Source organism: Inquilinus ginsengisoli, from assembly GCF_031453975.1.
Classification (GTDB): Bacteria; Pseudomonadota; Alphaproteobacteria; order DSM-16000; family Inquilinaceae; genus Inquilinus; species Inquilinus ginsengisoli_A.
The window spans coordinates 1-56942 of the sequence record NZ_JAVDPW010000008.1; the positions used below are offsets into that span (position 1 = coordinate 1).

The 56942-nt window shown below is 68.5% G+C and carries 51 protein-coding genes and 1 tRNA gene (1 of these 52 running past the window's edge); 33 read left to right on the top strand and 19 right to left on the bottom strand.

Annotation, left to right across the window (positions count from 1 at the left end):
* Positions 1-274: 274 nt before the first annotated feature.
* The 7 genes from E9232_RS21855 to E9232_RS21885 form a co-directional block, all read right to left on the bottom strand.
* Positions 275-811: an NADH-quinone oxidoreductase subunit B family protein gene (locus tag E9232_RS21855; protein WP_309797462.1), complete on the bottom strand. Its 537-nt coding sequence runs from the start codon at positions 809-811 to the stop codon at positions 275-277.
* A 7-nt stretch (positions 812-818) separates the two neighbouring features.
* Positions 819-2324 (bottom strand): hydrogenase large subunit, encoded by a 1506-nt coding sequence (locus E9232_RS21860; RefSeq protein WP_309797464.1) that lies wholly within the window; start codon positions 2322-2324, stop codon positions 819-821.
* A gap of 16 nt (positions 2325-2340) precedes the next feature.
* Positions 2341-3789 carry a hydrogenase 4 subunit F gene (locus tag E9232_RS21865; RefSeq protein WP_309797466.1) on the bottom strand — a complete coding sequence of 483 codons (1449 nt, stop codon included), beginning with the start codon at positions 3787-3789 and terminating at the stop codon, positions 2341-2343.
* Entirely contained in the window at positions 3786-4448 is a 663-nt protein-coding gene (locus E9232_RS21870) for a hydrogenase-4 component E (protein ID WP_309797468.1), read from the bottom strand. The genes E9232_RS21865 and E9232_RS21870 overlap by 4 nt, the downstream gene beginning before the upstream one ends.
* The gene (locus E9232_RS21875) at positions 4449-5405 is read right to left on the bottom strand and encodes a respiratory chain complex I subunit 1 family protein (RefSeq protein ID WP_309797469.1); all 957 of its coding nucleotides are present in this window, start codon (positions 5403-5405) and stop codon (positions 4449-4451) included.
* Positions 5396-7405, bottom strand: coding sequence for a hydrogenase 4 subunit B (gene hyfB / locus E9232_RS21880; protein ID WP_309797471.1), 2010 nt, complete (start codon positions 7403-7405; stop codon positions 5396-5398). The genes E9232_RS21875 and hyfB overlap by 10 nt, the downstream gene beginning before the upstream one ends.
* A gap of 64 nt (positions 7406-7469) precedes the next feature.
* Complete coding sequence (locus tag E9232_RS21885) at positions 7470-7715, bottom strand: helix-turn-helix domain-containing protein (protein WP_309797473.1); 246 nt, start codon at positions 7713-7715, stop codon at positions 7470-7472.
* 177 nt (positions 7716-7892) lie between these two features.
* Between E9232_RS21885 and E9232_RS21890 the strand changes: the two genes are divergently transcribed.
* Positions 7893-8180 (top strand): hypothetical protein, encoded by a 288-nt coding sequence (locus tag E9232_RS21890; protein ID WP_309797475.1) that lies wholly within the window; start codon positions 7893-7895, stop codon positions 8178-8180.
* Between the two features lie 127 nt (positions 8181-8307).
* On the opposite strand, the gene E9232_RS21895 is transcribed toward E9232_RS21890, so the two are convergent.
* Positions 8308-9555: a molybdopterin molybdotransferase MoeA gene (locus tag E9232_RS21895; RefSeq protein ID WP_309797476.1), complete on the bottom strand. Its 1248-nt coding sequence runs from the start codon at positions 9553-9555 to the stop codon at positions 8308-8310.
* Positions 9556-10011: 456 nt separating this feature from the next.
* On the opposite strand from E9232_RS21895, the gene E9232_RS21900 reads away from it, so the two are divergent.
* Together E9232_RS21900 and fdhF are read left to right on the top strand one after the other, a co-directional pair.
* Positions 10012-11631, top strand: a complete 1620-nt coding sequence (locus tag E9232_RS21900; protein WP_309797478.1) for an NAD(P)H-dependent oxidoreductase subunit E — start codon at positions 10012-10014, stop codon at positions 11629-11631.
* Positions 11628-14396 (top strand): formate dehydrogenase subunit alpha, encoded by a 2769-nt coding sequence (gene fdhF / locus E9232_RS21905; RefSeq protein WP_309797480.1) that lies wholly within the window; start codon positions 11628-11630, stop codon positions 14394-14396. The genes E9232_RS21900 and fdhF overlap by 4 nt, the downstream gene beginning before the upstream one ends.
* Positions 14397-14460: 64 nt before the next feature.
* Here fdhF and E9232_RS21910 read toward each other — a convergent pair whose 3' ends face one another.
* Both E9232_RS21910 and E9232_RS21915 read right to left on the bottom strand, forming a co-directional pair.
* Positions 14461-15327, bottom strand: coding sequence for a sulfite exporter TauE/SafE family protein (locus tag E9232_RS21910; RefSeq protein ID WP_309797482.1), 867 nt, complete (start codon positions 15325-15327; stop codon positions 14461-14463).
* Between the two features lie 90 nt (positions 15328-15417).
* Complete coding sequence (locus E9232_RS21915; protein WP_309797486.1) at positions 15418-15774, bottom strand: winged helix-turn-helix domain-containing protein; 357 nt, start codon at positions 15772-15774, stop codon at positions 15418-15420.
* A gap of 262 nt (positions 15775-16036) precedes the next feature.
* Between E9232_RS21915 and E9232_RS21920 the strand changes: the two genes are divergently transcribed.
* From E9232_RS21920 to E9232_RS21945, 6 genes are all read left to right on the top strand, one after another.
* Positions 16037-16243, top strand: coding sequence for a hypothetical protein (locus E9232_RS21920; RefSeq protein ID WP_309797488.1), 207 nt, complete (start codon positions 16037-16039; stop codon positions 16241-16243).
* Between the two features lie 11 nt (positions 16244-16254).
* On the top strand, positions 16255-19209 hold the full coding sequence (locus E9232_RS21925) for a formate dehydrogenase subunit alpha (RefSeq protein WP_309797489.1): 2955 nt from the start codon (positions 16255-16257) through the stop codon (positions 19207-19209).
* 16 nt (positions 19210-19225) lie between these two features.
* Positions 19226-19828 carry a formate dehydrogenase FDH3 subunit beta gene (gene fdh3B / locus E9232_RS21930; protein ID WP_309797492.1) on the top strand — a complete coding sequence of 201 codons (603 nt, stop codon included), beginning with the start codon at positions 19226-19228 and terminating at the stop codon, positions 19826-19828.
* Between the two features lie 50 nt (positions 19829-19878).
* On the top strand, positions 19879-20898 hold the full coding sequence (locus E9232_RS21935) for a formate dehydrogenase subunit gamma (protein ID WP_309797494.1): 1020 nt from the start codon (positions 19879-19881) through the stop codon (positions 20896-20898).
* 197 nt (positions 20899-21095) lie between these two features.
* Positions 21096-22343 (top strand): molybdopterin molybdotransferase MoeA, encoded by a 1248-nt coding sequence (locus E9232_RS21940; protein ID WP_309797496.1) that lies wholly within the window; start codon positions 21096-21098, stop codon positions 22341-22343.
* 3 nt (positions 22344-22346) lie between these two features.
* Entirely contained in the window at positions 22347-24311 is a 1965-nt protein-coding gene (locus E9232_RS21945; RefSeq protein ID WP_309797498.1) for a molybdopterin biosynthesis protein, read from the top strand.
* A gap of 38 nt (positions 24312-24349) precedes the next feature.
* Here the strand turns inward: E9232_RS21945 and E9232_RS21950 are convergent, their stop codons facing one another.
* Positions 24350-26332: a 4Fe-4S dicluster domain-containing protein gene (locus E9232_RS21950; RefSeq protein ID WP_309797499.1), complete on the bottom strand. Its 1983-nt coding sequence runs from the start codon at positions 26330-26332 to the stop codon at positions 24350-24352.
* Between the two features lie 163 nt (positions 26333-26495).
* Here E9232_RS21950 and E9232_RS21955 point away from each other — a divergent pair, with 163 nt between their 5' ends.
* The 6 genes from E9232_RS21955 (at position 26496) to E9232_RS21980 (ending at position 30719) form a co-directional block, all read left to right on the top strand.
* Positions 26496-27218 carry a biotin/lipoate--protein ligase family protein gene (locus E9232_RS21955; RefSeq protein ID WP_309797503.1) on the top strand — a complete coding sequence of 241 codons (723 nt, stop codon included), beginning with the start codon at positions 26496-26498 and terminating at the stop codon, positions 27216-27218.
* Positions 27215-27751, top strand: coding sequence for a DUF6505 family protein (locus E9232_RS21960; RefSeq protein ID WP_309797504.1), 537 nt, complete (start codon positions 27215-27217; stop codon positions 27749-27751). Before E9232_RS21955 ends, E9232_RS21960 begins: the two co-directional genes overlap by 4 nt.
* A complete protein-coding gene (locus E9232_RS21965; RefSeq protein ID WP_309797505.1) occupies positions 27748-28761 on the top strand; it encodes a DUF6352 family protein in 1014 nt (337 codons plus the stop codon). Before E9232_RS21960 ends, E9232_RS21965 begins: the two co-directional genes overlap by 4 nt.
* Entirely contained in the window at positions 28758-29285 is a 528-nt protein-coding gene (locus tag E9232_RS21970) for a DUF3305 domain-containing protein (protein WP_309797506.1), read from the top strand. Before E9232_RS21965 ends, E9232_RS21970 begins: the two co-directional genes overlap by 4 nt.
* On the top strand, positions 29282-29998 hold the full coding sequence (locus E9232_RS21975; RefSeq protein WP_309797507.1) for a DUF3306 domain-containing protein: 717 nt from the start codon (positions 29282-29284) through the stop codon (positions 29996-29998). The genes E9232_RS21970 and E9232_RS21975 overlap by 4 nt, the downstream gene beginning before the upstream one ends.
* A 121-nt stretch (positions 29999-30119) precedes the next feature.
* Entirely contained in the window at positions 30120-30719 is a 600-nt protein-coding gene (locus tag E9232_RS21980; protein WP_309797509.1) for a TorD/DmsD family molecular chaperone, read from the top strand.
* Between the two features lie 396 nt (positions 30720-31115).
* On the opposite strand, the gene E9232_RS21985 is transcribed toward E9232_RS21980, so the two are convergent.
* Positions 31116-32015, bottom strand: a complete 900-nt coding sequence (locus E9232_RS21985) for a formate dehydrogenase accessory sulfurtransferase FdhD (protein WP_309797511.1) — start codon at positions 32013-32015, stop codon at positions 31116-31118.
* A 529-nt stretch (positions 32016-32544) separates the two neighbouring features.
* A tRNA-Gly gene (locus tag E9232_RS21990) sits at positions 32545-32619 on the bottom strand.
* A 193-nt stretch (positions 32620-32812) separates the two neighbouring features.
* Here E9232_RS21990 and E9232_RS21995 point away from each other — a divergent pair.
* From E9232_RS21995 to E9232_RS22020, 6 genes are read left to right on the top strand one after another with little or no spacing between them, the layout of a single operon-like run.
* Positions 32813-33409 carry a prolyl-tRNA synthetase associated domain-containing protein gene (locus E9232_RS21995; RefSeq protein WP_309797513.1) on the top strand — a complete coding sequence of 199 codons (597 nt, stop codon included), beginning with the start codon at positions 32813-32815 and terminating at the stop codon, positions 33407-33409.
* A gap of 59 nt (positions 33410-33468) precedes the next feature.
* Positions 33469-34383, top strand: a complete 915-nt coding sequence (gene trxA, locus E9232_RS22000) for a thioredoxin (RefSeq protein WP_309797514.1) — start codon at positions 33469-33471, stop codon at positions 34381-34383.
* A complete protein-coding gene (locus E9232_RS22005) occupies positions 34380-35033 on the top strand; it encodes an LON peptidase substrate-binding domain-containing protein (RefSeq protein WP_309797515.1) in 654 nt (217 codons plus the stop codon). Before trxA ends, E9232_RS22005 begins: the two co-directional genes overlap by 4 nt.
* 20 nt (positions 35034-35053) lie before the next feature.
* Positions 35054-35287 carry a Trm112 family protein gene (locus E9232_RS22010; RefSeq protein WP_309797516.1) on the top strand — a complete coding sequence of 78 codons (234 nt, stop codon included), beginning with the start codon at positions 35054-35056 and terminating at the stop codon, positions 35285-35287.
* A gap of 4 nt (positions 35288-35291) precedes the next feature.
* Positions 35292-35684 (top strand): gamma-butyrobetaine hydroxylase family protein, encoded by a 393-nt coding sequence (locus tag E9232_RS22015; protein WP_309797518.1) that lies wholly within the window; start codon positions 35292-35294, stop codon positions 35682-35684.
* On the top strand, positions 35674-36951 hold the full coding sequence (locus tag E9232_RS22020) for an adenylate/guanylate cyclase domain-containing protein (protein WP_309797520.1): 1278 nt from the start codon (positions 35674-35676) through the stop codon (positions 36949-36951). The genes E9232_RS22015 and E9232_RS22020 overlap by 11 nt, the downstream gene beginning before the upstream one ends.
* Here the strand turns inward: E9232_RS22020 and E9232_RS22025 are convergent.
* Together E9232_RS22025 and E9232_RS22030 are read right to left on the bottom strand one after the other, a co-directional pair.
* A complete protein-coding gene (locus tag E9232_RS22025) occupies positions 36948-37751 on the bottom strand; it encodes a creatininase family protein (RefSeq protein ID WP_309797522.1) in 804 nt (267 codons plus the stop codon). The two genes, E9232_RS22020 and E9232_RS22025, sit on opposite strands and share 4 nt — an antisense overlap.
* Positions 37752-37762: 11 nt before the next feature.
* Entirely contained in the window at positions 37763-38155 is a 393-nt protein-coding gene (locus tag E9232_RS22030) for a RidA family protein (RefSeq protein WP_309797524.1), read from the bottom strand.
* A gap of 279 nt (positions 38156-38434) precedes the next feature.
* Between E9232_RS22030 and E9232_RS22035 the strand changes: the two genes are divergently transcribed.
* The 7 genes from E9232_RS22035 to E9232_RS22065 are packed head-to-tail and all read left to right on the top strand — an operon-like array spanning position 38435 to position 44827.
* The gene (locus tag E9232_RS22035; RefSeq protein WP_309797526.1) at positions 38435-39457 is read left to right on the top strand and encodes an ABC transporter substrate-binding protein; all 1023 of its coding nucleotides are present in this window, start codon (positions 38435-38437) and stop codon (positions 39455-39457) included.
* Positions 39458-39464: 7 nt separating this feature from the next.
* The gene (locus E9232_RS22040; RefSeq protein WP_309797528.1) at positions 39465-40289 is read left to right on the top strand and encodes an ABC transporter ATP-binding protein; all 825 of its coding nucleotides are present in this window, start codon (positions 39465-39467) and stop codon (positions 40287-40289) included.
* Positions 40286-41155, top strand: coding sequence for an ABC transporter permease (locus tag E9232_RS22045; protein WP_309797530.1), 870 nt, complete (start codon positions 40286-40288; stop codon positions 41153-41155). Before E9232_RS22040 ends, E9232_RS22045 begins: the two co-directional genes overlap by 4 nt.
* A 2-nt stretch (positions 41156-41157) precedes the next feature.
* Positions 41158-42492: a cytosine deaminase gene (locus E9232_RS22050; RefSeq protein WP_309797531.1), complete on the top strand. Its 1335-nt coding sequence runs from the start codon at positions 41158-41160 to the stop codon at positions 42490-42492.
* Positions 42489-43895: an FAD-binding oxidoreductase gene (locus tag E9232_RS22055; RefSeq protein WP_309797532.1), complete on the top strand. Its 1407-nt coding sequence runs from the start codon at positions 42489-42491 to the stop codon at positions 43893-43895. Before E9232_RS22050 ends, E9232_RS22055 begins: the two co-directional genes overlap by 4 nt.
* Before the next feature lie 3 nt (positions 43896-43898).
* The gene (locus E9232_RS22060) at positions 43899-44480 is read left to right on the top strand and encodes an NAD(P)H-dependent oxidoreductase (protein WP_309797534.1); all 582 of its coding nucleotides are present in this window, start codon (positions 43899-43901) and stop codon (positions 44478-44480) included.
* 44 nt (positions 44481-44524) lie between these two features.
* Positions 44525-44827 (top strand): nucleoside triphosphate pyrophosphohydrolase family protein, encoded by a 303-nt coding sequence (locus E9232_RS22065; protein ID WP_309797535.1) that lies wholly within the window; start codon positions 44525-44527, stop codon positions 44825-44827.
* Here E9232_RS22065 and E9232_RS22070 read toward each other — a convergent pair.
* Positions 44824-45897, bottom strand: a complete 1074-nt coding sequence (locus E9232_RS22070) for an FAD-binding oxidoreductase (protein WP_309797538.1) — start codon at positions 45895-45897, stop codon at positions 44824-44826. The genes E9232_RS22065 and E9232_RS22070 overlap by 4 nt on opposite strands.
* Positions 45898-45907: 10 nt before the next feature.
* Complete coding sequence (locus E9232_RS22075; protein ID WP_309797541.1) at positions 45908-47158, bottom strand: aromatic ring-hydroxylating oxygenase subunit alpha; 1251 nt, start codon at positions 47156-47158, stop codon at positions 45908-45910.
* Positions 47159-47413: 255 nt separating this feature from the next.
* Between E9232_RS22075 and E9232_RS22080 the strand changes: the two genes are divergently transcribed.
* Both E9232_RS22080 and E9232_RS22085 read left to right on the top strand, forming a co-directional pair.
* Positions 47414-48136 (top strand): haloacid dehalogenase type II, encoded by a 723-nt coding sequence (locus tag E9232_RS22080; protein ID WP_309797543.1) that lies wholly within the window; start codon positions 47414-47416, stop codon positions 48134-48136.
* Between the two features lie 28 nt (positions 48137-48164).
* Positions 48165-48656 carry an Lrp/AsnC family transcriptional regulator gene (locus E9232_RS22085; RefSeq protein ID WP_309797544.1) on the top strand — a complete coding sequence of 164 codons (492 nt, stop codon included), beginning with the start codon at positions 48165-48167 and terminating at the stop codon, positions 48654-48656.
* On the opposite strand, the gene E9232_RS22090 is transcribed toward E9232_RS22085, so the two are convergent.
* Positions 48657-49568, bottom strand: a complete 912-nt coding sequence (locus tag E9232_RS22090; RefSeq protein WP_309797546.1) for a LysR family transcriptional regulator — start codon at positions 49566-49568, stop codon at positions 48657-48659. It lies immediately after the preceding gene.
* 120 nt (positions 49569-49688) lie between these two features.
* On the opposite strand from E9232_RS22090, the gene E9232_RS22095 reads away from it, so the two are divergent.
* Both E9232_RS22095 and E9232_RS22100 read left to right on the top strand, forming a co-directional pair.
* On the top strand, positions 49689-50429 hold the full coding sequence (locus E9232_RS22095; protein ID WP_309797547.1) for an SDR family oxidoreductase: 741 nt from the start codon (positions 49689-49691) through the stop codon (positions 50427-50429).
* A gap of 37 nt (positions 50430-50466) precedes the next feature.
* Entirely contained in the window at positions 50467-51366 is a 900-nt protein-coding gene (locus E9232_RS22100; protein ID WP_309797549.1) for an SDR family oxidoreductase, read from the top strand.
* A gap of 58 nt (positions 51367-51424) precedes the next feature.
* On the opposite strand, the gene E9232_RS22105 is transcribed toward E9232_RS22100, so the two are convergent.
* Positions 51425-56188: an NAD-glutamate dehydrogenase gene (locus tag E9232_RS22105; protein ID WP_309797551.1), complete on the bottom strand. Its 4764-nt coding sequence runs from the start codon at positions 56186-56188 to the stop codon at positions 51425-51427.
* 389 nt (positions 56189-56577) lie between these two features.
* Between E9232_RS22105 and E9232_RS22110 the strand changes: the two genes are divergently transcribed.
* Positions 56578-56942 carry the 5' portion of a DUF5818 domain-containing protein gene (locus E9232_RS22110; protein ID WP_309797553.1) on the top strand. 25 nt of this gene lie beyond the right edge of the window, so the window shows 365 of its 390 coding nt (coding positions 1-365); the start codon lies at positions 56578-56580; the stop codon falls past the right edge of the window.

Genomic DNA, 56942 nt, shown 5'->3' on the forward strand with positions numbered 1-56942 from the left:
GGGTCCCCCCCGCGCCCCCCGGGGGGGGGGGGGGGGGGGGGTTGGTTGGGGGGGGGGGGTTTTTGGGGGGGGGGGGGGGGGGGCCGCGCGGGCGGGGGGGGGGGGGGGGGGGGGGCCGGGCGCCCCCCCCCCCCCCCCCCCCCCCCCCCGCGACGGCACTTGCAACTATACTCATCGCCGGGTCAATGACGGCAGGCTCGGAAATCACTCAAGGATGTGCCCTGGCGGCCTGGCGAGGGTTCCAGGTCTCGGCCACAGCCGCCGGCGGCAATGTTCAAGGCGATGACCCGGCGACCGTTCCACGCCGCTCCAGGAGAGCGAGGAGCCCCTTGAGCAGGGCGGTCGGATCCGGCGGGCAGCCGCGGATATGGAGGTCGACCGGCAGCACGGCGGCGACGCCCCCGACCGTCGCATAGGAGTCCGCGAACAGGCCGCTGCCGGCAGCGCAGTCGCCGACCGCGACCACCCATTTCGGCGCCGGCGTTGCCGTGTACGTCCGCTCCAGCGCCTCACGCATGTTGTGGGTCACCGGGCCGGTGACCAGCAGCACATCGGCATGGCGCGGCGAAGCCACGAAGCGGAGCCCGAAGCGCTCGAGGTCGTAGAAGGCGTTGTTGAGGGCGTTGATCTCCAACTCGCAGCCGTTGCAGGAGCCGGTGTCGACCTCCCGGATCGACAGGCTCCGCCCCAGCCGCCGGCGGGCGGCCCCGTCCAGGCGGGCGGCCAGCGCCGTCAGCTCCGGATCGTCGCCGGGCGGCGGCGGTTCGGTCAGCGGCGACCGGAAGAGGCCCTGGAAGAGATGCCGACGCATGGCGCCCTCAGAGGTCGTGCCCCGCATAGGAGCAGTTGAAGGATTTGTTGCAGAGCGGAAAATCCGCGACGATGTTGCCTTCGATGGCGGCTTCCAGGAGCGGCCACTGGAACCAGGAGGGATCGCGCAGATGGCCGCGGGCAACCCGGCCCTCCGCGTCGAGGCGGACCCAGGCGAGGATGTCGCCGCGGAAACCCTCGACCAGGGACAGCCCCTCGCCGGCCCGCCGCGGGATCTCGATGCGAATCGGCCCGTCCGGCAGCCGCTCCAGGATCTGGCCGATCAGCGACAGGCTCTGCTCGACCTCGCGGATCCGGATCCAGACCCGGGCGTTGACGTCCCCCTCGCCCAGGACCGGAACATCGAAGCTGAGCATCCGGTACGGACCGTCGCCGAACGCCCGCCGGGCGTCGAAGCGGCGCCCCGAGGCGCGCCCGATGAAGCCGCCGGCGCCGAACTGCCGTGCCAGCGCAGGGTTGAGGACACCGGTCGCGACCGTCCGGTCCTGCAACGATGCCGTGTTGTCGTACAGCTCGATCAGCGGCGGGAAGGCCATCTGGATCTCGGCGACCAGTGAGGCCAGGATCTCGACGGCATCACCGTCAGGGTCGACCGCGACGCCGCCCGGCACCACCCGGTCCATCATCAGCCGATGACCGAAGGCGCGGCCGCAGGCCCGCAGGACCCGCTCGCGCAGCACGCCGGTCTGGGCGTGCATGAGAGCGAAGGACGCATCGTTGCAGATCGCGCCGATGTCGCCGAGATGGTTGGCCAGGCGCTCGAGCTCGAGCATGAGGGCCCGAAGCCAGGTGGCGCGGAACGGCACCTTGACGCCGAGTGCGGTTTCGACGGCCCTGGCGAGGGCGCAAGCGTAGGCGACGGTGCTGTCGCCCGAAGCCCGCCCCGCGAGGCGGCCCGCATGACCGGGATCTGCGCCGGCCATGAGGCCCTCGAGGCCGCGATGGACGTAGCCGAGCCGCGCTTCGAGCCGGACCACGGTTTCGCCATTGGCCGTGAACCGGAAATGCCCGGGCTCGATGATGCCCGCATGCACCGGGCCGACCGCAATCTGGTGCAGGCTCTCACCTTCGACCGGCAGGAAGGCGTACGGCTCCATGCCGAGCGCCGGCTCGCATCGGCCGAGAGGGTGGTGCTGGCCCCATCGTCCATGGTCGAGCCAGGGCCGGACATCCGGGATGCCCATCGGCTCGAGGCCGAACAGGTCCCAGATCGCCCGTTCCAGTCGGATGGCGGGTGGATGACGCTGCCCCACCGAGGGGAAGCGCCCGTCCGGGCATTCGAGGCTGATGACGGCCATCTGGGCGGCAGGCTCGTCGAGCACCGCCATGTGGACGTAGGGAGGGTCGCCCCAGAGGCCGAGGAGGGTCCAGGCATTTTCGGCCAGGTGTCCGGTGACGGCCTGCCAGAGCTCCGCGTCCACGACGACCCGAATCCACGACGGATCGGTGTCCACCCTCCTGCCTGCGAGAACGAATTCGGCCAGCGCCGGCATGCTTCCCACTCCCCCTTCAGCCGAGAAGGCCGGCGACGTGCTGGAACCAGGCGGCCAAGGGTGGCGGCAGATAGATGCCGGCGACCAGCACCAGCCCGAGATGCCCGAACATCGGCAGGTAAGACGCCTGAACCGGGGCGGTGCTGCCGGTCGGCTCGCCGAAGGCGAGGCCCTGGACCCGCAGCAGCAGCGCCCCGAAGGCGATCAGCAGGCCGAGGACGAGCGGCACGGCCAGCAGCGGTTCGCGGGCGAAGGTCGAGCTCACGACCAGGAACTCGCTCATGAAGACGCCGAGCGGCGGCATTCCGGCGATGGCGACGACGCCGGTCACCAGCCCCCAGCCGAGCACGGGATGGGATTCGGTCAGCCCGCGGATCTCGGCGATCTTCTGGGTGCCCTTGACCTGGGCGATGTGGCCGACCGCGAAGAAGATCGCAGACTTGGTCAGGCTGTGCATGGTCATGTGCAGCAGGCCGGCGAAGTTGGCCAGCGGCCCGCCCATGCCGAAGGCGAAGGTGATGATGCCCATATGCTCGATCGAGCTGTAGGCGAACATCCGCTTGATGTCGCGCCGGCGGTACAGCATGAAGCCGGCGAAGATCAGCGAGGTCAGGCCCATGGTGGCCATCAGCGGCCCGGGGGCGATCGCGGCGTGGTTGGCCGCCATCAGCATCTTGAAGCGCAGGACGGCATAGAGCGCGACGTTGAGCAGGAGCCCCGACAGCACGGCGGAGATCGGGGTCGGGCCTTCGGCATGGGCGTCCGGCAGCCAGGCGTGCAGCGGCGCCAGGCCGACCTTGGTGCCGTAGCCGAGCAGCAGGAAGATGAAGGCGAGGTTCAACAGCGCCGGATCGAACGCCGCCACGCGGTTGATCAGGACGGTCCACAGCATGCCGTCGATGCCTTCGCCGACGACGGGCCGCGCGGCCATGTAGACCAGGATGGTGCCGAACAGCGCCAGGGCGATGCCGACGCTGCCGAGGATGAAGTATTTCCAGGCCGCTTCGATCGCCTCGGGGGTCCGGTAGATGCCGACCATCAGGACGGTGGTCAGGGTCGCGAGTTCGACCGCCACCCACATCAGTCCGATGTTGTTGGCGACCAGCGCCAGGTTCATGCCGAACATCATCGCCTGGTACATGGCGTGGTAGAATCGGAGATGGCCCGGGGTGAGACGGCCGGTCTCGATCTCGTGGGCGATGTAGCTGGCGCTGAACACACTGGTGGTGAAGCCGACGAAGGTGTTCAGCACGATGAACACGATGTTGAGGTCGTCGATCAGAAAGTAGGAATCGGGCTGCGGCCGGCCGAACAGCAGGGACAGTGCGGTGAGCAGGGTCAGCAGGCACGCCAGGACATTGAGCCGGGCCGAGAGCCGGTAGCCGGGCAGCAGGGCGAGGACGGCCGCCGTTGCGGCCGGAATGGCCAGCACGAGCGGTACGGCGAAGGCCGAAAGCGCGGTCATCGCCGCTCTCCCCGGAAGTGGTCGAGAGCGTGGACGTCCACGGTGTCGAAGCGCTCGCGGATGCGGAACAGGAAGACGCCGATCACGATGAAGGCGATCAGGATCGAGAAGGCGACGCTGATCTCGACCACCAGCGGCATGCCCTTGGCGCCGGCGGCGGCGAGGACGAGCCCGTTCTCGAGCGACATGAACCCGACCACCTGGCTGACCGCATTGCGCCGGGTCACCATCATCAGCAGGCCGAGCAGGATGACAGCGAGCGCGAAGGCAAGATCCTCCCGGGCCAGCGGGTCCGCCTCCGCCGTCACCCGCAGCATCACCACCATGGCGAGCGCCACGAGGCCGATGCCGGCGAGCATGGTCGGCCCGATGCCGACCACGGTCTCGATCTCGCGGTGGATGCCGAGCCGGGCGATGATCCGGTGCAGCGCTACCGGAATGACGACCGCCTTGAAAGCGAGCGCGATCACCGCCGTGACGTAGAGATGGGGTGCGTGCTGGGTAAAGGCTTGCCAGGCGACCGAGAGCGACAGCACGACCGCATGCAGCGCGAACACGTTGAGCAGCGCGTAGAGGCGGACCTGGTAGAGCAGCATGAAGCTGACCAGCACCAGGCCGCCGGCGAGCAGATGCGCGACGTCGAAGGTCAGCTCGCCCATCTAGAGGCTCCTCGAAACGAACAGCAGCAGCGTGCCGAGCAGGCCGAGCATCAGGGCCGCGCCCAGGAAATTCGGGACCCGGAAGACCCGCATCTTGGCGATCGCGGTCTCGAAGACGGTGAGCGCGAAGCCACCGACGGCCAGCTTCCCGGCATAGACGGCGATGCCGATCGCATAGGCGCCGCCGCCGGCCCCGGCCGGTGCCGACCCCCAAGGCGCGAACACGCAGGCGATGAGCGAGAGGTAGAGCAGCAGCTTGAGCGATGCGGCGAGTTCGATCACCGCCAGATGCCGGCCGGAATACTCCAGCACCATCGCCTCGTGCACCATGGTCAGCTCGAGATGGGTCGCCGGATTGTCGACCGGGATGCGGGCGTTCTCGGCGATCGCGACCATGATCAGGGCGATCAGCGCCAGGCCGAGCGAGACGCGCAGCCCGACCTGCGGCGACAGCATGATGCCGGCGATGGTCGAGAGCTGGGTCGAACCGGCGACCAGCGCCAGGATGAACACGATCATGATCATCGCCGGCTCGGCCAAGGTGGCGATCAGCACCTCGCGGCTGGAGCCGATGCCGCCGAAGCTGGTGCCGATGTCGAGTCCGGCCAGAGCCAGGAAGAAGCGGGCGCTGCCCAGGAGCGCGATGATGGCGATCAGATCGGCCGACCAGCTGAACATCAGGCCCCGGGCGAAGGTCGGCACCAGGGCCGCGGCCACCCAGGTGGCGGCGAAGACCAGGTAGGGGGCCGCCCGGAACAGCCAGGACGCATGCTCGGCGAGCACGACCTCCTTGCGCAGCAGCCGCAGCAGGTCGCGGTACGGCTGCAGCAGCGGCGGACCGCGGCGGCGCAGCAGCCGCGCCTTCACCTTGCGCACGAAGCCGGTCAGGAGCGGCGCCGCCGCCAGCACCAGGAGCATCTGCAGGGCCTGGACGGCAAGGTCGACGATCAGGACCATAGCGACAGCGCCAGCAGCAGGGTGACGAGCGCCATGAAGACCAGGCTGAGATAGCGTCGGATCGTCAGGAACTGCAGATGGTTGAGCCGATCGGCGAGGAAGCCGACGATGCCGGCCACCGGGGCGTAGAGGATGTCCCAGACGGGGTCGCGCAGATCCACCTTGAAGCGTGCGGGCCGCGGGTCGCCCGGCGGCGGCATCTCGACATGATCCCGGGCGCGGAAGACGACCGTCCCGAAGACCCGGCGGATCGGTTGGGCGAAGCTGCCGGCGGTGTATTGGGTCGCCGGGCTCGGGTCGGGATAGCCGCAGTCCCAGGCCGGCGCCCGGCGCAGGGCGCGCGATGCCAGCCGGTGGATGGCGAAGGCCGCCAGCGAGGCCGACAGGGCGATGAAGAGGAAGACCAGGAGGCCGTTGTAGGAGCTCCGGCTCTCGCCGACCGGGACGATCGACAGCCAGGCGACCGCGATCTGCCGTGGCATCTCCGCAGCCACCACGCTCCGCACCGCCGGAGCCAGCCCGTCGATCACGAGGCCGGGCAGGATGCCGATGGCGAGGCAGAGGCCGGCCAACCCGACCATTGCCGTGAGCGACCAGCGGTCGACCTCCCGGGCCTGCGAAGCCGCCTCGCTTCGAGGGCGGCCGAGGAAGGCGATGCCGAAGACCCGGACGAAACAAGCCGCGGCGAGCGCCGCGGCCAGCGCGAGAAGGGCGCCGACGGCCGGGACCGCCAGCTTCAGCCCCCATTGCGGCAGTTGCGGGCTCAGCAGGATGGCCTGCAGCGTCAGCCACTCGGAGACGAAGCCGTTGAACGGCGGCAAGGCCGAGATGGCAGCGCAACCGGCGAGGACCGCCGCCGCAGTCGCCGGCATGCGGTGGATCAGGCCGCCGAGGCGCTCCAGGTCGCGCGTGCCGGTCGCCGTCAGCACCGCACCGGCGCCGAAGAACAGCAGGCTCTTGAACAGGGTGTGGTTGAGGGCGTGGAACAGTGCGGCAGTCAACGCGAGGGCAGCGGCGGCGGACATGCCGTTGGCCCGGAACGCGAGAGCCAGCCCGAGGCCGACGAAGACGAAGCCGATGTTCTCGATCGTGCTGTAGGCCAGGATCCGCTTCAGGTCGGTCTGCATCAGCGCCTGGAGCACGCCCAGCACGGCGGTGATGCCGCCGATACCGAGCACAGCCAGGCCCCACCACCAGCTCGGCGGACCAAGCAGGTCGAAGACGATGCGGATGAAGCCGTAAACAGCGACCTTGGTCATGACCCCGCTCATCAGCGCCGAGACGTGGCTCGGCGCGGCCGGATGGGCCAGCGGTAGCCAGACATGCAGCGGCACCAGGCCGGCCTTCGACCCGGCGCCCAGCAGAACCAGGATGAGAACCAGCCCCGCCAGCCACGGCGACGGGCTCCCCGCCCGGATCGACGCGAAGGCGTAGCCGCCGTCAGGGCCAGCCAGAAGACCAAAGGCCAGGAGCAGCGCCAGGGTGCCGAAGCTCGCCATCACCAGGTAGACGTAGCCGGCCCGCGCATTCTCCGCGTCGCGGTGATGCGCCATCACCAGCGCCCAGGACGCCAGCGACATCGATTCCCAGCTCAGCAGGAAGGTGAAGGCGTCGTCGGCGAGGACCACGAGGGTCATGCCGGCCAGGAAGGCCGGGAAGAACGGCAGCACGCGGTGGGGAGCCTCCTCGTGGCGGCCGTAACCGAGGCCGTAGAGGCTCGCTGCGGCGCCCCCGAGGTTGACGATGACGAGGAACAGCGCCGACAGCGCGTCAACCCGGAACCGCGCCCCGATCCATGGCAGGCCGAGCGGCAACGTGATCGTGTCGGGTGAGGCGGCGGATAGCAGATGGGTGAGCGCCGCGGCAAAGGACACCAGCGACACCGCGAGGCTCGCGGCGTAGACGACCTGCGTCGCGAAAGGCCTCCGCGCGATGGATGCGCCCGATACGGCGAGGCCGACCAGGGTCGCCACGCACCAGAGAGCTACGCCACACGCCATTGCGATCTCGCTTCCCACGGACGCCCGACAAGCCCTGGCGCGTCACCGAATCCGATGTCCGCACTCATGCTTTCAGCCGGACGCCGCGCCCACCTCCCTGGCTTACCGATCCCTCGCCGATGAGCTCGATCCCGGCGACGTCGAGCGCGCCGACGAGCTTCATCAACGAGTCGACATTGCCGCGGATGACGCCGTCGCTGCCCTCCATGCGCTGGATCGTCGGCAACGACAGGCCCGACAGCTCGGCGAGCTTCCGCTGATCCACACCGAGCAGGGCCCGAGCGGCTTTCAGTTGCGCAGAGGTCAGCATGGCTGAATCATCATTAAGCATGTTTTAAGCATCATTAATACCATTTACAGCTTGCATAATCCGAAATCAACTGGCAATTCCTATTGATGGGCCGTGCCACAGAGGCATATTCTTGCCGGCGGCCCGGCTTGGCGTGCGACGAGCCGATGCGATGTGGTGACTGAGGACGACAGCGGGATGACCCAAGTGCCGGCGCGCGGATTCTACGGGGTCTATCGACAGCGCATTGAGACGCTGGCGAACATGCCGCCAAGACCGAATGACATCTGGATGGCGGAACTCCAGGAGGTCCTGACCCAGTTCAAGGCGGACACGGCCAGCCTCACGCCTGGCCGCGCCCACCTCCTGTGCTGGGAACTCTGCGAGCAGTTCGAAGATGAGGCTTACCAGACCGGACGGCATCACCGCCGGGATGTGCTGATGGCGGCGATCAAGGGGCTCGAGCGGATCGCCCTGGAGCCGTGACCGGGCCGAAATGGCCGGTCGCCGAATTCGGAGCCCGGATCACGACCCTGGGAGCCGCGGCGTCAACCGTGTTGCTGCTTTTCGGCGAGCAGGATGACGAGGCTTTCGCGGACGCCGAGCCGAAGGGTCACAGCATCTCGCCATAGGGAATGAAATCGACCGCCATTCCCGGCTCCAGCTGAGTCATGGACTCCGGCAACTCGGCCAACCCGTCTGTTTCGGTCAGCGACGTCAGCATGCCGGCTCCCTCCTTCGGAAAGCGCCGCAGCCGCCCGCCATCGCCCGCTTCGACCGAAACCCGGACATATTCGCGCCGGCCGGCTTTCTTCCGGTAGGAGAACCCGCTCACCATGGCAAAGCGACGCGGCACGCGTGGGAGCATGCCGGTCATCGCCTCGATCAGCGGCCTCGCCACGGCGGCAAAGGTGACGAGCGCCGCCACGGGATTGCCGGGAAGTCCGATCAGCGGTGTCCCGCCGATCTGACCAAGAGCGACCGGCCTCCCCGGCTTGATCGCCAGGCGCCAGAAAAACAGGGAGCCATGCGACGCGATGACATTGCGGACATGGTCTTCCTCGCCGGTCGAAACGCCGCCGGACGTCACAATCAGGTCGTGCCGGGCTGCCGCGTCGACCAGGGCTTCGGCCAGCGCTCCGGGCCGATCGGGCAGAATGCCGCGATCGGAGACCACGACGCCCGCGCGGACCAGCATGCTCGCCAGCATGAAGCGATTCGCGTCATAGATCTGACCGGCCGCCAGAGACTGGCCGGGTTCCCTCAGCTCGTCGCCAGTCGAGAACAGGGCGACCGACAGACGCCGGCGGACGGGTACGACGGATTGACCCAGTGCCGCGAGCATACCCAACTCGGCGGGTCCGAGGCGACGGCCGGCGGCAAGTGCCACGCTTCCGGCGGCGATGTCCTCACCGGCCAAGCGCCGGTTGGCACCGAGCCTGATCCCGGGCCGGATGAGCACCATGTCCCCATCCTCCCGGCAATCCTCCTGCATGATCACGGTGTCTGCGCCCACGGGCAGAGCCGCGCCGGTGAAGATGCGGGCCGCCCGACCGGCCGCCAGCGGATCGGCCGGCGTCTGGCCCGCCGCGATGCGGCCGTCACGCACGAGTCTGGTCTCGGCATCCGGAGACAGATCGTCGAAGCGAACGGCATACCCGTCGACCGCGGAGTTGGTGAAGCCCGGGACATCGCGCGGCGCCGCCACGGCTTCAGCCAGCGTCCGGCCGTCGGCTTGCATCAGAGCGACCGTCTCGACATCGGCGACAACCTTGACGCGCTCGACGATCAGCCGCCGCGCCTCTTCGAGCGGCAACAGGGCTCCGCCAAACGCGAAGCAGTCATCGGAAAGCTGCGCCATGATCGGCTTCCTCCGCCGCTCTCCGGTCCATCGGCCTCGGTCACCGGCGACGTCGACCTGACTCTGTTCGAGCCGGAGGGCGGTCTCTCGACGTTCCCGCAACATGGCATTGAAGATTATGGACGGCAACCGGCGCAATTGGCCGCAGTTCGAATGGTGGAGAGCCTCGCTCCCGGCCGCATGACACCCGGCCGGACTGCGACAAAAACCTCCGGACCGTTATGTGGCACTGGCCATAGCGGCGAAGTTCCGCCTATCGTAATTTTGTATACCAGAGGCGAGGCTGACCATGAGTCGGATGGAACACGCTCCTCCCCTGGGCATAGACTGAACCGAACGGGCGCCAGACCCGGCCTTGGCCAGGAGGGAACAGAGCGTATGGACACGATCGACCCGGCATCGTTCGGATCGCCTTCGGGTCGCCGCAAGGCGCGAAGCACCCCAAAGGGCCGGCAGGTGGATGCCGCAGCCGCGCGGGAAATGCGCGAGCTGCTGGGCGACCGGTCACGTCGCCGGGACCTGCTGATCGAGCATCTCCACCTGATCCAGGACCGCTGGGGCCATCTTTCGGAACGCCATCTGGCGGCGCTGGCCGACGAGATGCCCCTGTCGATGGCGGAGGTCTATGAGGTCGCGACCTTCTACGCCCATTTCGACGTGGTGCGGGACGGCGAGGTCCCACCGCCGGCGCTGACGGTGCGGGTCTGCGACAGCCTGACCTGCGCCCTGCACGGCAGCGAGGCGCTGCTGGCCGAGCTGCGGACCACCCTCGGATCGGATGTCCGGGTTGTCCGCGCGCCCTGCGTCGGCCGCTGCGATGTGGCCCCGACCGCCGAGGTCGGACACAACTTCGTTGACGCCGCGACGGTCGAAACCGTGGCGGCCGCCGTCGCTGCGCAGGCAACCCATCCGGTCCTGCCGCCCTATCGCGGCTATGACGCCTATGTCGCCGATGGCGGCTACGCCCTGTTCAACCGGGTCCGCGCCGGCACGATCACCCGTGACGCGCTGGTCGCGGCGATGGATGCCGCCGGCCTGCGCGGCCTCGGCGGCGCCGGCTTCCCGACCGGCCGGAAGTGGAAGACGGTCCTGTCCTATCCCGGGCCGCGGCTGATGGCGGTCAACGGCGACGAGGGCGAGCCGGGCACGATCAAGGACCGCTGGTATCTGGAGCGCGACCCGCACCGCTTCCTCGAAGGCACGCTGATCGGCGCTTGGCTGGTCGAGGCGGCCGAGGTCTTCATCTACCTGCGCGACGAGTACCCGGCGCTGCGCGAGGTGCTGCACGCCGAGATCGGCCGGATCGAGGCGGAGGGGCTGACGCGGGGCACGGTGCTGCATCTGCGCCGCGGCGCCGGCGCCTACATCTGCGGCGAGGAATCGGCGATGCTGGAAAGCATCGAGGGCAAGCGCGGCCTGCCGCGGCACAAGCCACCCTATCCCGCGGAGGTCGGGCTGTTCGGCCGGCCGACCCTGATCCACAACATCGAGACCCTGTACTGGATCCGCGACATCGTCGAGAAGGGCGCGGAGTGGTGGACCGGCCAGGGCCGCAACGGCCGCAAGGGCCTGCGCAGCTTCTCCGTCTCCGGCCGGGTGGTCGAGCCGGGGGTGAAGCTGGCCCCGGCCGGCATCACCGTCGCCGAGCTGATCGCAGAATATTGCGGCGGCATGGCGCCCGGCCACAGCTTCAAGGCGTACCTGCCGGGCGGCGCCTCGGGTGGCATCCTGCCGGCCTCGATGGCGGACATCCCCCTCGATTTCGGCACGCTGGAGCAATATGGCTGCTTCATCGGCTCGGCCGCGATCGTGGTGCTGTCGGACCAGGACGACATGCGGGCCGCCACGCTCAACCTGCTGAAATTCTTCGAGGATGAAAGCTGCGGCCAGTGCACGCCCTGCCGCGTCGGCACGGAGAAGCTGGTGGCGCTGATGGAGCGGCCGCACTGGGACGAGGCCGTGATGGGCGACATCGCCCAGGTGATGCGCGACGCCTCGATCTGCGGCCTCGGCCAGGCCGCCTGCAACCCGCTGAGCAGCGTGCTGAAGCACTTCCGGGAAGAGGTCCTGCGATGACCGACACCATCGCCTTCACCCTCGACGGCGAGGCCGTCGAGGCCCTGCCCGGCGAGACCATCTGGCAGGTGGCCGACCGGCTCGGGGTCGAGATCCCGCATCTGTGCTGGCAGCCCAAGCCCGGCTACCGCGCCGACGGCAATTGCCGTGCCTGCATGGTCGAGATCGAGGGCGAGCGCGTGCTTGCTGCCTCCTGCATCCGCAAGCCTTCGGCCGGCATGAAGGTGCATGTCGGGTCGGAGCGGGCGCATAAGGCCCGCCAGGGCGTGCTGGAGCTGCTGATCGCCGACCAGCCGGCCAAGGCCGAGGCGCACGATCCGCAGTCGCAGTTCTGGCATTGGGCCGACGCCATGGGTGTCGAAGCCGGGCGCTTGCCACGGCGAGAGGCCGAGGCGGCCGATCCCAGCCATCCGGCGATGCGGGTCAACCTCGACGCCTGCATCCAGTGCAACCTGTGTGTCCGCGCCTGTCGCGAGGTCCAGGTCAACGACGTCATCGGCATGGCCTATCGCGGCCACGGCTCGAAGATCGTGTTCGATTTCGACGACCCGATGGGCGATTCGACCTGCGTCGCCTGCGGTGAATGCGTCCAGGCCTGCCCGACCGGCGCGCTGATGCCGGCGACGGTGCTGGACGAGAACGAGGTCCGCACCGGCTATGCCGACCGCACCGTGGACAGCCTGTGCCCCTATTGCGGCGTCGGCTGCCAGCTGACCTACAATATCAAGGACGACAAGATCCTGTTCGTCGAGGGCCGCGACGGCCCGGCCAACCACGAGCGGCTGTGCGTCAAGGGCCGCTTCGGCTTCGACTACGTCACCCATCCCCACCGCCTGACCGTGCCGCTGATCCGCCGCGACGACGCCCCGAAGCATGCCGAGATCGACTTCGATCCGGCCAACCCCTGGACCCATTTCCGCAAGGCGACCTGGGAAGAGGCGCTGGACCGCGCCGCCGGTGGCCTGCGCGACATCCGGGACGCCCATGGCGGCCCGGCCCTGGCCGGCTTCGGCTCGGCCAAGGGATCGAACGAGGAGGCCTACCTCTTCCAGAAGCTGGTCCGCACCGGGTTCCACACCAACAACGTCGACCACTGCACCAGGCTGTGCCACGCCTCCTCGGTCGCGGCGCTGATGGAGGGGCTGAACTCCGGCGCGGTGACGGCGCCGTTCTCGGCCGCGCTGGATGCCGAGGTCATCATCATCATCGGCGCCAATCCGACGGTGAACCATCCGGTGGCCGCCACCTTCATCAAGAATGCGGTCAAGCAGGGCGCCAAGCTCGCCATTATCGATCCGCGCGGCCAGACCCTGTCGCGCCATGCCACCTGGAAGCTGCAGTTCAAGCCGGGCTCGGACGTGGCGCTGCTCAATGCCATGCTGCACACCATCATCACCGAGGGTCTGTACGACTGGCAGTACGTCCAGGGCTACACCGAGGGCTTCGACGCCCTGCGCGAACGCATCAAGGACTTCCCGCCGGAGAAGATGGAGGCGGTCTGCGGCGTGCCGGCCGAGACCATCCGCGCCGTCGCCCGCGCCTACGCCACCTCGCGCGCCTCGCTGATCTTCTGGGGCATGGGCATCAGCCAGCACGTCCATGGCACCGACAACGCCCGCTGCCTGATCGCGCTGGCCCTGATCACCGGCCAGATCGGCCGGCCCGGCACCGGGCTGCACCCGCTGCGCGGCCAGAACAACGTCCAGGGCGCGTCCGACGCCGGGCTGATCCCGATGGTCTTCCCCGACTACCAGTCGGTCGAAGACCTGGAGATCCGCCGCTTCTTCGAGGAATTCTGGGACACCGAGCTCGAGGCCAAGCGCGGCCTGACCGTGGTCGAGATCATGAACGCGATCCATGCCGGCCAGATCCGCGGCATGTATATCGAAGGCGAGAATCCGGCGATGTCGGACCCGGACCTGAACCATGCCCGCGAAGCCCTGGCCAAGCTGGAGCATTTGGTGGTGCAGGACCTGTTCCTGACCGAGACCGCCTTCTTCGCCGATGTCGTGCTGCCGGCCTCGGCCTTCCCCGAGAAGACCGGCACCTTCACCAACACCGACCGCCGGGTGCAGATGGGCCGCGCGGCCCTGCCGCTGCCCGGCGAGGCGCGGCAGGATTGGTGGATCATCCAGGAGATCGCCAAACGCCTGGGCCTGAACTGGACCTACGCCGGGCCGCATGAGATCTTCCCGGAGATGGCGGCGACCATGCCGTCGCTGAAGAACATCAGCTGGGAGCGGGTCGAGCGCGAAGGCGCCGTGACCTATCCGGTCGACGCACCGGACCAGCCGGGCAACGAGATCATCTTCGCCACCGGCTTCCCGACCGCCAGCGGCCGCGGCAAGATCGTGCCGGCCAACGTCACGCCGCCCGACGAGGTGCCGGACGACGACTACCCGATGGTGCTGTCGACCGGCCGGGTGCTGGAGCATTGGCACACCGGCGCCATGACCCGGCGCGCCGCCGTGCTCGACGCGATCGAGCCGGAGGCGATCGCCTTCCTCAACCCGAACGAAATCGGACGCCGCAACCTGACCCCGGGCGAGACCATCAGGGTCGAGACCCGGCGCGGTGCGGTCGAGATCCGGATCCGGGCCGACCGCGACGTGCCGCCGGGGATGATCTTCATCCCGTTCTGCTATGTCGAGGCGGCGGCGAATCTGCTGACCAACCCGGCGCTCGACCCGTTCGGCAAGATCCCGGAGTTCAAGTTCTGCGCCGCCCGGATCGCCCGGGTCGAAGCCAGGGTGGCGGCGGAATAGATGCCGACAGGTCCGGCTCGGCCAGATGGCCGGGCCGGGCTGCCTCCAGCGTTGGCTGTCCTGCCTATGGATGCCGCTTCCAAAATGCCCTCAAGGCGGCGGCAACCAGGATGCCCCCCAAGAGCAGCTTCAGGATCTCAGCCGGCGCCGATCCTGCAAGCGCACCGCCGGCGGCCGCTCCGACCAGGCTCTCCGCCCCCATGGGCAGGCCAATGCGGAACAGCGTGCGCCGGCGCGGCAGCAGCCCGAGGCGGCCGTAGCGCCAGAGCCCGGCACAGATGGTCGGGATCGAGATGAACAGCGTCGCCGAACCGGCGGTGTGGATATCCGCTCCGAAGACGAACACCAGCGTCGGGATCAGCAGCTCGCCGCCGGCGACCCCGAGGAAGGTACTGATGGTGCCGATGCACAGGCCGAGAGCAAGCCCCGCCGGAATCTGCCAATAGGGCTCCCTCGGCACCAGTGCGGGGATGCCTTCCGGCAGCAGATGTTCGCCGACGAGCAGGAGGCCGATCGCCATCAACAGGATCGCGATCGACCGTTCAAGACGATGGTCGGAGACCATCGAGATCAGGCGTGCGCTCATATAGGCTGCCGTCATCCCGGCGACCCCGAGGGCGGCGACGGCGGGGGCGAAATCACCGACCCCGACGAGCAATCCGTGATGCCAGCGCATTGCGAAGGCCGTGGTCAGCGTGACCAGGCTGAGGATCTGATTCATCGGCACGGCAGCTCTCGCGGCGAAGCCGAGCAGGCCGACGAGGATCGGAAGGCGGAACTCGCCCCCACCCAGCCCGATCAGCCCGCCGGCCCCCCCGATCACCAGGGCGCAGGCGAGAGCGAGTGCGGTGGTACGCCAGCCGGAAAAGCCGGGTTCCAACGGCTTTGCCGGTGGCTGGACGCTCCTATCCACCTCGGCGCGCGCCACCATCGTCGGAAGCCGAATCGCTATGTCAAATTGACCATAACGCTATCTGATCCTCCATGCCCGCGCCAGCGGGGATGGAGGATCGGGCGGCGGTCAGACTTTGGGGCCGGCCTCTGGTCGCGCGCGCTGTTCGATCGCAGCGAGGTCGTCGACGGCGAGGTTCGCGGCGGCATCCTGCAGCCGGCGATAGCGCGACAAGAGATCCTGGCCGAGCGGTGTGAGATTGGCGCCACCGCCGCCGGCGCCACCGGTGGTGCGTTCGACGATCGGCGCATCGAAGGCGCGGTTCAGGCTGTCGACCAGCAGCCAGGCGCGCTTATAGTCCATCCGCATGGACCGGGCGGACGCAGATATCGAGCCGGTCTCATGGATGCTCTCCAGCAGAGCTGCCTTGCCCGAACCGATGCGGGCGCCGGAATCGAGGACCAGAGTGAGCTTGAGCGTCGCCATGTACAACAATGCCATCGACGTGAAGACGCACTCTAGCGCGTTGGTCGCCGGGTTTGCTCGGCAGGTGGCGGCACAACCTGCCGGCTGACCGCCTCCCGTTCCACTTCCGGCCTTCCCAAGCCTTCGGCCATCCGTTTGAAAGGTGCCCGATGCCGGGGTTATCAATGGCCAAGCCATTTGCGCCCGGTGTATGTTGATGGGCATGCGAGCGGTCGGGTCCATCAGCCGTGAGCGCCGCTGGGATTTGGGTGGAAGGTCGTTCATGAACGAGCTCCGTGAGAGACGAATTCAGCGCCGTGATCTGCTGCGCGCCATGACGGTTGGTGTTGCCGCGGTCGCTCTTCCGCTTGCGCCCGCCGACGCCGATACCGGGACCACGGCCGCGAAAAACAAGCGCAGGGCCCGCTACCAGGCGAATTCCGTAGAGGTGCAGAACTTCTACCGGGTCAATCGTTATCCGTCCCACTGAGGGAGACGTTCGTGCTGATCAGGAAGTCGGAACGTCGGGCCGGCCATGGAACGCTCGCCGCCGCGCTTGCTGGCCCCGAGAGCGGCGGCCTCGATCGCCGGACCTTCCTGCGGCGCTCCGGCCTCGCAGCCGGAGGCTTGGCGGCGCTCGGCAGCCTGCCGCTCGGCAACATCCGCAAGGCTGACGCCGGCCCGCCGCCCCCCCCTGGCGCGACGGTCACGACGCACAAGAATGTCTGCACCCATTGTTCGGTGGGCTGCTCGGTCATCGCCAAGGTGGCGAACGGGGTGTGGATCGGCCAGGAGCCGGCCTACGAGAGCCCGATCAATCGCGGCTCGCATTGCTGCAAGGGGGCCGCGGTTCGCGACGACGTGCTGAACGAACGCCGCCTGCGCTATCCGGTGAAGCTTGTGGACGGCCAGTGGACCCGCGTGTCCTGGGACCAGGCCATCGACGAAATCGGCGACAGGCTTCTGGAGATCCGCCAGAAGTCCGGGCCCGACTCGGTCTACTGGCTCGGCTCGGCCAAGTTCACCAACGAAGCCGCCTATCTCAACCGCAAGCTGGCCGCCTTCTGGGGAACCAACAACTCCGACCACCAGGCGCGCATCTGCCATTCCACCACGGTCACGGGCGTGGCCAACACGTGGGGCTATGGCGCGATGACCAACAGCTACAACGACATCCGCAACGCCAAGACCATTCTGATCATGGGCGGCAACCCTGCCGAGGCGCATCCGGTTTCGCTGCAGCATATTCTGGAGGGCAAGGAACTCAACCGCGCCAACATGATCGTCATCGATCCCCGGATGACGCGGACCGCTGCGCATGCCACCGAGTATGTCCGCGTGCGGCCCGGCGCGCACATTCCAACCATCTACGGCATGCTTTGGCACATTTTTCAGAACGGTTGGGAGGACACGGAATTCCTCCGCCAGCGTGTCTATGGCCTGGATGACATCCGGAAGGAGGTTGCGAAGTGGACGCCCGACGAGGTCGAGCGCGTCACCGGCCTGCCGGAGGCCCAGGTCAAGCACATCGCCGAAGTCTTCTCGAAGGAAAAGCCGGCGACGCTCATCTGGGCCATGGGACAGACCCAGTTCACGACCGGAACGGCGAACGTCCGTGCGAGTTGCATCCTGCTGCTCGCCACCGGCAATGTCGGGCACGCCGGCGGCGGCGCCAATATCTTCCGCGGCCACACCAATGTCCAAGGGGCGACTGATCTCGGCCTCGATGTGACGACGTTGCCGCTCTACTACGGTTTGTCCGAGGACGCGTGGCGGCATTGGTGCCGGGTGTGGCAGGTGGACTACAGCTGGATGAGCTCCCGCTTCGCCAGCAAGCCGTTGATGGAAGGGCCCGGAATCCCGAGCACGCGATGGTTCGACGCCACCCTGTTGCCGAAGGACCAGGTCGGCCAGCCTGACACGCTGCAGGCGATGTTCGTGATGGGACACGGCGTCAACACCATCACCAGAATGCCGGAAGCGGTTCGCGGGATCGAAAAGCTCGATCTTCTGGTCGTCTGCGATCCCTATCCGACAGCCTGGTCGGTGCTCTCCGAACGCAAGAACGGCACCTATCTGCTGCCGGCCTGCACGAGCTTCGAGATGGACGGATCGCGCACGGCGTCCAACCGTTCGCTCCAATGGGGCGAGCAGATCGTGCCGCCGGTCTTCGAATCGAAGAACGACTACGACGTCATGTACATGCTCGCCCGCAAGTTCGGCTTTGCCGACCAGATGTTCAAGAACATCAAGGTCGAGAACGGAGCGGTGTCGGCCGAGGATATCCTGCGCGAGATCAACCGCGGCGGATGGTCGACGGGCTATTGCGGGCAGTCGCCCGAGCGGCTCAAGGCCCATATGAAGAATCAGGCCAAGTTCGATCTGGTCACTCTTCGGGCACCCAAGGACGACCCGGAGGTCGGCGGCGACTACTATGGCCTGCCGTGGCCATGCTGGGGCACGCCGGAGTTCAAGCATCCCGGCACACCCATCCTCTACAACACCAACCTGCCAGTGAAGGAAGGCGGCGGCACGTTCCGCGCACGCTTCGGCGTCGAGCGCGTGGTCAAGCGCAAGGTGACCGAGAACGGGCAGGAGGTGGAGAAGGAGGAGCATGACAACCTCCTCTCGGACGGGTCCTACTCGGTCGACTCCGAGATCAAGGACGGATATCCGGAGTTCACTCTCGGCGTGCTCAAGAAGCTGGGCTGGGACAAGGATCTCACCCCGTCGGAAATGGCGATCATCCAGCAGGTGAACACCGCCAATCCCGATGCCGTATCGTGGTCCCTCGACCTCTCGGGCGGCATCCAGCGCGTGGCGGTCGGGCATGGCTGCTCGCCCTACGGCAACGGCAAGGCCCGGATGATCGCCTGGAACCTGCCCGATCCCATTCCGGTCCACCGCGAGGTGATCTATACGTCGCGGCCCGATCTCGTGGCGAAGTATCCGACCCTGCCGGACGCCAAGCAGTTCCGCGTCCCCAACATCGGCTTCACCGTTCAGAAGGCGGCCGTCGACACCGGCGTCTTCAAGCAGTTCCCGCTGATCCTGAGTTCGGGCCGGCTGGTGGAGTACGAGGGCGGAGGCGAGGAGACGCGCTCCAACAAGTGGCTGGCCGAGCTGAAGCAGGACATGTATGTCGAGATCAATCCGGCGGATGCGGACGAACGTGGCGTCAAGGACGGCAACTGGGTCTGGGTCACCGGGGCCGAGAGCAGCTCGAAAACGCGGATGAAGGCCCTGGTGACGGAGCGGGTCGGCAAAGGCGTCGCGTGGATGCCGTTCCATTTCGCCGGCTGGTTCGAGGGCGCCGACCTGCGCAGCAAATATCCCAAGGGTGCCGATCCGTTCGTCCTGGGCGAGAGCGTCAACACGCTCACGACCTACGGCTTCGATCCGGCGACGGGCATGCAGGAACCCAAGGCCACGCTTTGTCAAATCAGAGCGGCGTGAGGAGACGGACGCCACCATGGCACGAATGAAATTCCTCTGCGACGCCGACCGCTGCATCGACTGCAACGCCTGCGTCACCGCCTGCAAGAACGAGAACGAGGTGCCGTGGGGCATCAATCGACGGCGCGTCGTCACCATCAATGACGGCAAGCCGGGCGAACGGTCGGTGTCCATGGCGTGCATGCACTGCACCGACGCGCCCTGCGCGGCCGTCTGCCCGGTCGAGTGCATCTTCCCGACCGACGACGGCATCGTGCTTCACTCGAAGGATCTGTGCATCGGCTGCGGCTACTGCTTCTACGCCTGCCCCTTCGGGGCGCCGCAATATCCGCGGATCGGCAATTTCGGCTCGCGCGGCAAGATGGACAAGTGCACCTACTGCGCCGGCGGCGGCGGGACAGAGGCCTCCGGCAGCGCCGAGGAATACGAGAAATACGGCTCCGACCGGTTCGGTGAGGGCAAGCTGCCGATGTGCGCCGAGATGTGTTCCACCAAATCGCTGCTCGCCGGCGATGGCGAGATCATTGCCCAGATCTACAAGGAGCGGGTCTTGGCGCGGGGCTACGGCTCCGGTGCCTGGGGCTGGATGACTGCCTATCACGAGAGCATCGCGGTCTGAGCTGTTCCGGCCGGGATCGGCTCTGGCCAGCCAGAGGTGGGAGAAGGACCATGACGAAGCTTCCGACCCGCGCCGGCCTCGTCTTTGGCGCGCTGGCGATCTCCGTCTTGCTTGCCGCGGCGAGTCCGGCGCTCGCCCAACAGAGCGGGCCCGACGGCGCCCCCAACCCGACCGCGAGCGTCGTGAACGAACAGACGCTGTTGGAGCAAGCCCCACGCATCCAGGGGCGCATCGACATTCCCGACGAGAAGGCCAGCGTGCTCATCCAGCCCGCAGGGCGGGAGTGGGATTATTTCCACGAAGTGCTCCTGCACTGGTTCGGTGCGCTCGTGATCGTGGGGACGATCGCGATCCTCGGGGCGGCCTACCTGATCATGGGCCGCATCCGGATTTCGGCAGGACGGTCCGGACGGAAGGTTCACCGCTTCGGTGCCTTCGAACGATTCTCGCATTGGCTGACGGCGGTGTCCTTTGTCCTTCTCGGCCTGACAGGATTGAACATCACGTTCGGCAAGATCGTGCTTCTGCCGGTGATCGGTCCGGAGGCGTTCAGCGGCCTCTCGCAGGCCGCGAAGTACGTGCACAATTTCGTCAGCTTCGCGTTCGTGGTCGGCCTCGTCCTCATCGTGGCGCTTTGGATCAAGGACAACATCCCGCGCAAGGTGGATGTCGACTGGATGAAGCAGGGGGGAGGCTTCATCAAGTCGAAGCACGCACCGGCCGGGCGCTTCAATGCCGGCGAGAAGCTGGTGTTCTGGTTCGCGCTCGGCGGCGGGGTGGCGGTCATCGTGTCGGGCTATCTGCTGATGTTTCCCTTCTATGCGACGAACATCGCCGGGATGCAGATCGCGCAGGTGGTGCACGCCGTGGTGGCGGTTCTGTTCGTCGCCGTGATCCTCGGCCACATCTACATCGGCACGCTCGGAATGGAAGGCGCGTTCGAGGCCATGGGGACGGGCGAGGTCGACCTCAACTGGGCGAAGGAGCACCACGACCTCTGGCTGGCGGAGCAACTCGCCAAGGAGCGCTCGGCCGGCCCGGCACAACCATCGGCCACGCCGGCGGAATGAGCCTGGTTCCTGCGGCCGGGTTGTGGTGCCTCGAACGGTCACGAACAGTCACCATGCCGGTCTGTCACTGGATCGGCGTATGGTCTTGACCCTGAAGGCGAAGGTGCCGGTTGTCCCGCCCAGGGCCGGCGACGTCGGGTTCACTGTGTCGGTTTCCGCGTTCCTGGATTCAGCGGGTCGATCGACGCCGGCATCTCATGTCGGATGACGAGACCGAGGATGGTCCGGCGCGGCCGGGCGATGTGCGACTGGCGGGCTTCGCCGACCGTGTTTCCTTCGCACGGGCCGTGGCGTGGATCGACAGGCATGCGCAAATCCTTCCGGCCGAGCAGATCGACGCGGCCCTTGCAGCCGGGCGCATCCTCGCCACGCCGATCGAAGCGCCGCGGGGCCGTCCCCAGCACGACCGGGCCGCGGAAAACGGCTATGCCCTCAGGGCCGGCGAGACCATCGGCGCCAGCGATTACAATCCATTGCCCTTCGCGCTGCGGAATGCGGAGGACCCGCTACCGGCCGGAGCCGCGGCGCTGGTCGCGTCCGGCGCGCCGCTGCCGGCCGGCGCCGATGCCGTCATCCCGTTCGAGATCGCGCAGCCGAGCGGCGCGATGCTGGAGGTATTCGGCGCGGTTGCGGCCGGAACAGGCGTTGAAAGCAAGGCGCGGGACGCCGCAGCCGGAACGCTGGTGATCGAACCAGGGCGCAGGCTGCGGGTGCAGGACGCGGCCGTCATCCTGTCGTTCGGCCTTGGGCAGGTTCGTGTCGTGCGACGGCCGCGGATCAAGCTGATCATCGCCGGTCCGAAATCCGCGCCCGCCGGTCCGGCTCGCGATGCCGATGGCGTGATGCTCAGCGCTTTGGTCCGCCGCGACGGCGGCATCGTCTCGGACATCGCAGCCGACGCGGCGGGACGGGCCGCCATGGTCGAGGCGCTGACCGGCACCCCGGCGGACGCCATTCTCGTCGCCGGGCGGACCGGAACGGGCCCGGACGACGAAGCACCGCTCGCGCTCGCCGAGGCCGGCCGTCTGTCGATCCACGGCCTCGCCCTGCGACCGGGTGGTTCGACCGGGATGGGGCTTGTCGGCGGCGTGCCGGTCATGCTGTTGCCGGGCGATCCGCTGGCGTGCCTCTGTGCCTACGAGATGCTCGGGGGCCGGCTGATCCGGCGGCTCGGCGGTCTCGATCCGGATCCGCCGCATCCGTTGCGCCAGGCCGAGCTCGGTCGCAAGATCGTCTCGGCGGTGGGTGTGGTCGACATCTGCCAGGTGCGATTCGCCGGTGGTCTGGTGGAACCTGTCGGTTCGGCCGAACGCGGCGGCCTTGCCTCCGCGGTCCGCGCCGATGGGTTCGTGGTGATTCCGGCGGCGCTCGAAGGATATGCATCGGGCACGCGCGTCGACGTGCATGTCTATCAGGCGACCGGTGCGGACTTTGCCTGTGCTTGAGGAGTGCGACGATTGGCCGACGCCCTGAAGGAGGCCTTGCGCAAGGCCGCGCGGCAGGAGCAATTCCTCGAGGTTGTCGACCGCGACGAGGCCGAGGCGCGGTTCCGCCGGCACATCGCGATGGCGCCGCTGGGCGAGGAGGCCGTACCGCTGGCGCAGGCACTCGGCCGGGTCCTCGCGCGCGATGTCGTTGCCGACATCGATGTCCCCAGCTTCGACAGGGCGAGCGTGGACGGGTTTGCGGTGCGCGCCGCCGATGTCGCGGGCGCCTCCGACGAGGTGCCGCGCCGCCTCCGTCTCAACACCGAGATCCTCACCCCCGGCGTCGAGCCGGAATGCGACGTGGCCGGAGAAACCGCAACCGTCATCGCAACCGGCGGGATGGTCCCGCGCGGTGCCGATGCCATCGTGATGGTCGAGCATAGCGACACGCATGATGGTGATGACGGTCTTGCGGTGGAGATCCAGCGTGCCGTCGCACCCGGACAGTTCATCCAGGCCGCGGGCTTCGACATCGCGAGCGGCGAGACCGTGCTGCGTGCCGGCCAGGTGCTCAGCTCACGCGAGATCGGTGCCCTGGCGGCCGTCGGCCTTGCCGAGGTCTTCGTGTGGCGCAAGCCGAGGGTGGCGATCTTTTCCACAGGCGATGAGCTTGTCGCGCCCGGCGATCCCCCGCGCCCTGGTGGCGTCTACGATTCCAACGCAGCGATCCTTGCCGCCGCCGTCGAGGAGCTTGGCGGCGAGCCCGTTCGGCTGGGCATCGCCCGCGACAACGAAGCGGAGCTGACGGCGCTTCTGGAGACGGCCCTCGCCCATGACATCGTGCTGTTGTCCGGCGGCACGTCGAAAGGCGCGGGCGATCTGGCCTATCAGGTGGTGAGCCGGCTCGGGGATCCGGGCATCGTCGTCCACGGGGTGGCGCTCAAGCCGGGCAAGCCGATCTGCCTCGCCGTCTCGCATGGCAAGCCGGTCGTCGTCCTGCCCGGCTTTCCGACTTCGGCGATCTTCACCTTCCACGAATTCGTGGCGCCGGTCATCCGCGCCTTTGCCGGCCGCGCGCCCGAACGGCGCGAGACCGTGACGGCCGAGCTTTCCATGCGCGTGGCCTCGGAGCGCGGTCGCACCGAGTATGTCATGACCTCGCTGGTTCCGCGCGAGGCTGGCGGCCTCTCCGCCTATCCGACGGCCAAAGGCTCCGGCGCGGTGACCGCCTTCGGCCATGCCGACGGCTTTTTCAGGATCGCACCGCAGACGGAAACGGTGCCGGCCGGCACGACGGTCGATGTCACCCTGATCGGCGCGGGGCACAGGCTGGCGGACCTCGTGGTGATCGGAAGCCATTGTGTCGGGCTCGACATGCTGATCGGCCGGATGACGGCCGAGGGTTACGCAGTGAAGGCCCTGGCGGTCGGCAGCACGGGCGGCCTCGCGGCGGCGAAGCGCGGCGAGTGCGATGTCGCCGGCATCCATCTCATGGATCCGGCGACGGGCGAATACAATCGTCCCTTCCTGACCGAATCGCTGGATCTCGTCCCCGGCTATGGTCGCTTGCAGGGCCTCGTGTTCCGGCCGGGTGATGCCCGCTTCGAAGGTCGTCCGGTCGAGGTCTGCATGGCAGCGGCGCTCGCCCATCCGTCCTGCCTGATGATCAACCGCAACTCCGGCAGCGGTACCCGGATCGTCATCGACCGCCTGCTGGACGGCACCCGTCCCGCCGGCTATTCGCACCAGGCGAAGTCGCACAACGCGGTCGCCGCGGCGGTCGCGCAGGGGCGCGCCGATTGGGGTGTGGCGATCGAGACGGTGGCGCAGCGCTATGGTCTCGGCTTCCTGCCGCTGCAGCCGGAACGCTATGACTTCGTCGTCCCCAAGGCACGGGCAACACGCCCGCCAGTGCTCCGCTTCCTCGAACTCCTGCGGCAAGATCCGGTGCGCGCGCAGCTCTCGGATCTCGGCTTCACCCTATAGGACAACGAGTCGGGCTCCTGCGGGGGGAAGGTGCCCGCTCAGCTCTCGCCTTTTTTGGCCTGATCGCGCTCGCGCAGATAATCGTCCGTGGTGCGCGCGGTTCGGGTCGGCGTCCCGTAAGGGTCGAAGGCTTCCTCCGTGACGAAGGCAACGCGGCAATCCTCGCACATCTTGATGACGTCGAGACGGTTGGGCGAGCCTTCGTACATCCAGTGCGTGCCCTGCAGCTTCGCTGTCACGCGATCGATCGTGCTCTTGACCCCGAATGGCTTGCCGCAGCGAATGCAGCAGAACGGCTCCTCCTGCTTGAGGACGCGTGCCGACGTCGCGGCGGTGCGAAAATCCAGCTGGGGCCTGAGCGTGATCACGCTCTCGGGACAGGTCGCCTTACACAATCCGCACTGCACGCAGGCGTCTTCGACGAAGCGCAGCATCGGCCGCTCGGGATCGTCGCCCAGCGCTCCGGTCGGGCACGCCGACACGCAGGAGAGGCACAACGTGCAGCCGCCGACATCGATCTCCACCGCGCCGAACGGCGCCCCTTCGGGCAGCGCCACGATGTCGACAGGGGCGGGTGAAGCACGGTGAAGCTCGTGCAGCGCGAAGCGCAGCAGGCCCCGCTTCCCACCGATCGGAAGGAAGCTCGCCGGACGCGGCGCCGATGGCATCGACGGGATCCCGGTCAATGCTCTGCTCAGACCGTCCGGGTCGTCCGTCTCGATGATCGCAACCCGGTCGGTGCCGAAGCCGAGCCCGGCCAGGATGGGGTCTGCCAGCGCGATCGTTCGTTCCAACCCCGTGACGTCGTGGCGCGGCCGTCCCCGTAGGAGGAGCCGCACCGCCGACGCGCCGAAGGCGAAGGCCGCGGCGATGCTTTCCAGGCCGATCTGGGTGACCTCATTGACGGCCAGCGGCAGCACATGCGCCGGCAGCCCTTCGCCGAACCGGGCCAGCGCATCGATCAGCGCCGCGCCGTGCGGTTCATCGTGCAGCAGCACGACTGCCTGCTCGCCACCCGCCCCGCGATAGGCGACGAGCATCGCGCGCAGCTTGCGCATCAGCACATCCGGCGGCGGCAATGCGTAGGACGCCGCACCGGTCGGGCAGACCGCCGCGCATTGACCGCAGCCGGCGCAGACATACGGATCGATCGCCACATGGTCGCCGGCCGGCGCGATGGCACCGGTCGGGCAGAGATCGAGGCAGCGGGTGCAGCCGACGATCTGCGAGCGCGAATGGGCGCAGAGCGGCGCGTCGAAGGCGATGTAGCGCGGCTTCTCGAAGGTGCCGACGAGGTCGCGGGCCTTCAGGACGGCCTGCAGCATCGCCGCGGGATTGGCAGGATCGGCGCGCAGATAGCCATCGCGCAGATCGGCGGCGTTGAACAGCGGCGGCCCGCCGGAGAGATCGAGAATGATGTCGCAGCGCGACCGGGTGCCGTGGCGCGAGGGGCCGAACGACAAGACGGCGCGCGAGGACGGCGCCGGCGGCGCGAAATCGTCGACCGTCACCTCGAATGCGCCGAGATGGCCTGCGGCCGTCCGGATCAGCCCCTTCGCGACCGGAAAATCGGCGATGCGCCGCGGCACGATGGCCGCCGGCGGCTTGATCAGCACGGTGACGTCGAGATGCTCCTTGAGCAGGTCGCCGGCCTCGACGGCCACTTCGTCGCGGCCGTAGACGAGGATGACGCCTTCGCTCGCGACATCGACAAACGGCACATCCGGCACGGGCTCCGCCGCCACGGCGAGAAGTGCCGCCATTTTTGGCCCGGCCCGGGCGGCGTCGCCGGACCATCCCGCGGTCTCGCGGATGTTCGCGTACCGGATGGGCGCCGTTCGCCCGCTCTCGGCCGCAGCCTCGGAGAACAGGGCGACCTCCTGCGTGCAGCCGACCGTCAGCGGACCAGCCTCGGCGGCGATCGCCCGGAAGCGGTGGAGCTCCGCCCGGCAGAGGTGTCGCGCCGTCGTGACCTGATCGCCGCGGCAGCCGCGCCGAATGGCCTCTGCGTCGAGCGGCATCGTGTCTTCACACGAGCAGATCACGATCGTCTCAGGCGGAGCCGGCATGTGTCTCGTGATTCCCCAGCGATCGGGATCTGAGTCTTCTGCGCCAAGCTATTTGCCCGGCCACTCCTGGCCCATATAGTCACACAAGTTCGACATCGTAAATCCTGGAGGTCCTGTGCCGATCGAGGCACGCCGCCGGGGGCGCCTGCCCCCACCGTCTGGGCTTGATCTGCCGCCTCCCTTCCGCCTCGTGAGGCTCAGGGAGGCGGGCGATGCGTTTGCCCATGCCACGACCGTCGCGGCCCACGAAGGCGCAGGCACGCTCGTCCATGTCGGCCGCTTCGACATTGCGGAATTCGCGGTGGTCCTCGAGCCGGAGGAGCCGCTTGCGACAGCGCGCCGCGCGCTCTATGCCGGCTTGATCGCCCTGAGAGCGGCGCTGGCGGCGGATGCGCCGCCGCACCGGCTGATCACCTTCGCCTGGCCTGATGCGCTTCATGTCGATGGCGCATTGGCCGGTGGCGTGCGTCTCGCCTGGCCGGCGGCGGCGGATGAAGACAGCCTGCCGGACTGGCTCGTGCTCGGCGCGATGGCGAGGGTGGCCGAGGCGTCTGACGACCAGGGCATCGACGGGCCGCATCCCGCCCGGCTGGTCGAGTCGTGGGCGCGCCATTTCGCCGCCGCCATAGACGAATGGCAGACGGACGGCTTCGGCGTGGTGGCGGACAGCTATCTCGCGCATCTCGGATGCGAGGGAGGCGCCACACCCGCCATCGACGACAATGGCAACTTGGTGCTACGCCGGCTCGACGGGCGGTTGCCCGATCGCCGTTCCCTGGCGGAAGCGCTCGCCGCACCGACATGGCTCGACCCGGCGAGCGGAGGGCTGCGCACGTGAAACTGCTGCGAACCATTCGGGCCGATCCCTCGGACACATTCGTGTTCGAGAGGGCGGCGGAGCCTGGGGAATGGGCAGTGTCGGGCGCTTTCGCGTTTGCACGCATCGACCCGGCCACACTCGTGGGCGGCGCCCGTGCCGCCTTTCGGGCGGGCTTTCTCGGCATCGCTTCGCTCGGATGGTCGACATTGGCGCAGATCGTCGAGGCAAGCGAGACGGACCGAGCGGAGGCCGTGGAAACCCTGGCCAAGCGCCTGGTCGAGAGCTTCGGTGCCCCCGATCTGCGGACCGCGCGGCCGGCGGCGGAGGAGGAGGTCGCCTTCGCGGCCTCGCTCTGCGATCACCCCACCGGAATGCTGGCAGCCGTATCGCGCCGCTACGAGAACGGGTCGATCCACGAGGCGTTTCGTAGCCTGCACCCCGCCAACCGGTTGAAGCCGGCGCGCGCCTTCGACTTCACGGCGATGACGGACGCGGAAGAAGCGGCGGAGGAGGTCGATCTCGCGGGCCTCGCGAAAGGGGAACGCCGTTGAACGCGCGGCGCGACTTCTGGCTCTCCTGCGGCCATCATCTGCTGGATCGCGGCCCGGGCGGCGGGCTGGTGGTCACGGACGAATTCCTGAAAGCCTATCTGGCCCGACCGGAACTTGCGCCGCCGCCCGACGCGTGCCCGGCAGAACACAGTCTTCGCAGCATTCTGCTGGACCGGCCGCGCCAGGCGGTCACGCCGTCGCAGATCGCGGCGATCGCCGATGCCGACGCGCGCCAGAACTGGGAGCTGATGATCGCCTGGCGCGACCATCTCCTGGATCACCAGACCTTGGAGGCGGGCTATCTCGACCTCGTCCGGCGTGGGCTCAGATTTCCGCATCTCTTCATCGACCAGCTGGTGCAGGTGATCCTGCGAAACGCACTGGATGGCTGCGACGACGCTTTCGAGCTGCGGGCGGCCGAGATGTTCTTCCGGCCGCAACGGCTTGCCCTGCACCAGGGCTCGCTCGTGGCCGCCGATGACGAGACCGTGTCCGGCCTCGGCGGCCGGCCGCTGTCGCCGCTGGTCTCGCTGCTGGGATTGCCGACGGCGGCCGAGATCGACGTGCTCAGCGATGCCAACGACGGCGGCTATTGGGATCGCAGCGACCGGTTCGACATGGCGCTCGATCTCACGACCGGCCGGCGCGGGCTTGCGGCGCTCGGCGACGTCGTTGCACGCTGGATCGCCCATCTGCTCGCGATCGATGTCGCGATCGAGCCCATGATCGAGCTGCGGGACGTGCCGCTGAGGTGGTATGTTGGCCTGGATCCCGATGCGACGCGCATCGGCGATGCGCTGTGGAACGGCGACGATCTCGACGAAGCGGCGCGGGCCCGCGTGATCGGCCTCTATCGGCTGGTTTTCGAGGACCCGAGAGACGTGATCGAGGAGCTCAGGGGCGAACCGGTGTATCTCATCGTTGCCATGACGGCCGACAAGGTGCTGCGACTGAAACCGCAGAATCTCGTGACCGGCCTTCCGATCCGGCAACGGGAGGCGGCACGGTGAGGGAGACGGCGCTCGCACGCATTCCCGTGGGCGTCATCGTGGAGCGCCGCAAGGCGATGAGTCCGTGGCTCGATTTCCTGTGGCGCCCGGTCTCGGTCCTTCCCGGGAACCCCTCGGCGGCGCCCTGGACGCAGATCAGCGCTGGGGCGGCGGCCGCCATGTTCTACGCAGGCGAGGCCGTGATCGAACTGCACCGGACGGAAACGGTCAATTATCGCGCCAATCTGGCTTCCGGCGCACCCTTGCTGTGGGTGGTGCTGCGCCCCACCAAGTCTGAGCCGGCCTATGAGGTTCTCACCGTGACGGCCGATCCGGCGGAGGGCGAGGCTTTCACGGACGCCGGCAACGATCTGGTCGAGGCCGTGCCCATGCCGGCCATCATCGCCGGGAAGCTTGCTGATTTCATCGCCGAGCACCATGTCGAGCGGCCCTTCGTGAAACGCCGGCGCGACCGGGCTGCGACGGATGGACGTGCCGGGCGCGACGACGGCCAAGAGAGCGGCGGCCAAGAGGGGGGCGAATGAGCGCGCCTGAACCTTTCATGTCACGCTGGTCGCGGCTGAAAGAGGAGGCCGGCAGCAGGACGGACTCCGAGCCCGCCCCTCTGCCTCTCAAATCGGATGCCGTCGCGGCGAAGCCTGTCGGTGCGGATGCAGAGACGGCCGCGCCGACCGAAACGAACGCGCCCGGTCCGCCGGTCTTCGACCCGGCCAGCCTGCCGCCGATCGAATCGATTTCCGTCGGCACCGACATCCGTTCGTTCCTGCAGTCCGGCGTGCCGGCGGACCTGACGCGCGCTGCCCTGCGCCGCGCCTGGGTCGCCGATCCGACAATCCGAGACTTCATCGGGATCGCCGAAAACCAGTGGAATTTTAACGACCCGACCGCGATCCCAGGGTTCGGACCGCTGACCGCCGCCGACGACGTTCCGGGGCTCCTTGCCAGGATCATGGGCACAACGGACGATGCCGTGGGCCGGATCACCGAAGTCGTCGCCCCCGCTCGTCCCGCGGCGTCGCCGGCCACCGATGGCCACCGCGTCGAGGCCGACGACGTCCGGCCGGGGGTCGCGATCACGGCAGACGATCCCGGCAGTCCGCATGCGGTCGGGCGCGAGCAGGAGCGCCATGGGGCGGAGGTCGCGGCGGCAGATCGACATGCCGCCGCAGAGTCGGGCGCCGCAGAACCGGGCGTACGGCGCAATCGCCGTCCGCACGGGAGCGCCATGCCCAAATGACCTCGGCAGCTCCACGCGCACGCCGTTGACGATCGTCCCGCCCGGGTTCTAGCGTCCGGGCGGAATTGTACGGAATCCTTGAAGGATCGAGCAGATGCGGGATCCGGGCTCTCAGGAGGCCATGCGCGACGAACCCGCAGCCCATGCCGTCGACGAGATCGATCGGGCGCGCGAGCAGGAATACGCGTTGCTCTCGACATTGCTGGCGCGATGCCCCGACGCGGCCATGATCGAGAGCCTGGCCGGCCTGCAGGGCGATGCGAGCCCGCTCGGCATCGCGCATGCGGCGCTCGGGCAGGCTGCCGCCCGGACCGACGCCAAAGGGGTCCAACGGGAGTATTTCGACCTCTTCAGCGGGCTCGGGCGCGGTGGGCTGCTTCCCTACGCATCCTATTATTTGACGGGCTCTCTGTACGGTCGCCCCCTCGCGCGGCTGCGGGATGTTCTGCAACCGCTCGCGATCGTGCCGGCGGAAGGACAATCAGAACCTGAGGATCATGCCGCCATGCTCCTTGAAATCATGGCAGGCCTCGCCGGCGGCCGGATCGCCGCTCCGGTCGGAACGGAGCGTGACATTTTCGAGACGCACCTCGCGCCGTGGATCGGACGATTCTTTGCGGACCTCGAACAGACCAGGCCGGCGACGTTCTATGCCGCCGTTGGTGGGCTGGGCCGAGTCTTCACGGAGATCGAAATCGAGGCATTCAGATTGCCGGCTTAACCAGTCTGCGAAAGCATGCCTCAGCAATGTGGGGCTTCCCCCTCTGAGTCGACGACGTCAGGAATGAGGAGAAAGGTTGTGCGCAGCTTCTTGGTAGCATGTTTAGTAGCCGTCATCATTGCTGTTGGCGCCGCCGCTGTGCTGGACCAATTCGTGCAGGAACCAGTTTCGAGCGCATTTGCCGAGTCGAGCGTCCGGAACTAGGCTTCGTTGGAGAAGGGGCGAACACGGCAGTGCTGAGGCGAGGTTGACGGCGCCAAGATATGGCTCTTTGGCACGGCATCTTTGACCCCCGTGCGCCCCTGCCGCCAGCCAAGCCCGTTCCAACGATTTGTTCCCGATGTGCTTGAAGTGGCACCAATCGCTGTTCCGACCAGAACCACGGCGAGCCCATGGTCACGCATCGTCTTCGCGACGCTCCTTGCCCTGGGATCTCGAAGAGTCGGCATCGATCGCCGCTGGGTCGGCATCGAAGACGATGCGCTCAGTGCCGCTCAGCGCGATGAACCGGGTGCCTTTTGCTCGGCCGATCAGCGTGAGGTTCGCTTGCCGCGCGAGGTCGACCCCCCAGGCCGTAAAGCCCGAGCGGCTGATCAGGATCGGGATCCTCATGCGGACGATCTTGATGACCATTTCGGACGTCAGGCGCCCGGTCGTGTAGAAGAGCTTTCCCTCTGGCCGAATACCGTTGAGGAACATGTATCCGGCGATCTTGTCGATCGCGTTGTGCCGGCCGACGTCTTCCATATAGACGAGCGGGGCATCCCGCTCGCACAACACGCAACCGTGCATAGCGCCCGCTTCCAGGTAGAGACTCGGCGTCAGGTTGATGGCCCGGCTCAGGCTATAGAGCCAGGAAACGCGCAACTCTGCTTCACGTCCGAGCGTGATCGCAGCAAAATTTTCCAGAAGATCGCCGAAAGCCGTGCCCTGGGCACATCCTGAGGTCAGCGTCTTCTTGCGAAGCTTGTCCTCGAAGTCGGTCTCGCGGGCGGTCCGTACGACGACGACTTCCAGATCATCGTCATGCTCGATGGCGGTGATTTCGTCATCGGGTCGCAGCATGTTCTGATTGAGCAGGTATCCCACCGCCAGACAGTCCGGATAGTCTCCGACCGTCATCATCGTGACGATCTCTCGGCTGTTGAGGAACAAGGTCAGTGGACGCTCGACCGGGACCGTGACATTGACTTTGGCGCCAGCGTGATCGATGCCGTCGATCGAACGGGTAAGGCTCGGATCGGCTGGGTTCGGCCTGATCACGAGGCTTGCGGGGGCTACGAGCTTGCCGGTCACGCCATTTCACCGCAGGGGATGAAATCGACCATCATGTCCGGCCCAGGCTCGGTCAGCGACGTCAGCATGTCTGCTCCCTCCGTCGGAAAAGCATTGAAGGCGCCCGCTATCGCCTCGCCGCGACCGAAACACAGGCATCGTCTGTGTGCCGACGTTGCATCGCCCAGCGGCAGGATGGAGATACGTCACCACTGCCCATTTTAAGCTTCAGCGGCAGCCTGCGTCGATTCGTGTCGTGGAAGCCCAGTACCAAAGAAGCCCGGCAGTGCGCCGGCGCCCGATTCCGTGGAGATCCAGCAGGGCTTCGGTCGGCCAATCAACACGATAGCCCTTCACCTGTGACGCACGAGCGACTTTGCGGCATTTGGACCGCAGGCAACCGCCAGATCAGCGGAGAATGCAGCATTTGCGGCCGTATTGCGCCGGGCTCAGGAGACATTTCGAGGCGCATGACGGTGGTGTCAGCGCCAAAAGCGCGAAGAGACCGCCATCGCAGCCTCATCCTAACGCACTGATTTTCCCGAAAAACTGGAGCGGGCGAAGGGATTCGAACCCTCGACCCCAACCTTGGCAAGGTTGTGCTCTACCCCTGAGCTACGCCCGCTCTGGCGCCGTCCGGCGCCGCAGCGCCGTCCGAGGTGGCGGGTTATATCCGATGCCACGGGATTTGCAAGCACCTAAATGCCGAAATTTCCGACGCCCGGAGATGCGGCGGCACCCGGTGCTTCCAGCGCATGGGCGCGCGCCGGGCGGGTGGGCTTGGAAGCGGGACGGCAGGCTCGTATAACACCGGGGCCATGACCGCGCCCGACACCAACACCCCCGCCCGCGCCGACGCGCCCGCCGCCGAAACCGCCGGCCGCCCCCGCGCCACGCCGCAAGACCTGTTCGCGCGATTGCGGTCGCTGGGCCTCGCCGTCAGCACCCATGAGCACGAGGCGGTGTTCACCGTCGAGGAATCGCGCCACCTGCGCGGCCTGCTGCCGGGCTGGCATTCCAAGAACCTGTTCCTGCGCAACAAGAAGGGCCAGGAATGGCTGGTCGTGTGCGAGGAGCAGCGGCGCATCGACCTCAAGGGCCTGGGTGACCTGCTCGGCGCCGGGCGCCTGTCCTTCGGGTCGCCCGACCGGCTGATGGATTCGCTCGGCGTCACCCCCGGCTCGGTCACGCCCTTCGCCATCATCAATGACGCCGACCGGCGGGTGACCATCGTGCTGGATTCCGGGATGATGCGGCACGGCACCCTGCACTTCCATCCGCTGGTCAACACCATGACCACGGCGATCGAGCCGGCCGGGCTGCTGGGCTTCATTGCGAGCTGCGGCCACGAACCCCATATCATCGATCTCGACCCCGTCACCCTGCCGGCTGAACCAGATCCGGCCGGGAGCTGACGCCCCGCTTGCCGCCCCCGCCCTTCGGCACAGATCAATACCAGACCTGGGACAACGCCATGGACGCCCTCATCAACGCCGCCGCCGGCACCGCCCCGGCGATCAAGGACAGCAGCACCGCCGGCTTCCGCGCCGACGTGATCGAGGCCTCGATGGAGGTGCCGATCATCGTCGACTTCTGGGCCACCTGGTGCGGCCCGTGCAAGACGCTGACCCCGATCCTGGAGAAGCAGGTCCAGGCCGCCCAGGGCAAGGTCCGGATGGTCAAGGTCGACATCGACCAGAACCAGGCCCTGGCGGCGCAGCTGCGCATCCAGTCGGTGCCCACGGTCTATGCCTTCTACCAGGGCCGGCCGGTCGACGGCTTCATGGGCGCGGTGCCGGAAAGCCAGGTCAAGGCGTTCGTCGACAAGCTGGTGCAGCTGGCCGGGCATGACGACCACGACCATGTCGACCAGCTGCTGGCCGAGGCCAAGACCGTGCTCGATGGCGGCAATGCCGAAGAGGCGGCCGGCATCTACCAGCACATCCTGGCGCATGCGCCGGACAGCGGTGCCGCGGTCGCCGGCCTGCTGCGCAGCCTGATCGCGCTGGGTGAGACCGATCAGGCCAAGCAGCTGCTGGAGAGCCTGACCCCCGAACTGGCCCAGCATGCCGAGGTGCAGGCGGCGAAGAGCGCGCTGGAGCTGGCGGAGCAGAGCGCCGGCGCCATCGCCGGCCTGGCCGGGCTGCGCCAGCGCCTGGCCGCCAACCCCGACGACCACGAGGCGCGCTACGAGCTGTCCACCGCCCTGTACGGCGCCGGCCAGCAGGAGGAGTCGGTGGACGAGCTGCTGGAGCTGTTCCGCCGCAACCGCGAGTGGAACGAACAGGCGGCGCGCAAGCAGCTGGTCAAGCTGTTCGAGGCGCTGGGCCCGACCGATCCGCTGACCCTGTCCGGCCGGCGGCGGCTGTCCTCGCTCCTGTTTTCATGAAGAGGGGGCCGCGCGCGCCCAGCTTCAAGGACCTCGGCACCGACCTGCCGATCTTCCCCCTGCCCGGGGTCCTGCTGCTGCCGCGCGGCCTTCTGCCCCTGAACATCTTCGAGCCGCGCTACCTCGCCATGATCGAGGATGCGCTGGCCGCCGACCGGCTGATCGGGATGATCCAGCCGCGCACCGAATCCGCGGCGGCGCCCCCGCTCTACACCGTCGGCTGCGCCGGCCGGATCACCAGCTTCGACGAGACCGATGACGGCCGCTACCTGATCACCCTGACCGGGCTGTGCCGGTTCCGGGTGGCGGCGGAGCTGGAGGAGCGGCGCGGCTACCGCCGGGTGCGGCCGGACTGGACCGGCTTCGCCGCCGACATGGCCGCCCCGGCCGCGGCCGAGATCAACCGCGCCGGGCTGGACCAGGCCCTGACCGAATACTTCCGGGTGGCCGGCCTGTCCGCCGACTGGGAGGCGATCGGCCAGACCCCCGACGAGCGGCTGGTGACCTCGCTGGCCATGATCTGCCCGTTCGAGCCGCAGGAGAAGCAGGCGCTGCTGGAGGCGAAGGATCTCTGCGAGCGCACCGATCTCATGCTATCGATCATCCGGATGGCGATCCATGGCGGCGATGCCGGCCAGGTGCGCCACTGACAGAGCATCCGGAACCGGCCATGAGCGACACCCCCGAGACCCCCGTCACCCCCGCCGCCAGCCTGCCCGCGGCGGTCGACCCGCGCCTGCTGGAAATGCTGGTCTGCCCGCTGACCAAATCGCCGCTGCGCTACGACGCCAAGGCGCAGGAGCTGATCTCCGACCAGGCGCGGCTGGCCTATCCGATCCGCGACGGCATCCCGATCATGCTGATCGACGAGGCCCGGCCGCTCGACCCCGACGCGCGGCGCTGAGCCCATGGCCGGCAATCTGGGCAGCCCGCCCCTGACTGGAAGCGTGTCTCGGCCGGTCGAGATCCGGCTGAAGCGGGCCGAGCGCGTGCTGGAGATCCGTTTCGACGACGGGCTGCACGTCACCCTGTCGGCCGAGCTGCTGCGGGTCGAGAGCCCGTCCGCCGAGGTCCAGGGCCACGGCCCGTCGCAGAAGACCATCGTCGGCGGCAAGCGCAACGTCGCGATCACGGGCGTCGAGCCGGTCGGCCACTACGCGGTGCGGCTGGTGTTCGACGACGGCCACGACACCGGCCTCTATTCCTGGACCTATCTCCACGACATGGCGAGCCGGCAGGACGAGCTGTGGCGGGGCTACCTCGCCGCACTGGAGGCCCGAGGGCTGTCACGTGACCGCTGAGCTTGATGCGCCGGTCCCGGGCCGCCAGCCGGTCGCGGCGACGCTGGCCGGGCTGCGGCGCTGGCTGGGCAACCAGGCGCTGATGGCCGGGCCGGTGCCCGACGTCGCCACCGGCTTCGCCGACCGCCTGCTGAAGGCCGGCATTCCGCTGTGGCGGGCCCATCTCTCAGTCTCGACCCTGCATCCGCAGATGGAGGCGATCGGCCTGACCTGGACCAGCGACGGCGGCCGGCAACTCGAGGAGTACGGCCATGGGTCGTTCAGCCGGGTGTCGCGCGACAGCCCGATCTACGACGCCATCGTCCGGGCCCGCGAGGCGGCCCGCGACCCCGCCACGGCGCGTGCCGAGGACATCGTGCCGCTGACCCGCTACCGGCTGGAGCGGGACGAAGGGGTGGAGCAGTTCCCGGTCCTGGGCGCCTTCCGCGATGCCGGCGCCACCGACTACCTCTGCTTCGTCATCCCGTTCTCGGCCGACGGTCTGCTGCATCCGCTGGAAAGCGGCGCGGTGGTCAGCCTGGCCACCGACCGGCGCGGCGGCTTCACCGCGGAGGAGGTGGAGGCGATCGACGAGCTGATGCCGACCTTCGGCGCCGCCATCCGCATCGGCATCGACCTTGCCGCCTTCCGCACCGTGCTGGGCACCTATCTCGGCCGCGATGTCGGCCAGCGGGTGATGCGTGGCGAGATCCGCCGCGGCTCGGTCCAGACCATCTCGGCGGCGATCCTGGTCGGCGACCTGCGCGGCTTCACCGCCCTGGCCGACGCCATGCCGCGCGACCAGCTGGTGGCCATGCTGGACGATTACCTGGACGCGCTGGCGACGCCGATCGAGACCCAGGGCGGGCAGGTGCTGAAGTTCATGGGCGACGGCCTGCTGGCCACCTTCGCCTTCGCCGAGACCGACCCGGCCGAGACCTGCGGCCGGGCGCTGGCGGCAGCGACCGAGGCGCTGGCCCGCATCGCCGCGATCAATGTCCGCCGCGCCGGCAACGGCGAGCCGGTGATGACGCTGGACGTCGCCCTGCATGTCGGCGACGTGCTGTACGGCAATGTCGGATCCGGCCAGCGGCTGGACTTCACCATCATCGGCCCGGCGGTGAACGAGGCCAGCCGGCTGGAGCATCTGTGCGGCGCGCTGGATGTGCCGATGGTGATCAGCCAGCGCTTCGTCGAAGCCCTGGCGGCGCCGGACCGCTTCCGCTGCCTCGGCCCCCAGACCCTGCGCGGCGTGCGAGCGCCGGTCGAAGTGTTCACGCCAGTCTAGGCACCCGCCTCCCACAGCCGCGCCAAATCGAAGCCGTGCACGTCGCGGCACAGGGCGACGAAGGCCGCGGCCTGGTGGTCGACCACCTGCCGCCCCTTCTCCGCCGTCGCCCGGGCCGCGTTGCCGACCGCGCCGCCAGGGTTGAGGTCCTGGGCCATCCAGCCGAACTGCGAGATGCCGTGCGCCCGGAGATGCGCGAACTCCTGGATGAACTCCAGCTGGGTCGAGCGGAAATCCGCGGCCAGGTCCATCTTCACCAGGTCGGGCCGCAGATGCAGCATGACCGAGGTCTCCATGTCGCCGCCATGGATGCCGTAGGTCGCCTCCTCCGCTGGGAACAGCCCCTCGGGGTTGCCGAAGCGCGACCAGGCCGAATGCACCGCCAGCATGGAATGCCGGACCCGCAGCTCGCGCGCCACCACGTCGAGGATCGGCACGTTGCCGCCATGCGAGTTGATCAGGATCAGCTTGCGCACCCCGGCCCGCCGCACGCTCTCGCCGATCTCGATCAGGAGCTGGGTCAGGGTCTCCCAGGACAGCGTCAGGGTGCCGGGCGAGGCGATGTGTTCGTTCGACTTGCCGACCGCCTGGGTCGGCAGCAGCGTCACCGGCAGATCTTCCGGCAGCAGCTCCAGCACCCGCCGCACCATGCCCTCGGCGATGCAGGTGTCGGTGTAGACCGGCAGGTGCGGCCCGTGCTGCTCGATGGCGCAGACCGGCTGCACCGCGATCCAGCCCTCCGTCCCGCCGTCGCGGAAGTCGAGCGTCGTCATCTCGTGCCAGTGGCGCTTCGGCAGCATCGGAAATCCTTTCAGACGGCAGGCCCAGCGGCCACGATCTCGACTTCAACGAAGAATTCCGGCCGGGCGAAGCCGGAGACGATCATCAGGGTCGAGGCCGGCGGCGGGTCGGCGACGAAGCGGTCGCGCGCCGCCATGTAGCCCTTGAGATGCTCCCGCCCGGTGACATAGGCGTTGATCCGGATGATGTGGGACAGGTCCAGCCCCGCCGCCGCCAGGATGGCGCGGATGTTCTCGAAGCAGCGCTCGGTCTGGCCCTCGACCGTGCCGGGCACGGCCTCGTCCGGGCCGATGCCGAGCTGGCCGGAGCAGAACAGCAGGCGGTGGCCAGCCGGCACCTCGACGGCATGGCTGTAGCGGGCGAAGGGTGGCCGGATTCCGGTGGGGGTGATGGGGCGCGACAAGGGCTTCGTCTCCCGCAAAAGCAACGGCACGGTAAGGCGGCAGCGGGCCGGTGACAAGGTTGCCGGGTGCCGGAAATCTCGGCTAGGCTGGCGCCAAAATAGGCAATGGATGGACGGGCGTTTCCCCGGCTGCGGGGCCACCCCAAGCATCCATGCGCAGCATGTGTCCTGCAGGTCTTCGGTCAGGCGGTCCCGGCCCGCGCACCAGGGCGGATGGCATGGCCGTTGCATCCTGTCTTCGATGGCGCCCATCAATGACACAAGAACGGGATCGGCTTCATGCAGCTCTTCGGACGGGTCCTCGGCCTCGCCCTCGGCCTGATGGCCGGGCTTGCCGCGACCTCCGCCTTCGCCCTCGACAAGGTCACCTTCGGCACCAACTGGCTGGCCCAGGCGGAGCACGGCGGCTATTACCAGGCGGTGGCCGACGGCACCTACGCCAAGTTCGGGCTGGAGGTCACCATCGCCATGGGCGGGCCGCAGGCGGCCAACCGGGCGCGGCTGGTGGCCGGGCAGATCGACTTCTACATGGGCGGCACCCTGGACGCCTTCGACGCGGTCAAGGAGGGCGTGCCGACGGTCAATGTCGCCGCCATCTTCCAGAAGGACCCGCAGGTGCTGCTGGCCCATCCCGAGCGGGGCTTCGAGAAGCTGGAGGACATGGCGAAGGTGAAGACCCTGTTCCTGGCCGGCGAGGGCTACGACAGCTTTTTCCGCTGGCTGAAATCCGCCTATCCCGGCTTCACCGACGAGCAGTACAAGCCCTACACCTTCAACCCCGGTCCCTTCATCGCCGATCCGAATTCCGCGCAGCAGGGCTACCTGACCTCGGAACCGCTGGACATCGAGAAGCAGGCCGGCTGGAAACCGAAGGTCTTCCTGCTCGCCGATTATGGCTACACCCCCTACTCGACCACGATCGCTGTGCAGCAGTCGCTAGTCGACAAGAACCCGGACCTGGTGCAGCGCTTCGTCGATGCCACCATCATCGGCTGGTACAACTACCTGTACGGCGACAACGCGGCCGCCAATGCGCTGATCAGACGAGACAATCCTGAGATGACGGATGAGCAGATCGCCTATGGCATCGCGCAGCTGAAGGCCAACCACATCGTCATCGCCGGCGAGGCCGAGGCCCAGGGCATCGGCTGCATGACGGCGGCGCGCTACCAGGGCTTCTACGACAAGATGGTCAAGGCCGGGGTGCTGGAGGCGGGGCTGGACGTCGGCAAGGCCTTCACCACCCAATTCGTCTGCAAGGGCGTCGGCCTCGACGTCTACAAGAAGCTCGCCGGCGGCTGAGGTGGATTTGGCCGCCTCCCCAGCCCCGGACAGCCCGGTCATCGGGCCAAGGCGGGCGCTGGTCTCGCTGAACGGCGTGTCGAAGCGTTTCGCCAGCGGCACGCTGGCCCTGTCCGCCATGACGCTGGATATTCGCGAGGGCGAGTTCGTCAGCCTGCTGGGCCCGTCCGGCTGTGGCAAGTCGACGGCACTGCGGCTGGTCGCCGGGCTGGGCACACCCTCGGCCGGCACCATCGATTGGCCCCGCACGCCGCATGACGCCGCGGGAACGCCGGAGCGGGAGATCGGCTTCGTGTTCCAGGAGCCGACGCTGATGCCCTGGGCCACGGTGTTCAAGAATGTCTGGCTGCCGCTGCGGCTGAAGGGGCTGTCCCAGGCGGCGGCGCGCGACCGGGTGATGGAGGCGCTGGCGATGGTCGGGCTCGACCGCTTCGCCGGCGCCTACCCGCGCGAGCTGTCGGGCGGCATGAAGATGCGGGTGTCGATCGCCCGCGCTTTGGTCACCCGGCCGAGACTGCTGCTGATGGACGAGCCCTTCGCGGCGCTGGACGAGATCACCCGGATCAAGCTGAACGACGACCTGCTGCGGCTGTGGCAGGGCCAGAAATGGACCATCGTCTTCGTCACCCATTCGGTGTTCGAATCCGTCTACCTCTCGACCCGGATCGTGGTGATGGCGGCTCGGCCGGGTCGCGTGATCGAGGAGGTGGCGGTGGACGCGCCCTATCCCCGCGGCAACGACTACCGCCTGTCGGCGCCCTACAACGCCCATTGCCGCACCGTCTCCGACGCGCTGATGAGGGCCATCATGGTGGCGGCGGAATCCAAATGACCCAGGTCGAGCTCCAGGCCGGCGACGCCGCCGAGGATGCCGCCGCGATCGAGGCGGCGCGGCGGGCCGAGCCGGGGCGCGTCGGCAAGCTGGCGGCGCGCATCGCGGTGCCGGGGATCGCCTTCGCCGCCTTCATCGCACTGTGGCAGTGGTACGTCGTCGCCTACCAGGTGCCGCACTACATCCTGCCGGCGCCGACCCAGGTGCTGGCGGCGCTGGTCACCGACTGGCCGATCCTGTCCTCGGCGCTGGAGGTCACGCTCGGCATCACCTTCGCCGCCCTGGCCGCGGCGCTGGTCGGCGGCGTGGCGCTGGCGATCCTGTTCGTGCAGTGGCGCTGGCTGGAGCTGGCCTTCTACCCCTATGCCGTGGTGCTGCAGGTGACGCCGATCGTCGCCATCGCCCCCCTGATCATCATCTACGCGCCGTCGACCGAATCGGTGCTGCTGATCTGCGCCTTCATCGTCGCTTTCTTCCCGATCCTGTCGAACATGACCCAGGGGCTGAAGAGCACCGACCACAACCTGCTGAACCTGTTCGAGCTGTACGGTGCGTCGCGCTGGCAGGCGCTGCTGCACCTGCGCATCCCCGCCGCCCTGCCCTACTTCACCACCGGCCTCAGGATCGGCGGCGGTCTGGCGCTGATCGGGTCGGTGGTGGCGGAGTTCGCGGCCGGATCGGCCGGGGCCCAGTCCGGCCTGGCCTTCCGCATCCTGGAGGCCGGGCGACGGCTGAACGTGCCGCGGCTGTTCGCGGCGCTGCTGCTGATCACCCTGACCGGCATCGCCATCTTCGCCCTGACCAGCCTGGTCTCGCACCTGCTGCTGCGACGCTGGCATGAAAGCGCCATCCGGCGGGAGAACTGAGCATGTTCGCTACCCTGCCCGCCGCCGCGCGCTACCGCCTGACCAACGCCACGGTGCCCGCCTGCCTGGTCGAGGGCACCGCCCTGGCGCCGGACGCCGAAGGCTTGGCCCGGGCCGACCTGACCATCGACGGCGCCACCCTGGCCGCGATCCGCCCGGCCGGCAGCCCCGACCCCGACGGCGCCGCCCTGCCGGCGCTGGACCTCGACGGCGGCATGGTGTGGCCGGCCTTCGTCGAGGCGCACACCCATCTCGACAAGGGCCACATCTGGCCGCGCGCGCCGAACCCGGACGGCAGCTTCAACGGGGCACTCACCGCCGTGCGCGGGGACAGGGCGGCGCATTGGTCGGCAACGGATGTGCGGGCGCGGATGGAGTTCAGCCTGCGCAGCGCCTTCGCCCATGGCACGCGGCTGATCCGCACCCATATCGACAGCGACCCGCCACAGCATTCCGTCTCCTGGCCGATCTTCGCGGCTTTGCGCGCTGAATGGGCGGGACGGATCGAGCTGCAGGGCACGGCCCTGGTCGGCATCGACCGGTTGCTGGACGATCCCTACTTCGACAACCTCAGCGATACGGTGCGCACCCATGGCGGCATGCTGGGCGCCGTCACCTACATGGTCCCGGGCATCGAGGCCGGCATCGACCGGATATTCCGCCACGCGATCGAGCATGGGCTGGACCTCGACTTCCACGCCGACGAGACCGGCGATCCGGAGGTACGGTCGCTGGCGATGATCGCCGAAGCCGCGATCCGCCACCGCTACCGCGGCCGGGTGCTGGTCGGCCATTGCTGTTCCCTGGCCCGGCAGCCCGAGGACGTCATCGACCGCACGCTGGACCTTGTGGCCGAGGCCGGCCTGGCCATCGTGTCGCTGCCGATGTGCAACATGTACCTGCAGGACCGCCGCAGTGGCGCGACGCCGCGCTGGCGCGGGGTGACGCTGCTGCACGAGATGAAGGCGCGCGGCATCCCGGTCGTGGTCTCCTCCGACAACACCCGCGACCCGTTCTACGCCTATGGCGATCTCGACCCGCTGGAGGTCTACACCCAGGCGACGCGCATCCTGCATCTCGACCACCCGGTCGGCGATTGGCCACGTGCGGTGACCGCGACCCCGGCCGAGGTGCTGGGCCGGCCCGAGTTCGGCCGCCTGGCCGCGGGCGGCGGCGCCGACCTGGTGCTGCTGCGCGCCCGCCGCTGGACCGAGCTGCTGTCCCGCCCCCAGGCCGACCGGATCGTGATCCGCGCCGGCCGCGCCATCGACACCACGCTGCCGGATTACCGCGAGCTCGACGCCCTGCTGGCGCCCGCCGAAGGAGAGGCCCGATGACCGATCTCGCCGCGCTGAAGCGCGACCTGGAGGGGCTGCGCGTCACCGACGACCCGGTGCTGGTGAAGCAGAAGAGCCAGGACTTCTTCTGGTACTCGCCGGTGCTGAAGCGGCAGCTGGAGCACGTCACCGGCGACATCGTGGTGTCGCCGACCTCGGAGGCCGAGGTGGTGCAGGCGCTGAAGGCGGCCCATGCCCATGGCGTGCCGGTGACGCCGCGCGGCGCCGGCACCGGCAATTACGGCCAGGCCATGCCGCTGTCCGGCGGCATGGTGCTGAACCTGGCCCGGATGAACGCGGTCACCGCGATCCGCCCCGGCGCGGTGACGGCCGAGGCCGGCGCGGTCCTGGCGCAGATGGATGCGCAGACCCGGGCCAAGGTCGGGCAGGAGATGCGGCTGTTCCCGTCGACCTACCGCATGGCGACGATCGGCGGCTTCCTGGCCGGCGGGTCCGGCGGCGTCGGTTCGATCCGCTGGGGCGGCTTGCGCAACCTCGGCAACGTCATGCGGCTGAAGCTGGTGACGATGGAGGCGGAGCCGCGAATCCTCGACCTGTCCGGCGAAGACCTGCTGAAGGCGCTGCACGCCTATGGCACCAACGGCATCATCACCGAGGTCGAGATCCCGCTGACCGCGGCGCCGGACTGGGTCGACGTCGTGGTCGGCTTCGACGACTGGATGGACGCGGTGCGCTTCGGCGAGGAGATCGGCCGGGCCGACGGCCTGCTGGTGAAGGAGATCGCGCCGGTCGCCGCCCCGGTGCCCTACGAGTATTTCCTGAAGCACCGCAAATTCGTGCGCCCCGACCAGTCGGTGGTGCTGCTGATGGTGGCCGACTTCGCCATGGGCGGCTTCGAGGCCTTCATGAAGCGGTCGAAGGGCGAGGTGCTGTTCCGCGCCGACACTGCGACCGACGAGGAGAAGAAGGGCCTGCCGCCGCTGTACGAGCTGACCTGGAACCACACCACGCTGCGGGCGATCAAGATCGACCCGACCATCACCTACCTGCAGGTCCTGTACCCCTTCCCCGACCATCTGCGGCTGGTCGAGGAGATGACGAAGATCTTCGACGACGAGGTGCCGGGGCATCTCGAAGTGATCCGCTTCGACGGCAACGTCACCTGCTCCGGCCTGCCCATCGTGCGCTTCACCAGCGAGGAACGGCTGGACGAGATCATCCGCATCCATGAGGACCATGGCTGCCTGATCTTCAACCCGCACCGCTACACGCTGGAGGAGGGCGGCATGAAGCGCACCGACGCGGTGCAGCTGGAATTCAAGCGCGAGACCGACCCGCAGGGGCTGCTGAACCCCGGCAAGATGATCGGCTGGGACGACCCGAACTACGATCTGAATTCCGGCCGGACCTACCTGTTCCCGGGGCTGCAGGCGACGGCCTGACCCATGCGCGTCCTGGTGCTGTTCGCCCATCCGGTCGAGACCAGCTTCCATGCCGCGCTGCACCTGGCCATGGTCGGCGCGCTGCGCCGGGCCGGGCACGAGGTCGACGATTGCGACCTCTACGCCGAGGGCTTCGACCCGGTGCTGAGCCGGGAGGAGCGGCTGCGCTACCACGACCTCGCGACCAACCGCCAGGCGGTGGAGGCGGATGTCGACCGCCTGCTGCGGGCCGAGGCGCTGGTGATCATGGCGCCGGTGTGGAATTTCGGCTTCCCGGCGATCCTGAAGGGCTTCTTCGACCGGGTGATGCTGCCCGGCGTGTCGTTCCGCATGGTGGACGGCCGGGCGCGGCCGAACCTGCAGCACATCCGGTCGCTGACCGCCGTGGTCTCCTATGGCGGCACGCGCTGGGCCAGCGCCCTGATGGGCGACCCGCCGCGCAAGCTGGTGCGGCGCTGGCTGCGCGGCATGATCCGCCCCTGGTCGCCGGTGCGCTACCTCGCACTCTACGGCATGAACCGGGCCACCGAAGCCGACCGCGACGCCTTCCTGGCCAAGGTGGTCCAGGCGGCCGACCGCCTGTGAGGCGCACGTCTGACAGGTTATCGCAAACAAACCGAGGTGCCGCCGTGCTGGACAGGCTGAGAGACCAGTTCGAGGAGGCGTCGCTGAAATACAGCGAGGCCAACGGCCTGACCCGCGATCCCGACTGGTTCGTGCTCAAGCTGCATGAGGAGCTCGGCGAGCTGACCCAGGTCTGGAACAGGCTGACCGGGCGGGGACGCACGCATGGCCGGTCGGAAGCGGAGCTGCGGGAAGCCCTGACGGACGAGACGGCGGATCTGCTGGGCCATGTCCTGCTGTTCGCACGCCACAACCGGCTGGACCTGGCCGCGGCCATCGAGCGGAAATGGCGCTTCCGGCCCGGCTAGACCTCGACCTCGACCAGCGCCGTCTCGGCCTGCGAACAGCAGGCCAGGATCCAGCCCTCGGCAATCTCGTCATCGGCGATGCCGCCCATATGCTCCATCCGGACCTGGCCGGACAGCTTGCGCACCAGGCAGGTGCCGCACAGGCCCTGGCGGCAGGCGGTGGGGATGCGCAGGCCGCAGCCCTCCGCCGCCTCCAGGATGGTCTGGCCCGGCAGCAGCGGCGCCTTGCGGCCGGAGCGGGTGAACGACACCTGCATGCCCTCGCCCGCGGCGTCGGACGGCGCGGTGATCGGCGACGCCACCGGCACCGGCGCCGGGGTGGCGCCGAAGCTTTCCTCATGCCAGCGCGCGGCGGGCACGCCGAGGTCGCCGGCCAGCCGCCGGGCCGCGTCCATGAAGCGGTCCGGGCCGCAGCAGAACACCGCGCGGTCGCCGAGGTCGGGGCACAGCACCGACAGCAGCGCCGGGTCCAGCCGGCCGCTGCTCCAGCCCTCGCCCTCCGGCGCGCCGGTGACGACGAAGCGCAGCCGCAGCCCGGCCGCGGCGCCGGCCATGTAGCCGAGCTCGGACCGGAACAGCAGGTCCTCCGGCCGCCGGGCGAAATGGACATAGGTGACGTCGGTCTGCGGCGCGGTGTCGAACAGCCAGCGGGCCATCGACATCATCGGCGTGGCGCCGCTGCCGGCCGACAGGAACAGGTAGCGGTCGGCGGGATGGTCGACCAGCGAGAACCGCCCGGTGGGGCCATGCGCGGTCAGCCGGTCGCCGAGCTTGAGATGATCGAACAGCCAGCGCGTGGCGACGCTGCCCGGCTGGACCTTGGCGGTGATCTTGGCGTGGTGCGGCCGCGACGGGGTCGAGGCCAAAGTGTAGGTGCGCAGCACCGGCTCCGGCCCCACCGGCAGCTCCAGCGTCACGAACTGGCCGGGGCGGTAGGCGAACCAGCTGCCGTCCTCGGCCTCGAAGCGGAAGGTGCGGACATCAGGCGCCTCCTCGCGGATGCCGACGCAGCGCAGCCGCGCCGTCTTCGCGTTCCACAGCTTCGGCTGTTCCGTCACCGCACCGGCCACGCCCCGCCCCTCAGGCCACGTCGCGGATCGGGGCGACGGCGGAGCCGCCGCCCAGCCGGCCGGCGAGGGCATCGGCGTACCAGTCGACGAACTGGATCACCGCACCCTCGTGCAGCCGGGAATACGGCCCGGGCGCATAGGCGGGGGACAGGATGCCGCGCTGGTTCTCCTCGACGATCCGGCGGTCCTCGTCATTGGTCGCCACCCACACCTCGGTCAGCGCCTTGAGGTCGTAGTCGACGCCTTCGACCGCATCCTTGTGCACCAGCCATTTGGTGGTGACCTCGGTCTCGGTCGGGCTGATCGGCAGGACGCGGAAGCTCAGCGCGTGGTCGGACAGCAGGTGGTTCCAGCTGTTCGGATAGTGGTACAGCAGCATCGAGCCGAGCGCGCCGCTGGGGAAATCGGCGAGCGGGCGGCGCACCGCGGGCTGGCCGTTCATGGTCATCGACTGGGCGTCGCGCAGGAACGGCACCCGCATCACCCGGTACTGGTGGTCGGGCGAGATCTGGTACCGGCTGGGCAGGCCCATCGCCTCGCAGCGCTGCCAATGCGACAGGATGGTGTCGTCCTCGCCCATCTGGTCGTGGCCGCTGGTCAGGGTCGGCTGGTCGGAGAAGACGCGGCACAGCTCCGGATGGTTGCCGGAGCAGTGGTAGCATTCGCGGTTGTTCTCCATCACCAGTTTCCAGTTGCCCTTCTCGATGATGGTCGAGCTGTGGGCGACCTTGGCCTCGGCCAGCCGGTGCGGCGCCATGTAGGGCTCCACCATGCGGCGGAACACCTCGAAGTCGCGCGGCTCATCCGCCAGCGAGATGAAGATCCAGCCGGCCACCTCGCCGCAGGCCACCGGCCGCAGCCCGAACTGCGCCGGGTCGATCTCGTTCATCATGTCGCGGGCGAAGATCAGCTTGCCCTCGAGGTCGTAGGTCCACTGGTGGTAGGGGCAGACCAGCCGCGGGCGCGAGCCGCGCTCGTCGGTGCACAGGCGCGAGCCGCGGTGGCGGCAGACATTGTGGAAGGCGCGGATGGCGCCGTCGCGTCCGCGCACCAGGATCACCGGGTACTCGCCGATCTGGACGGTGGTGAAGTCGCCCGGCCGCGTCATCTCGCAGGAATGGCCGACGAACAGCCATTCCTTGTAGAAGATGTGCTCCAGGTCCAGCGCGTGATAGGCGGGGCTGGTGTAGAAGTCCCGCTTCAGGCTGAAGCCCGGCGCCCGGGTCATCAGATCCATCAACATGGCCGAACGCGCTTCCATTTCCAGCTCTCTCCTGCGGGCTCCAGGTGGGATCATCATCCGCCCCCGACCATCGCGCGACTCGGGACCCGCACCCGCTCCGCAGCCGACACCGCCTGACGCAACCGCGACACCGGATGGTCGCCCGGCCGGCGCGGCATCTCCTGCTGCCGGCGGGCCGGACTTCGCCATCTCCTGCCGCCGCCCGGCGCGATTGCGCAGCCCCTGCCGGCGCCGCCCGCGCATCATCGGGGATATCGACACCGGAGACGCGCCATGAAGCTGACCGACTTCAAGATCCTGACCTTCGACTGCTACGGCACGCTGATCGACTGGGAGACCGGCATGGTCACGGCGCTGGCGCCGCTGACCGCCCGGGTCGGCCGCCCGCTGACCCGCGACCAGATCCTGGAAGCCCATGCCCGCCACGAATCGGCGCAACAGCGCTGGACCCCGGCACGGCGCTACAGCGAGCTGCTGGCCCTGGTCTACAAGCGCCTGGCCGAGGAATGGGGCGTGGCGGCGAGCTGGGAGGAGGCGCAGGCCTATGGCCGCTCGGTCAAGGACTGGCCGGCCTTCGCCGACACCGCCGGCGCCCTGCAGTATCTGAAGAAGTACTACAAGCTGGCCATCCTCTCGAATGTCGACAATGCCAGCTTCGCCCTCAGCAACGTCCGGCTGCAGGTCGAGTTCGACGCGATCTACACCGCCGAGGACGTCGGCAGCTACAAGCCCGCCGCCCGCAACTTCGACTACATGCAGGAGAAGCTGGACAGCCTGGGCATCGCCAAAAGCGAGGTGCTGCACACGGCGGAGAGCCTGTTCCACGACCATGAGCCGGCGACCGCGGCCGGCTTGGCCACCTGCTGGATCCACCGGCGCCATGCCGAGGGCGGCTTCGGCGCCACGATGCGGCCGGCGACCGAGCCCAAGGTCGATTTCCGCTTCACCAGCATGGCGGAACTGGCAAAAGCTCATCAGGAAGCGCTGCGGGGCTAAGTCCCGCGGCCGATCGGACGAGGACAGGATGGCGCCGAAGCTGGACCGGATCGACATCGCCATCCTGGCCCGGCTGCAGGCCGATGGGCGGATGACCAACGCCGCCTTGGCCGAGGCGGTCGGGCTGTCGCCCAGCCCCTGCCTGCAGCGCGTGCGACGGCTGGAGGCGGCGGGCTACATCGCCGGCTACGGCGCCCGCATCGCCCTGTCGAAGCTGACCGAGACCGTGACCGTGTTCACCGAGGTGACGCTGAGCGACCACCGGCGCGAGGACTTCATCCGCTTCGAGGCCGGGCTGGGCACGGTCGAGGAGCTGCTGGAGTGCCACCTGGTCAGCGGCGGCTACGACTACCTGCTGCGCTTCCTGACCCGCAGCATCGCCCATTACCAGCAGGTGATGGAGGCGCTGCTGGACCGCCGCATCGGCATCGAGAAGTACTTCAGCTACATCGTGATCAAGTCGCCGATCCTGCGCCAGGCGGCGCCGCTGCACCGCCTGCTGCGGTCCGACAGCGAATAGTCACGCGGCGCCGGGCTGGGCCGCGCGATGCGCCGCGAAGGCGCCGACCAGCCAGTCGATGAAGACCCGGACCCGCGGCGACAGCTGCCGGCTGCGGGCATACAGCAGCGACACCGGCACCGGCGGCGGCGGGCAGTGGTCCAACACCAGCACCAGCGTCCCGCGCTGGAGATCCGGTTCGACATGGTAGCGCGGCACCTGGATCATCCCCAGCCCGAGCCGGGCCGCCGCGACATAGCTTTCGGCGCCGTTGACCGAGACGGTGGCGGGCAGGACCAGGCTGCGCACCACGCCGTCGACCGTGAATTCGAACGGCATCAGGGCGTTGGTCGCCGAGGAGCGGAAGCCGACGATGCGGTGGCCGTCCAGCCGGTCGATCGCCTCGGGCCGGCCGAAGCGTTCGATGTAGGACGGCGCGGCGCAGGTGATCTCGTCCAGCATCGCCACCCGCCGCCCGATCATGTCGCTGTCCTGCAGGTCGCCGACCCGCAGCACGCAGTCGATGCCCTCGCGGATGAGATCGACCAGCCGGTCGCCCTCGCTCACGTACAGCGCGATGTCCGGATACTCGGCCAGGAAGGCCGGCAGCCCCGGCAGCACGAAATGGCGCGCCAGCGTGCCGTGGACGTCGACCCGCAGCAGACCCTTCGGCTTGGCCCCGCCGAACGCCGCCTCGGCGTCCTCGAGATCGGAGATCAGCGACAGGCAGCGCCGGTGATAGGCCTCGCCGTCCAGCGTCGGGCTGACATGCCGCGTCGTCCGCTCCAGCAGCCGGACGCCGAGCCGCGCCTCGAGCTGCTTCACCGCGTCGGTCACGGTCGAACGCGGCAGGCCGAGATCCTGCGCCGCGAGGGTGAAGCTGCGCCGCTCCACCACCCGCGTGAACACCCGCATGGCGTCGAACCTGTCCATGGATTGTTTGTCATTTCCGGATTGTGATGCCGAATACTGCTGGATTATCCGGAAACTGAAAAGGTCCATCTTATCTTCATCGAACGCGGACACCCGCAGCCGACGATGAGGAGACGAAAAATGGCCCAGGAAACCAACAAGGTGGCGATCGTGACCGGCGCCTCCCGCGGCATCGGCGCCGCGGTGGCGGAGCGGTTGGCCACGGACGGCTTCACCGTCGTCATCAACTACTCCGGCAACGCCGCCCCGGCCGAGGCGCTGGCGCGCCAGATCGAGGCCAAGGGCGGCCGCGCGCTGACCGCCAAGGCGGATGTCAGCGACGCGGATGCCGTGCGGCGCATGTTCGACGCGGCGGAGACGGCCTTCGGCGGCATCGACGTGCTGGTCAACAACGCCGGCGTCATGGCGCTGACCACCATCGCCGACACCGACGACGCGACCTTCGAGCGCCTCATGAACGTCAACATCCGCGGCACGTTCAACACGCTGCGGCAGGCCGCGACCCGCCTGCGCAACGGCGGCCGGATCATCAACTTCTCGAGCAGCCAGGCCGGCCTGCTGCATCCGACCTACGGCGTCTATGCCGCCACCAAGGCGGCGGTCGAGGCGCTGACCAGCGTCCTGTCCAAGGAACTGCGCGGCCGCGCCATCACCGTCAACGCCGTTGCCCCGGGGCCGACCGCCACCGACCTGTTCCTGAACGGCAAGCCGCAGGAGGTCATCGACCGCCTGGCCAAGGCGGCCCCGCTCGAACGCCTCGGCCAGCCCCAGGACATCGCCTCGACCGTCGCCTTCCTGGCGGGCCCCGACGGCGCCTGGATCAACGGCCAGACCCTGCGCGCCAACGGCGGCATCATCTGACCGCCCGCGCCACGTCCTCAATGCAAGGATCACAGCCATGAAGCAGATCATCGTCGTCACCGGCGCGTCGAGCGGCTTCGGCGCGCTCGCGGCCCGCGCCCTGGCCCAGGCCGGGCACACCGTCTACGCCTCGATGCGCGAGACCACCGGGCGCAACGCGCCCGGGGTGGCCGAGGCGGCGCGCTACGCCGCCGATCACGGCGTCGACCTCCGCACCGTCGAGCTCGACGTCGCCTCCAGCGACTCGGTGGACGCCGGCATCGCCAAGGTGATCGCCGACAACGGCCGCCTCGACGTGGTGGTCCACAATGCCGGCCACATGTCGTTCGGCCCGGCCGAGGCCTTCAGCCCGGAGCAGTTCGCCGAGCTCTACGACATCAACGTGCTGAGCACCCAGCGGGTCAACCGCGCGGCGCTGCCGCAGCTGCGCAAGCAGGGCAAGGGCCTGGTCGTCTGGGTGTCGTCGAGCAGCGCCCGCGGCGGCACACCGCCCTACCTGTCGCCCTATTTCGCGGCCAAGGCGGCGATGGATTCGCTCGCGGTCAGCTATGCCGGCGAACTGGCGCGCTGGGGCATCGAGACCTCGATCATCGTGCCGGGCGCCTACACCAAGGGCACCAACCACTTCGCCCATTCCGGCAAGCCGGCCGACACGGCGCGGGCGGCGGAATACGACCAGGGTCCCTATGCCGGCCTGCCCGAGCAGGCGCTGAAGGGCCTCGCCGCGCTGGAACCGGCCGACGCCGATGCCGGCGCGGTGGCCGAGGAGATCGTGCGGGTGGTGGGCCTGCCCTTCGGCAAGCGCCCGTTCCGCAGCCACATCGACCCGTCGGAGGATGGTTGCGAGATCGTCAACGGCGTCGCCGACCGGGTGCGGGCGGAGCTCCTGCGCCGCATCGGCCTGGAAGACCTGCTGTCGCCGCGGGTCAACAGCTGAAGCTGCCTGGTCGTGAGTCGGGCCCGCCGCGGCGGACCCGACCCATGGTTGCGTCTGTCTATCCCGTCGCCAGGCTGCGCAGGTTGCGGTTGGCGACGGCCAGCATCGACAGGTCGACCTGGTCCATCGCCTTGAGCTCGGAGACCAGCTGGTCCACCCGCTCGACCGGGGTGCGGCGCTGGTCGACCCAGGCCTCGACCGCCTCGGTCCCGGCAGCCCCCGCCGGCGCCGCCTGCATCGCCCGCACCGCCAAGTCGGCCTGCAGGGTGTAGAGATCGTCGACGATCGCCCCCACCGCCTGCTTCTGCCAGTGGTTGGTGGCCGGCATCCGGCTGGCGCCGTCGCGCAGCCAGGCCAGGCCCAGCCGGCGCCCGGTCTCGAAGTACACCGACGCGACCTCGGTCACGCCGCGGCCGGTGTCGTCGGCGATGCGGATGACGTCCAGCCCCGCCGCCCACAGGTTCAGCCGGGCGACGCGGCGGGCCAAATCTTCCGGCAGCCCGGCCTCGACGAAGGTCTTGGCGCGGGCGTCGATCACGGCCCGGGCATCGTCGAAGATCGCGGCGTCCAGCTCGCGCTCCAGCTCGGCCAGGCCGGGCTTGAGATGCGCGACGTCCTTGCCGACATCGAGGCCGCGGCCCTGCTGGCGCAGGATCCAGGACACGGTGCGTTCGATCAGCCGGCGGGTTGCCAGCATGGCGCGGATCTGGGCCTGGGCCTCGGCCTTGTTGTCGAGCGCCTCGACCGCCGACCAGATCTCGCGCAGGCCGAAGCTGTCGCGCACGATCAGATAGGCCCGCGCGATCTCGGCCACGCCCAGGCCGGTCCTGTCTGCCATCTCCGACACGAAGGTGGCGCCGACCCGGTTGACCATGCTGTTGGTGACATGGGTCGCCACGATCTCGCGACGCAGCCGGTGGTGTTCGATCGCGTCCTTGAAGCGCTCGCGCAGCGGCGTCGGGAAGTACAGGAACAGGTCGTCGACCAGGGCCGGATCGTCCGGCAGGTCGCTGGCCAAGAGCGCGTCGTAGATGGTGATCTTGGCATAGGCCAGCAGCACCGCCTGCTCCGGCCGGGTCAGGCCCTCGCGGTTGGCCAGGCGCTGGGTCATCTCCTCGTCGGTCGGCAGCATCTCGATCAGGCGGTCGAGCTTGCCCACCTTCTCCAGCCCGCGCATGAAGCGGCCCTGCTGGTCCAGCACCTCGACCCCCTCGCCGACCGCGAGCGACAGCGCCTGGCTCTGCAGGTAGTTGTCGCGCAGGACGAGGTGGCCGACCTCCTCGGTCATGCTGCCCAGCAGCTGGTTGCGCTGCTTCAGGGTCAGGTCGCCGGCCTGGACCACGGCGCCGAACAGCACCTTGATGTTGACCTCGTGGTCCGAGGTGTCGACGCCGGCCGAGTTGTCGATGAAGTCGGTGTTCAGCCGGCCGCCCGCGCCGCCGGCCCCGACGCGCGCATATTCGATGCGGCCGAACTGGGTGACGCCGAGATTGGCGCCCTCGCCGATCACCTTGGCGCGGACATCGCGGCCGTTGATGCGCAGCGGGTCGTTGGCCTTGTCGCCGACATCGGCCTGGCTCTCGCGGCCGCCCTTCACATAGGTGCCGATGCCGCCGAACCACAGCAGGTCGACCTCGGCCCGCAGCATCGTCTGCATCAGCTCGTTCGGGGTCACCGTCTCGCGGTCCAGGCCGAAGCGGGCGCGGACCTCGGGCGACAGCTTGATCGACTTGGCGCGGCGGTCGTACACGGCACCGCCGGGCGACAGCAGCGCCGAATCGTACTGGTCCCAGGATCCGCGGCCGAGGTCGAACAGCCGCTTGCGCTCGGCGAAGCTGACCGCCGCATCCGGGTCCGGGTCGACGAAGATGTGCAGGTGGTTGAAGGCACCGAACAGGCGGGTGTGCTCGGACAGGATCATGCCGTTGCCGAACACGTCGCCCGACATGTCGCCGACGCCGACGCAGGTGAAGTCCTGGGTCTGGATATCGCGGCCAAGCTCGCGGAAGTGCCGCTTCACCGATTCCCAGGCGCCGCGGGCGGTGATGCCCATCTTCTTGTGGTCGTAGCCGACCGAGCCGCCGGAGGCGAAGGCGTCGTCGAGCCAGAAGCCGTAATCCTGGCTGACCCCGTTGGCGATGTCGGAGAAGGTGGCCGTGCCCTTGTCGGCGGCGACGACGAGATAGGGATCGTCCTCGTCATGCCGGACGACGCGGTCGGGATGCTGGGTCTCGCCACCGGTGATGGTGTCGGTGATGTCGAGCAGCCCGCGCATCAGGATCTTGTAGCATTCGATGCCTTCGGCCTGGAACGCCTCGCGCCCGCCCTGGGTCGGCGGCCGCTTCAGCACGAAGCCGCCCTTCGAGCCGACCGGCACGATGACGGTGTTCTTCACCATCTGCGCCTTCATCAGCCCCAGGATCTCGGTGCGGAAATCCTCGCGCCGGTCGGACCAGCGGATGCCGCCGCGGGCGACCTTGCCGCCGCGCAGGTGCACGCCTTCCATCCGGGGGCTGTAGACGAAGATCTCGCGCCACGGCCGCGGCAGCGGCATCTCCTCGACCGAGAGGCTGTCGAGCTTGAGCGACAGGTAGGATTTCGGCCGGCCCTGGTCGTCGGCCTGGAAGAAGTTGGTGCGCAGCGTCGACCGCACCAGGTTCAGGTAGCGGCGGAGGATGCGGTCCTCGTCGAGATTGGTCACCGCGTCCAGCATGTGGTCGATCTCGACCAGCATGCCGCGGATCGCCACCTCGCGGTCGCCGGTCAGGTCCGGGTCGAAGCGGGCGGTGAACATGCGGACGATCGCGCGGGTGATGTCCGGATGCGCGACCAGCGTGTCCTCGATCGTCTCCTGGCTGAAGGCGAAGCGGGCCTGGCGCAGGAACTTGGCATAGGCGCGCAGCAGGGTGATCGAGCGCCAGTCGAGGCCGGCGGCGAGCACCAGCCGGTTCAGTCGGTCATCCTCCATGTCGCCGGTCCAGATCCGCTCGAAGGCGGTCTGGAACACGGCCTTCAGCCGGTTCAGCTCGATCGCGTCGCCGCTGCGGCTGCGCACCTCGAAATCATGGATCCAGACCGCGGGCAGACCCTGGATCGCGACTTCGGTCGGGATCTCGGAGATCACCTTGAAGCCGATATGCTCCAGCATCGGCAGCACGTCGGACAGCGGCACCGGGGCGCCGCGGTGGTACAGCTTGAAGCGCAGCTCGTTCGGCGCCGCCTCGATCGGGCGGAACAAGTGCAGCCCGATCTCGCCGGCCTCGTCGATCTCCTCGATCCGCTCGATGTCGACGATCGCCGCCGCCGGCGCCGTCTCCTCGCGGTAGCCCGCGGGGAAGGCGTCGGCGTAGCGGCGCAGCAGGTTCAGCCCCTGCTCCTCGCCCTTCTTCTCGACCAGGGCCGATTGCAGCAGGTCGGCCCAGCTGCGGCCGGCCTCGACCAGCCGCTCCTCGATCACATCGACCGGTTCGTCCGTGCCGACGCCGGGTTCGGTCTTGATGGTAAAGTGGACGCGGGCGTGCGCCCCTTCGGTCATCTGGGTGGTGAAGGCCGTGACCGGCCCGCCATAGGCCTTCTCCAGGATCTTCTGGATGCGCTGGCGCAGGTCGGTGTTGTAGCGGTCGCGCGGCACGTAGACGAGGCAGGAGACAAAGCGGCCGAATGGGTCGCGGCGCATGAACAGCGCGGTGCGCTGCCGTTCCTGCAAGTGCAGCACGCCCATGCCGGTGTCGAGCAGCTGCTCGTCCGAGATCTGGAACAGCTCGTCGCGCGGATAGGTGTCGAAGATGTGCCCCAGCGCCTTGCCGTCATGGCTGCGCGGGTCCAGCCCGGCGCGCGCCAGGGTGCGGCTGACCTTGGACCGGAGATAGGGGATGTCGCGGGCGCTGCGGCTGTAGGCGAGGGAGGTGAACAGACCGACGAACATGTGGTCGCCCGCGACCTCGCCGGCCTCGTCGAAGATCTTGACGGTGAAGACGTCGAGATGCACCGGGCGGTGCACGGTCGCCTTCAGGCTGGCCTTGGTGACGGTCAGCGGCACCGTGCTGCGTAGCATGGCCTGCGCCTCTTCCGACATCCGGTCGTAGCGGCGCGCGCCGTCGAACACCGAGACGTCGGCCTGGCGCAGGATGCCGAGGCCGCTGTCCGGCACGATCGCGATCTCGAGCCCCTTGTCGCTGTGGATAAAGTCGTAGCGGCGGTAGCCCAGGAAGGTGAAGTGGTCGTCCTCGAGCCATTCCAGGAAGGCGACGATCTCGCGCACCTCGCCCGGGTCGACCGGCAGCGCCTTGCCGTCGAGCTCGTCGAGCACGGTGCGGATCTGCTTGCGCATCGCCGCCCAGTCCTCGACCGAGGCGCGGACATCGGTCAGCACGCTGCGCAGGGTGGCGGCGATGCGGTCGAGCGCTGCCTGGTCGGTGCGCTCGTCGACCTGGATGTGCATGAAGCTTTCGGCAGCCGTGCCTTCGGGGGCCGTCGCCGGATCCTGGGCGTCGGTCAGCCGGCCCTGGGCGTCGCGGGTGACCGCGATGATCGGATGGGCGACCAGATGCACGGTGAGGCCGAGCTCGGACAGCGCCGCGGTCACCGAATCGACCAGGAACGGCATGTCGTCGTTGATGACCTCGACCACGGTGTGCGGGCTGCGCCAGCCATAGTCGTCATAGACCGGATTGAAGATCCGGATCTTGACCTCGCCCTTGCGCCTCTCGCCGCCGAACTGCAGCAGGCCGAGGGCGACGCTGTACAGCGTGTCGGCCCCCTCGCGCAGCACGTCGTGCGGCGGCATGTTGCGGAAATAGAGGCGGATGAACCGCTCGGCCATTCCTCCCTTCGCCGGATCGAGCCGCTGCTTGGCGAGAGCGACGACACCATCGACGATTTCGGCCTTATGCTGATCGGCCTTTGACATCCTGCAGACTCCAGAGAGCGTGCGGCCCAACGTCAGGGCCGCATCAGGCCCCATGGGCATACAAGCAACCCGTGTAAAAGAAAACCGCGCAACGATGACGGTGCGCCGGCGGGCGCCCGGGCCATGGCGAAAGAATTTCGCGCGACAGGACATCTCGCACCGGAAATCGCCGTATTCCGGTTCGAATGATCCAAATGCCTGTTTCCGGGCCTTTGGTTTGATCGCCGGCTGGACGTCCGACCCGCTTCGCCTGTATTGGAAGAAAAAGATTCTGGCCGCCAAAACAAGAAAGAGAGCGCGTGTTGTCGATCCATCATCGTCGCCCCTCGCCGACCCTCTTCATCGCGCTTGCCGCGGCGACCCTCCTTGGCGCCTGCCAGACGACGCAGCAATCGGTGCAGATCCCCCCCTACGACTTCCCCAAGGTGTCGACCGAGTGGCATGACGACATCAACGTGGTCTACACCGGCACCCTCCAGGTCGGCCGTCCCTGCAGCGTGCTGCGCCGCGACGACGGCACCGAGGTCGCGATCCAGGGCAAGCCGTTCCCGGTCCGCATCGGCGACCGCGTCACCATCTCCGGCCCGACCGCGCGCTGGTCGCTGTGCCAGACGCTGGAGACGATCCGCGCCGACAAGGTCGACGTCATGTCCGGCGCCTATGTGCC

What these genes read in the sequence shown, in the direction of transcription:
- E9232_RS21855 (WP_309797462.1), bottom strand. Translation starts at nt 811, where the DNA reads ATGCGTCGGCATCTCTTCCAGGGCCTCTTCCGGTCGCCGCTGACCGAA.
- E9232_RS21860 (WP_309797464.1), bottom strand. Translation starts at nt 2,324, where the DNA reads ATGCCGGCGCTGGCCGAATTCGTTCTCGCAGGCAGGAGGGTGGACACC.
- E9232_RS21865 (WP_309797466.1), bottom strand. Translation starts at nt 3,789, where the DNA reads ATGACCGCGCTTTCGGCCTTCGCCGTACCGCTCGTGCTGGCCATTCCG.
- E9232_RS21870 (WP_309797468.1), bottom strand. Translation starts at nt 4,448, where the DNA reads ATGGGCGAGCTGACCTTCGACGTCGCGCATCTGCTCGCCGGCGGCCTG.
- E9232_RS21875 (WP_309797469.1), bottom strand. Translation starts at nt 5,405, where the DNA reads ATGGTCCTGATCGTCGACCTTGCCGTCCAGGCCCTGCAGATGCTCCTG.
- hyfB (WP_309797471.1), bottom strand. Translation starts at nt 7,405, where the DNA reads ATGGCGTGTGGCGTAGCTCTCTGGTGCGTGGCGACCCTGGTCGGCCTC.
- E9232_RS21885 (WP_309797473.1), bottom strand. Translation starts at nt 7,715, where the DNA reads ATGCTGACCTCTGCGCAACTGAAAGCCGCTCGGGCCCTGCTCGGTGTG.
- E9232_RS21890 (WP_309797475.1), top strand. Translation starts at nt 7,893, where the DNA reads ATGACCCAAGTGCCGGCGCGCGGATTCTACGGGGTCTATCGACAGCGC.
- E9232_RS21895 (WP_309797476.1), bottom strand. Translation starts at nt 9,555, where the DNA reads ATGGCGCAGCTTTCCGATGACTGCTTCGCGTTTGGCGGAGCCCTGTTG.
- fdhF (WP_309797480.1), top strand. Translation starts at nt 11,628, where the DNA reads ATGACCGACACCATCGCCTTCACCCTCGACGGCGAGGCCGTCGAGGCC.
- E9232_RS21910 (WP_309797482.1), bottom strand. Translation starts at nt 15,327, where the DNA reads ATGGTGGCGCGCGCCGAGGTGGATAGGAGCGTCCAGCCACCGGCAAAG.
- E9232_RS21915 (WP_309797486.1), bottom strand. Translation starts at nt 15,774, where the DNA reads ATGGCGACGCTCAAGCTCACTCTGGTCCTCGATTCCGGCGCCCGCATC.
- E9232_RS21920 (WP_309797488.1), top strand. Translation starts at nt 16,037, where the DNA reads ATGAACGAGCTCCGTGAGAGACGAATTCAGCGCCGTGATCTGCTGCGC.
- fdh3B (WP_309797492.1), top strand. Translation starts at nt 19,226, where the DNA reads ATGGCACGAATGAAATTCCTCTGCGACGCCGACCGCTGCATCGACTGC.
- E9232_RS21935 (WP_309797494.1), top strand. Translation starts at nt 19,879, where the DNA reads ATGACGAAGCTTCCGACCCGCGCCGGCCTCGTCTTTGGCGCGCTGGCG.
- E9232_RS21940 (WP_309797496.1), top strand. Translation starts at nt 21,096, where the DNA reads ATGTCGGATGACGAGACCGAGGATGGTCCGGCGCGGCCGGGCGATGTG.
- E9232_RS21950 (WP_309797499.1), bottom strand. Translation starts at nt 26,332, where the DNA reads ATGCCGCTCGACGCAGAGGCCATTCGGCGCGGCTGCCGCGGCGATCAG.
- E9232_RS21975 (WP_309797507.1), top strand. Translation starts at nt 29,282, where the DNA reads ATGAGCGCGCCTGAACCTTTCATGTCACGCTGGTCGCGGCTGAAAGAG.
- E9232_RS21980 (WP_309797509.1), top strand. Translation starts at nt 30,120, where the DNA reads ATGCGCGACGAACCCGCAGCCCATGCCGTCGACGAGATCGATCGGGCG.
- E9232_RS21995 (WP_309797513.1), top strand. Translation starts at nt 32,813, where the DNA reads ATGACCGCGCCCGACACCAACACCCCCGCCCGCGCCGACGCGCCCGCC.
- trxA (WP_309797514.1), top strand. Translation starts at nt 33,469, where the DNA reads ATGGACGCCCTCATCAACGCCGCCGCCGGCACCGCCCCGGCGATCAAG.
- E9232_RS22005 (WP_309797515.1), top strand. Translation starts at nt 34,380, where the DNA reads ATGAAGAGGGGGCCGCGCGCGCCCAGCTTCAAGGACCTCGGCACCGAC.
- E9232_RS22010 (WP_309797516.1), top strand. Translation starts at nt 35,054, where the DNA reads ATGAGCGACACCCCCGAGACCCCCGTCACCCCCGCCGCCAGCCTGCCC.
- E9232_RS22015 (WP_309797518.1), top strand. Translation starts at nt 35,292, where the DNA reads ATGGCCGGCAATCTGGGCAGCCCGCCCCTGACTGGAAGCGTGTCTCGG.
- E9232_RS22025 (WP_309797522.1), bottom strand. Translation starts at nt 37,751, where the DNA reads ATGCTGCCGAAGCGCCACTGGCACGAGATGACGACGCTCGACTTCCGC.
- E9232_RS22035 (WP_309797526.1), top strand. Translation starts at nt 38,435, where the DNA reads ATGCAGCTCTTCGGACGGGTCCTCGGCCTCGCCCTCGGCCTGATGGCC.
- E9232_RS22045 (WP_309797530.1), top strand. Translation starts at nt 40,286, where the DNA reads ATGACCCAGGTCGAGCTCCAGGCCGGCGACGCCGCCGAGGATGCCGCC.
- E9232_RS22050 (WP_309797531.1), top strand. Translation starts at nt 41,158, where the DNA reads ATGTTCGCTACCCTGCCCGCCGCCGCGCGCTACCGCCTGACCAACGCC.
- E9232_RS22055 (WP_309797532.1), top strand. Translation starts at nt 42,489, where the DNA reads ATGACCGATCTCGCCGCGCTGAAGCGCGACCTGGAGGGGCTGCGCGTC.
- E9232_RS22060 (WP_309797534.1), top strand. Translation starts at nt 43,899, where the DNA reads ATGCGCGTCCTGGTGCTGTTCGCCCATCCGGTCGAGACCAGCTTCCAT.
- E9232_RS22075 (WP_309797541.1), bottom strand. Translation starts at nt 47,158, where the DNA reads ATGGAAGCGCGTTCGGCCATGTTGATGGATCTGATGACCCGGGCGCCG.
- E9232_RS22080 (WP_309797543.1), top strand. Translation starts at nt 47,414, where the DNA reads ATGAAGCTGACCGACTTCAAGATCCTGACCTTCGACTGCTACGGCACG.
- E9232_RS22085 (WP_309797544.1), top strand. Translation starts at nt 48,165, where the DNA reads ATGGCGCCGAAGCTGGACCGGATCGACATCGCCATCCTGGCCCGGCTG.
- E9232_RS22090 (WP_309797546.1), bottom strand. Translation starts at nt 49,568, where the DNA reads ATGGACAGGTTCGACGCCATGCGGGTGTTCACGCGGGTGGTGGAGCGG.
- E9232_RS22095 (WP_309797547.1), top strand. Translation starts at nt 49,689, where the DNA reads ATGGCCCAGGAAACCAACAAGGTGGCGATCGTGACCGGCGCCTCCCGC.
- E9232_RS22100 (WP_309797549.1), top strand. Translation starts at nt 50,467, where the DNA reads ATGAAGCAGATCATCGTCGTCACCGGCGCGTCGAGCGGCTTCGGCGCG.
- E9232_RS22105 (WP_309797551.1), bottom strand. Translation starts at nt 56,188, where the DNA reads ATGGCCGAGCGGTTCATCCGCCTCTATTTCCGCAACATGCCGCCGCAC.